General features: G+C 70.9%; 41 protein-coding genes (1 of these 41 only partly in view). 18 read left to right on the top strand and 23 right to left on the bottom strand.

The window, feature by feature from the left end:
- Window positions 1–395 precede the first annotated feature (395 nt).
- Both GGD89_RS07865 and GGD89_RS07860 read left to right on the top strand, forming a co-directional pair.
- Complete coding sequence (locus GGD89_RS07865; protein ID WP_184043835.1) at window positions 396–749, top strand: phasin family protein; 354 nt, start codon at window positions 396–398, stop codon at window positions 747–749.
- 259 nt (window positions 750–1,008) lie between these two features.
- Window positions 1,009–1,407, top strand: a complete 399-nt coding sequence (locus GGD89_RS07860; RefSeq protein ID WP_343058561.1) for a ribbon-helix-helix domain-containing protein — start codon at window positions 1,009–1,011, stop codon at window positions 1,405–1,407.
- 19 nt (window positions 1,408–1,426) lie between these two features.
- Here the strand turns inward: GGD89_RS07860 and GGD89_RS07855 are convergent, their stop codons facing one another.
- Entirely contained in the window at window positions 1,427–2,041 is a 615-nt protein-coding gene (locus tag GGD89_RS07855) for a hypothetical protein (protein ID WP_184043833.1), read from the bottom strand.
- 327 nt (window positions 2,042–2,368) lie between these two features.
- Here GGD89_RS07855 and hrpB point away from each other — a divergent pair, with 327 nt between their 5' ends.
- The gene (gene hrpB, locus GGD89_RS07850) at window positions 2,369–4,879 is read left to right on the top strand and encodes an ATP-dependent helicase HrpB (RefSeq protein ID WP_184043832.1); all 2,511 of its coding nucleotides are present in this window, start codon (window positions 2,369–2,371) and stop codon (window positions 4,877–4,879) included.
- Window positions 4,880–4,924: 45 nt separating this feature from the next.
- Here the strand turns inward: hrpB and GGD89_RS07845 are convergent, their stop codons facing one another.
- Window positions 4,925–6,379: a GGDEF domain-containing response regulator gene (locus tag GGD89_RS07845; protein WP_184043830.1), complete on the bottom strand. Its 1,455-nt coding sequence runs from the start codon at window positions 6,377–6,379 to the stop codon at window positions 4,925–4,927.
- Between the two features lie 246 nt (window positions 6,380–6,625).
- Here GGD89_RS07845 and GGD89_RS19730 point away from each other — a divergent pair, with 246 nt between their 5' ends.
- From GGD89_RS19730 to GGD89_RS07825, 4 genes are all read left to right on the top strand, one after another.
- Window positions 6,626–8,488 (top strand): dynamin family protein, encoded by a 1,863-nt coding sequence (locus GGD89_RS19730; protein WP_221238372.1) that lies wholly within the window; start codon window positions 6,626–6,628, stop codon window positions 8,486–8,488.
- A gap of 169 nt (window positions 8,489–8,657) precedes the next feature.
- A complete protein-coding gene (locus GGD89_RS07835) occupies window positions 8,658–9,821 on the top strand; it encodes an ATP phosphoribosyltransferase regulatory subunit (protein WP_184043828.1) in 1,164 nt (387 codons plus the stop codon).
- Between the two features lie 124 nt (window positions 9,822–9,945).
- Window positions 9,946–11,235, top strand: a complete 1,290-nt coding sequence (locus tag GGD89_RS07830; RefSeq protein ID WP_184043826.1) for an adenylosuccinate synthase — start codon at window positions 9,946–9,948, stop codon at window positions 11,233–11,235.
- Window positions 11,236–11,270: 35 nt separating this feature from the next.
- Window positions 11,271–11,978 (top strand): alpha/beta fold hydrolase, encoded by a 708-nt coding sequence (locus GGD89_RS07825; protein WP_184043824.1) that lies wholly within the window; start codon window positions 11,271–11,273, stop codon window positions 11,976–11,978.
- Window positions 11,979–12,110: 132 nt separating this feature from the next.
- Here the strand turns inward: GGD89_RS07825 and GGD89_RS07820 are convergent, their stop codons facing one another.
- The 5 genes from GGD89_RS07820 to nifB form a co-directional block, all read right to left on the bottom strand.
- Entirely contained in the window at window positions 12,111–12,296 is a 186-nt protein-coding gene (locus GGD89_RS07820) for a hypothetical protein (RefSeq protein ID WP_184043822.1), read from the bottom strand.
- Window positions 12,297–12,519: 223 nt separating this feature from the next.
- Entirely contained in the window at window positions 12,520–12,735 is a 216-nt protein-coding gene (nifT, locus tag GGD89_RS07815) for a putative nitrogen fixation protein NifT (protein WP_184043820.1), read from the bottom strand.
- A complete protein-coding gene (locus GGD89_RS07810; RefSeq protein WP_184043818.1) occupies window positions 12,732–13,013 on the bottom strand; it encodes a nitrogen fixation protein NifZ in 282 nt (93 codons plus the stop codon). Before GGD89_RS07810 ends, nifT begins: the two co-directional genes overlap by 4 nt.
- An 18-nt stretch (window positions 13,014–13,031) precedes the next feature.
- The gene (locus GGD89_RS07805) at window positions 13,032–13,229 is read right to left on the bottom strand and encodes a 4Fe-4S binding protein (protein ID WP_184043816.1); all 198 of its coding nucleotides are present in this window, start codon (window positions 13,227–13,229) and stop codon (window positions 13,032–13,034) included.
- 53 nt (window positions 13,230–13,282) lie between these two features.
- Entirely contained in the window at window positions 13,283–14,815 is a 1,533-nt protein-coding gene (gene nifB / locus GGD89_RS07800) for a nitrogenase cofactor biosynthesis protein NifB (RefSeq protein WP_184043814.1), read from the bottom strand.
- Between the two features lie 307 nt (window positions 14,816–15,122).
- Between nifB and GGD89_RS07795 the strand changes: the two genes are divergently transcribed.
- The 8 genes from GGD89_RS07795 to GGD89_RS07760 all read left to right on the top strand — a co-directional run bounded on the left by GGD89_RS07795 (window position 15,123) and on the right by GGD89_RS07760 (window position 24,091).
- Window positions 15,123–15,443: a HesB/IscA family protein gene (locus GGD89_RS07795; protein ID WP_184043812.1), complete on the top strand. Its 321-nt coding sequence runs from the start codon at window positions 15,123–15,125 to the stop codon at window positions 15,441–15,443.
- 19 nt (window positions 15,444–15,462) lie between these two features.
- On the top strand, window positions 15,463–16,752 hold the full coding sequence (gene nifV, locus GGD89_RS07790; protein ID WP_184043810.1) for a homocitrate synthase: 1,290 nt from the start codon (window positions 15,463–15,465) through the stop codon (window positions 16,750–16,752).
- Entirely contained in the window at window positions 16,749–17,078 is a 330-nt protein-coding gene (locus GGD89_RS07785; protein ID WP_184043808.1) for a nitrogenase-stabilizing/protective protein NifW, read from the top strand. The genes nifV and GGD89_RS07785 overlap by 4 nt, the downstream gene beginning before the upstream one ends.
- Window positions 17,078–17,941, top strand: coding sequence for an electron transfer flavoprotein subunit beta/FixA family protein (locus GGD89_RS07780; protein WP_425503025.1), 864 nt, complete (start codon window positions 17,078–17,080; stop codon window positions 17,939–17,941). Before GGD89_RS07785 ends, GGD89_RS07780 begins: the two co-directional genes overlap by 1 nt.
- A gap of 48 nt (window positions 17,942–17,989) precedes the next feature.
- Window positions 17,990–19,081: an electron transfer flavoprotein subunit alpha/FixB family protein gene (locus GGD89_RS07775; RefSeq protein WP_184043806.1), complete on the top strand. Its 1,092-nt coding sequence runs from the start codon at window positions 17,990–17,992 to the stop codon at window positions 19,079–19,081.
- Window positions 19,082–19,226: 145 nt separating this feature from the next.
- On the top strand, window positions 19,227–20,531 hold the full coding sequence (locus GGD89_RS07770; RefSeq protein ID WP_184043804.1) for an FAD-dependent monooxygenase: 1,305 nt from the start codon (window positions 19,227–19,229) through the stop codon (window positions 20,529–20,531).
- 258 nt (window positions 20,532–20,789) lie between these two features.
- Window positions 20,790–23,306, top strand: a complete 2,517-nt coding sequence (locus GGD89_RS07765; RefSeq protein ID WP_184043802.1) for a PAS domain S-box protein — start codon at window positions 20,790–20,792, stop codon at window positions 23,304–23,306.
- Between the two features lie 407 nt (window positions 23,307–23,713).
- Window positions 23,714–24,091: a VOC family protein gene (locus GGD89_RS07760; protein WP_184043800.1), complete on the top strand. Its 378-nt coding sequence runs from the start codon at window positions 23,714–23,716 to the stop codon at window positions 24,089–24,091.
- Between the two features lie 135 nt (window positions 24,092–24,226).
- On the opposite strand, the gene GGD89_RS07755 is transcribed toward GGD89_RS07760, so the two are convergent.
- From GGD89_RS07755 to dnaN, 4 genes are all read right to left on the bottom strand, one after another.
- The gene (locus GGD89_RS07755; protein WP_184043798.1) at window positions 24,227–24,631 is read right to left on the bottom strand and encodes a thioredoxin domain-containing protein; all 405 of its coding nucleotides are present in this window, start codon (window positions 24,629–24,631) and stop codon (window positions 24,227–24,229) included.
- A gap of 135 nt (window positions 24,632–24,766) precedes the next feature.
- On the bottom strand, window positions 24,767–27,178 hold the full coding sequence (gyrB, locus tag GGD89_RS07750) for a DNA topoisomerase (ATP-hydrolyzing) subunit B (RefSeq protein ID WP_184043796.1): 2,412 nt from the start codon (window positions 27,176–27,178) through the stop codon (window positions 24,767–24,769).
- A 143-nt stretch (window positions 27,179–27,321) separates the two neighbouring features.
- Complete coding sequence (gene recF, locus GGD89_RS07745) at window positions 27,322–28,560, bottom strand: DNA replication/repair protein RecF (RefSeq protein ID WP_425503024.1); 1,239 nt, start codon at window positions 28,558–28,560, stop codon at window positions 27,322–27,324.
- Window positions 28,561–28,571: 11 nt separating this feature from the next.
- Window positions 28,572–29,690 carry a DNA polymerase III subunit beta gene (dnaN, locus tag GGD89_RS07740; RefSeq protein ID WP_184043794.1) on the bottom strand — a complete coding sequence of 373 codons (1,119 nt, stop codon included), beginning with the start codon at window positions 29,688–29,690 and terminating at the stop codon, window positions 28,572–28,574.
- 379 nt (window positions 29,691–30,069) lie between these two features.
- On the opposite strand from dnaN, the gene elbB reads away from it, so the two are divergent.
- Complete coding sequence (elbB, locus tag GGD89_RS07735; RefSeq protein WP_184043792.1) at window positions 30,070–30,738, top strand: isoprenoid biosynthesis glyoxalase ElbB; 669 nt, start codon at window positions 30,070–30,072, stop codon at window positions 30,736–30,738.
- A gap of 27 nt (window positions 30,739–30,765) precedes the next feature.
- On the opposite strand, the gene GGD89_RS07730 is transcribed toward elbB, so the two are convergent.
- Complete coding sequence (locus GGD89_RS07730) at window positions 30,766–31,485, bottom strand: LrgB family protein (RefSeq protein WP_184043790.1); 720 nt, start codon at window positions 31,483–31,485, stop codon at window positions 30,766–30,768.
- Window positions 31,482–31,859 carry a CidA/LrgA family protein gene (locus GGD89_RS07725; RefSeq protein WP_184043788.1) on the bottom strand — a complete coding sequence of 126 codons (378 nt, stop codon included), beginning with the start codon at window positions 31,857–31,859 and terminating at the stop codon, window positions 31,482–31,484. Before GGD89_RS07725 ends, GGD89_RS07730 begins: the two co-directional genes overlap by 4 nt.
- Window positions 31,860–32,090: 231 nt before the next feature.
- Here GGD89_RS07725 and GGD89_RS07720 point away from each other — a divergent pair, with 231 nt between their 5' ends.
- The gene (locus GGD89_RS07720; protein WP_184043786.1) at window positions 32,091–32,636 is read left to right on the top strand and encodes a hypothetical protein; all 546 of its coding nucleotides are present in this window, start codon (window positions 32,091–32,093) and stop codon (window positions 32,634–32,636) included.
- Between the two features lie 284 nt (window positions 32,637–32,920).
- On the opposite strand, the gene GGD89_RS07715 is transcribed toward GGD89_RS07720, so the two are convergent.
- From GGD89_RS07715 to GGD89_RS07670, 10 genes are all read right to left on the bottom strand, one after another.
- Window positions 32,921–34,267 carry a dihydroorotase gene (locus GGD89_RS07715; RefSeq protein ID WP_184043784.1) on the bottom strand — a complete coding sequence of 449 codons (1,347 nt, stop codon included), beginning with the start codon at window positions 34,265–34,267 and terminating at the stop codon, window positions 32,921–32,923.
- 20 nt (window positions 34,268–34,287) lie between these two features.
- Window positions 34,288–35,340 carry a glycosyltransferase gene (locus GGD89_RS07710; protein WP_184043782.1) on the bottom strand — a complete coding sequence of 351 codons (1,053 nt, stop codon included), beginning with the start codon at window positions 35,338–35,340 and terminating at the stop codon, window positions 34,288–34,290.
- A gap of 215 nt (window positions 35,341–35,555) precedes the next feature.
- Entirely contained in the window at window positions 35,556–36,533 is a 978-nt protein-coding gene (locus tag GGD89_RS07705; protein ID WP_184043780.1) for a glycosyltransferase family 9 protein, read from the bottom strand.
- A gap of 12 nt (window positions 36,534–36,545) precedes the next feature.
- Window positions 36,546–37,598: a glycosyltransferase gene (locus GGD89_RS07700; RefSeq protein ID WP_184043778.1), complete on the bottom strand. Its 1,053-nt coding sequence runs from the start codon at window positions 37,596–37,598 to the stop codon at window positions 36,546–36,548.
- Between the two features lie 68 nt (window positions 37,599–37,666).
- Window positions 37,667–38,395, bottom strand: a complete 729-nt coding sequence (locus tag GGD89_RS07695; protein ID WP_184043776.1) for an NAD-dependent deacylase — start codon at window positions 38,393–38,395, stop codon at window positions 37,667–37,669.
- Between the two features lie 38 nt (window positions 38,396–38,433).
- The gene (gene map, locus GGD89_RS07690) at window positions 38,434–39,246 is read right to left on the bottom strand and encodes a type I methionyl aminopeptidase (protein ID WP_184043774.1); all 813 of its coding nucleotides are present in this window, start codon (window positions 39,244–39,246) and stop codon (window positions 38,434–38,436) included.
- A 13-nt stretch (window positions 39,247–39,259) separates the two neighbouring features.
- Window positions 39,260–39,994, bottom strand: coding sequence for a DNA/RNA nuclease SfsA (gene sfsA / locus GGD89_RS07685; RefSeq protein WP_184043772.1), 735 nt, complete (start codon window positions 39,992–39,994; stop codon window positions 39,260–39,262).
- A 19-nt stretch (window positions 39,995–40,013) separates the two neighbouring features.
- Window positions 40,014–40,922, bottom strand: coding sequence for a methyltransferase domain-containing protein (locus tag GGD89_RS07680; protein WP_343058560.1), 909 nt, complete (start codon window positions 40,920–40,922; stop codon window positions 40,014–40,016).
- A gap of 153 nt (window positions 40,923–41,075) precedes the next feature.
- Complete coding sequence (locus tag GGD89_RS07675; protein ID WP_343058559.1) at window positions 41,076–42,656, bottom strand: TRAP transporter large permease; 1,581 nt, start codon at window positions 42,654–42,656, stop codon at window positions 41,076–41,078.
- Entirely contained in the window at window positions 42,653–43,171 is a 519-nt protein-coding gene (locus tag GGD89_RS07670) for a TRAP transporter small permease subunit (RefSeq protein ID WP_184043768.1), read from the bottom strand. Before GGD89_RS07670 ends, GGD89_RS07675 begins: the two co-directional genes overlap by 4 nt.
- Before the next feature lie 377 nt (window positions 43,172–43,548).
- Here GGD89_RS07670 and GGD89_RS07665 point away from each other — a divergent pair, with 377 nt between their 5' ends.
- A protein-coding gene (locus GGD89_RS07665) for a DUF4175 family protein (RefSeq protein WP_184043766.1) crosses the window boundary here: on the top strand, window positions 43,549–44,551 show its 5' end (the start). The gene runs 1,742 nt beyond the window's last position; only the first 1,003 of its 2,745 coding nucleotides appear in the window; its start codon is at window positions 43,549–43,551; the stop codon falls past the right edge of the window.

Raw genomic sequence — 44,551 nt, 5'->3', positions numbered from 1 at the left:
TGGGCTTCACCCGCTTTCACCTCCGTGGCCTCGGCAAGGTCAAAACCGAATGGGCGCTCGTCACCCTCGCTTACAACTGCAAGCGGATGGCCCGCCTCAGGGCCGCATGACACCCGCGCCACCACCTAAACTCAAGGCCGCGCGGCCAAACCCGACAGACTGCTAGGCGGGTGTTTTTGTGCGCCGCACAAAAAAGCGATTGACACGGTGCCGAATCGTCCTAAACTAACGGTTATGTTGCAGCGCAGCATGCCGTGATGCCCCCCGCGATGCCCGGTCGTCCGATCGTCGGATGGGCCATCGACCGACGGGCCACGGTGTCTGCCCCGGGGCCGCGCGCCCCGCTTGAGACACACCGCCGCCGGCACACCGGCGGTCAAGGAAAGGACCCCGCCATGATCAAGACCGTTGATGACCTGATGGCCTTCAATCGGGCGAACGTCGAGGCCGTCACCACCGCCAACCAGGTACTGGCCCAGGGCTTCAAGTCGCTGAGCGAGGAGTCCCTGACCTTCTCGTCCAGGACCATGGAAGAGACGGTGGCCGTCACCAAGAAAATGAGCACCTGCAAGACCCCGACCGACATCACCAGCCTGCAATCCAAGCTGGTCAAGGACAACTGGGAGGCCCTGGTCGCCCAGACCAAGAAGATGACGGAGATGAGCACCGCCGTCGTCAAGGACGCCCTGGATCCGCTGAACGCCCGCTACAAGGCGGTGGTGGATGGCATGATGCGCGTCGCGTCGTGACCCCCCCGGGGCGGCGAGGGCACTCGCCGGCCCCGGTGACACGATACGCGGCGCCGGCCAGCGCCCGGGGTGGATCGGTCGACGATACCCGATCCCCGCCGGGCGTTCGTGTGTTCATGCCCCCGCGCGCCCGTTTCCCGCGTCTCCGGTCGCGGGACCCACCCGCCCGGATCCGCGCACCCCGGCCCGTGTCCGGATCCGGTTTCAGGTCCGGTCCTGGGCCGGCCTCCGGGTCCGCCCTTCTGGGAGTCGCCTCGCCATGACCGCCGTGCCCGCCAGACCCGCCCCCGCCTCGATCGTCGGGTCCGCGCCGGTTTCCGTCGCCGCCGCGTCGGTGGCCCGGGGACCGTCCCGCCGCGCCCCCGCCGCGCCGATGCCCGCATTGCGCGCCCGGGTGCGCAAGCGCTCCATCAGCATCGCCGGCCACGCCACCAGCGTGTCGCTGGAGGATCCCTTCTGGGAGGCGCTGCGCGAGATCGCGGCCGCGCGGGGCTGCTCGGTCGCCGATCTGGTGCGCCGGGTGGACGCCGCCCGCGCCGCCGGGGTGGAGGAGGGCGAGGACGGCGACGGCGGCCCGCCCGCGAACCTGTCCAGCGCCTTGCGCGTGTTCGTGCTGGACATGGTGTGCGCGGGGCAGGGCACGACCGGGGAGGACTGACGGTCAATGACCGCTGGTCTCATTGCATGCGGTCGAGAAGGGCGCGCACCTGAATGCGGTACTCGTTTTCTGGGATCAGGCCTTGCTCCTTCAAGGATCGTAGTTTTTGCAAGCGGGTACCAACCTCGTCGCGGGACAGCCGGTCTTCCGCCGAGACACGTCGGGTTTCGACCACCGCCGCAGGCGTGGACAGACCCGTGGTTGGGAGCGAATCCGCACCTCTCGACGGGGACGGGGCCGCCGCCGTTCCCGGTCTGATCCGTGGATCCCCAAGGGATACGGTGATGTTGGACGGATACTGATAGGCAGCACCGCTGCTCATGTCCACGGCGGCGCCAATGATCCCGCCGGCGATGATGTTGCCGAATGCCGCCCCCTTTGTGCCGGATTGCACCGAGGTCTTGCCGGTGCTTCCGTCCGGGTGGGTGCAGGTGATCACCAGGTCCCCATACGCGCGGGTCACCGTTGAGGCGCCGGGCGTCTTTGCGACAGTCCAGGAGCCCTTCTCGTTGGTCATCGAGCACCGGGCCCCATCGCGAGGGGTTGTGCCGACCACCATGGATTGAGTGGTTCCCGTGGTGATGGCCGCGCAGCCGCTCAAGCCAATCCAAAGAGCACCACTCAGGACCAGCATGCTGTATCGTGTGACTGGCGTGCCCCCCTGACGCCGGTTGGCATGACCTGTTGTGGGGTCGCGGCCCATCATCGCCACCGTCGCGGGTTTTTCACATTTGGGGTGACGTGTCCTCACGGGCGCATGCATGACATTTCCTCCAGAATCATTATGGTTGTATCGCAAGATGGTTCTTGCACCTTTTTGGGGCTATAATCAAGTTATACTCTTTTTTTACGAGATTTTTCCGTACGCGCCTTGACCGTGACTCGACCACAAGAAACGCATAAAAATCTTGTTGTGGGCGCGCACAGGACATTTTTACTTCTCAAGTAGCGTTCACCACTCATGACCTGGTTCCCCATCGATCCCGTCCTGCCCGACCTGCGGGCCGCCCTGGCCACCGGCCCCAACGCCGTGCTGCTGGCGCCGCCGGGCGCGGGCAAGACCACCCGGGTGCCGCTGGCCCTGCTCGACGCGTGCTGGCTGGCGGGAGGGCGCATCCTCATGCTGGAGCCGCGCCGCATGGCCGCGCGCGCCGCCGCCCGCTTCATGGCCGCGTCCCTGGGCGAGGCGGTGGGCGAGACGGTGGGCTACCGGGTGCGGCTGGACAGCGCCGTGGGACCCCGGACCCGCGTCGAGGTGATCACCGAGGGCATCCTCACCCGCCGCCTTCAGGACGACCCGGCGCTGGAGGGGGTCGGCGCCGTCATCCTGGACGAGTTCCACGAACGCTCGCTTCAGGGCGATCTGGGCCTGGCGCTGTGCCTGGACAGCCAGGGCGCCTTGCGGCCCGACCTGCGCCTGCTGGTGATGTCCGCGACCCTGGACGCCCTGCCGGTGGCCGCCCTGTTGGGGAACGCGCCGGTGATCGAAAGCCAGGGGCGCCAGCATCCGGTGACGCTCCATCACCATCCCGCGCCCGCCCCCGGTCCGGACGGCCTGACCCGAGCGGTGACCGGGGTGGTGCGCCAGGTCCTGGCCGAGGACGCCGGGGACCTGCTGGTGTTCCTGCCCGGAGAGCGGGAGATCGGCCGCGTCGCCCGGGCGCTTGGCGACCTGTCCGGTGTGGCGGTGCTGCCGTTGCATGGGTCCTTGCCGGCCGCGCGCCAGGACGCCGCCCTGACGCCCCGGGCGGACGGTCACCGGCGGGTGGTGCTGGCCACTACTATCGCCGAGACCAGCTTGACCATCGAGGGCGTGCGGGGGGTGATCGATTCCGGTCTGGCGCGGGTGCCCCGCTTCGATCCGGGCTCCGGCCTGACCCGCCTTGAGACGGTCAGGGTTTCCCAGGCATCGGCGGCGCAGCGCGCCGGGCGCGCCGGCCGCCTGGGGCCGGGGGTGTGTCACCGGCTGTGGCCGGCGGCGGCCCACGGGGCGCTGGTGCCGTCCCTCCGTCCCGAGATCCTGGATGCCGACCTGGCGCCGCTGGTGCTGGATCTGGCCGCCTGGGGCGTGCGCGACCCGGCGGCGCTGGCCTGGCTGGATCCGCCGCCGGCCGGGGCCTGGGCGGCGGCGCGGGACCTGCTGGCCGGGCTGGGAGCGCTGGATACGACCGGGCGGGTCACCAACCACGGCCGGGCGCTGGCGCGGTTGCCGCTGCATCCCCGGCTGGCGCACATGGTCATCCGGGGTCAGGAGGACGGCCTGGGCGGGCTCGCCGCCGACATCGCCGCCCTGCTGTCGGATCGCGACCTGCTGGGCGCGGGCGCCGGGGTGGATCTGCGCCAGCGCCTGGATGTGCTGCGCGGGCGGGGGCCTCGAACCATGGCCCATCCCGGCACCCTCCACCGGGTGCGCGAGGCCGCCCGCCAGATCCGCCGGCTGGCCGGCATCCGGAGCGACACGCCCGCCGTGCCCGATACCGATCCCGGGCGGCTGCTGGCCCTGGCCTACCCGGACCGCGTCGCCCGCCGGCGCGACGGCGGCCCGCCCGGCCGGGTGCTGCTGTCGGGCGGTCGCGGGGCGACCCTGGACGCGGCCGATCCCCTGGCCGGCGCCGCGTGGCTGGCGGTGGGGGCGGTGTCCGACCGGCCCGGCGCCGAGGCCCGGGTGCGGCTGGCCGCGCCGCTGGACGAGGCCGACGTGCGGGCCGGACGGGTGGCGCCGGTCGCCGCCGCCGATGTCATCCAGTGGTCCCGGCGCGACGAGGCGGTGCTCGCCCGCCGCCGGACCACCCTGGGCGCCCTGGTGCTGCGCGACCAGCCGCTGGCCGATCCCGACCCGGCGGCGGTGACGGCGGCGCTGCTGGAGGGGGTCCGCGTGCTGGGCCTGGAGTCCGCCTTGCCCTGGACTCCGGCGGCGTGCTCGCTGCGCGCGCGGGTGGGGTTCGTGCGTCATCACCAGGGGGCGCAGGCTGGCTGGCCCGACCTGTCCGATGCCGCGCTGACCGCCACCCTGGATACATGGCTGGGACCGTTCGTCGCCGGCATGACCCGCCGCGCCCATCTTCAGCGCCTCGACCTCACGGCGGCGCTGCGCGCTCTGCTGCCCTGGGATCTGGCGCGGCGGCTGGACGATCTCGCCCCCCGTCATGTCACCGTGCCCACGGGCGCGCGCCTGACCCTGGACTACGGGGATCCCGAGGGGCCGGCGCTGTCCGTTCGGGTGCAGGAGGTGTTCGGCCTGGACGTCCACCCCACCCTGGCCGGGGGGCGGGTGCCGGTGGTGCTGCGGCTGCTGTCGCCGGCCCGCCGGCCGGTGCAGGTCACCCGCGACCTGCCGGGCTTCTGGCGCGGCGCCTGGGCGGAGGTGCGCAAGGAGATGAAGGGACGTTACCCCAAACACCCCTGGCCCGAGGATCCGGTCGCGGCGGCGCCCACCACGCGCGCCAAACCCCGGGGCGGCGGGGAACGATAGGCCCGCGTGGTTCCCGCTCCCGGTTTCCCGCGCCCGCTCACGCGGCTACGCCTTGCCCATGACTCGGTCCCGCCCCGCCTGCTTGGCGGCGTACAGCGCGGCGTCGGCGCGCTCCAGTACGTCGCCGAGGGTGGTGTCGTCGGGGCGGGGCGCGGCGACGCCGATGCTGACGGTGAACGAGATCACCGCGCCGTCCGGTTGGCCCTCCACCACGGGCACGGCGATCCGGGCGATCGCCTCGCGCAGGCGCTCGGCGACCCGGTCGGCGGATTCGAAGGGTGTTTCCGGCAGCAACGCGACGAACTCCTCGCCGCCGTACCGACACAGGATGTCGATTTCGCGCAACTGATGCAGGCATACCGCGACCACCGCCTTCAGCGCCCGGTCACCGACCGCGTGGCCGTGGCCATCGTTGATCCGCTTGAAGTGGTCGATGTCCAGGATCAGCATCGAGAGCGCGCCGGCATACCGGCGCGCGCGCCGCAGTTCCCGGTCGCCCTGGTCCATCAGGGTGCGGCGGTTGCCGATGCCGGTGAGCGGATCGGTGGTGGCCAGGCGCTTGAGGTCTTCTTCCATGGCCTTGCGCCCGCTGATGTCGCTGAACGACAGCAGGGCCGAGGGGGTGTCGTCGAAGGTCATGGTGATGGCCGAGACCAGCGCCCACGACCGATGCCCGGCGTGGGTCTTGATCTGCGCCTCGAAGTCGCCGGCGCGGCCGTGCAGGCGCAGGCGCTCGAACAGGCGGTCGCGGTCCTCGGGATCGCACCAGATGGCGTCGTCGTGCCGGGTCGCGAACAGCCCCAGTCCCTGGTTCGCGCTGTCGTTGGCGAACAGGACCCGTCCCTCGGCCATCGACAGGATGACGATCGGCAGCATGGGCGCGTCGAGGATGGAGCGCAGGCGGCGTTCGCTGTCCCGCAGCGCCCGGGTGCGCTCCGCGACCCGGTGCTCCAGGGTGTGGGTCCAGGCGGCCAGTCGGTCGCGATGCCGGGCCAGGGCGCGGATGGTCTCGAACGATCGCAGGGTCGCCACCAGGCTGGTGTGCAGCCCGGTGTCCCTCCCCTCCGGCGCGCACCGGCAGTCGCTGATGTCGAGGTGGACGACGGTGTCGGGGTCGGGGGCCCGGTCGGGGTGAGGGACGCGCAGCATGAGGCGCGTCTCCCGGTTGCCCTGCGTCTCGCGAAGCCACCGCGCCAGGCCCAGTCCGCCGGCCTCGGCGTCCAGCGCCATGTCGATCAGGACCACCGCCACCTCCGAGTCGCCGGACAGCAGCGTCCGGGCGTCCTCGATCGCCGGAGCCAGGCGCAGGTCCACGGTCCGGCCGCCGCGGGCGAGATCCTCCAGAACCCGGCGGGCGACCGTGCGCGCGGCCGGGTCGTTGTCCACCACCAGCACCCTCAGGACCTCGGCCCTGGCGTCGTCGGCGCACGTCTGCTCTGGGCGTGGGGCGGTCATCGTCGTCGCGGTGTCGCTGTGCGGTGAGGCGCGCTGATCCGGCATGGCGGGTCCTGGTGTCCCGGGTGAACGCCACGGCGTCCTTGACGAGCCCGAAAGAACGGTGTCCTTACGGAGCGAAAAGATGCGCCGGGTGACGACGCGGGCGCAACCCTTTGGCGGAATCCCCGATGGCGAGTCCGGGCACGAAGGCGCGTGCCGCGCAGCGACCGTTGGACAGCGCCGGTTCGGCCCCCTACACTGCGCCGGCTTTCCGGCCCCGCCACCCCTTCCAACCGACGAGAGCGCCCCATGAGCACACCCAAGTCCCTGCGCAAGCGCCTGCGGACCCTGGAGAAGCATCTGAAGACCGAGTATCCCGGTCTGGTGACGCTGTTGCCCACCTTCCGCCGCGTGGATGCGCTGCTGTATCGCATGGGGCTCCTGGATCGCGGTGAGTCCCTGGCGACGCGGATTCCGTGGTGGCCGTTGGTTAGCGTGCTGGGGACCTTCTCGGCCGGCAAGTCCACCTTCATCAACAGCACCCTCGGCGTCCCCCTGCAGGCCACCGGCAATCAGGCCGTGGACGACAAGTTCACCGTCATCTGCTACGGCGAGGGCCAGGAGGCGCGGGTGCTGCCCGGCACGGCCTTGAACGCCGATCCGCGCTTTCCGTTCTTCCGCATCAGCGACGAAATCGAAAAGGTGGCACCCGGAGAGGGTAAGCGCATCGATGCGTATCTGCAACTCAAGACGGTGAACAGCCCTCTCTCCAAGGGGCTGATCCTGATCGACAGCCCGGGCTTCGATTCCGATGATCAGCGGCGCTCGACGCTGCGCATCACCGACCACATCATCGACCTGTCCGATCTGGTGCTGATCTTCTTCGACGCCCGCCATCCCGAGCCGGGCGCCATGCACGACACCCTCCAGCACCTGGTGTCCAAGACCGTGCGTCGCGCCGACACCACCAAGTTCCTGTACATCCTCAATCAGATCGACACCACGGCGATGGAGGACAACGCGACCGAGGTGGTCGGCGCCTGGCAGCGCACCATCGCGCAGGCGGGGCTGATCAGCGGCCGATTCTACGCCATCTACAACAGCGACTGCGCCGTGCCCATCGACAACCCGGCCCTGGAGGCGCGCTACGAGGCCAAGCGCGATCATGACATGGGCGAGATCACGGCGCGCATCCAGGAGATCGGCGTGGGCCGCTCCTACCGCATCATCGCCATGCTGGAGACGGTGATCAACGAGCTGGAGAGCGAGGTCCTGCCGTATCTCTCCAAGCAGCTCCGCCGGTTCCGGGGTCAGGTGATGATCCTGGACATCGTCTGGGCGGTGGTTCTCGCCGCCGGCCTGGGTGGGGTGGTGGCGCTGTCCGGCGGCGACCTGGTGACCGATGTCGGCACATGGGTGAGCGGCACGGCGGCCCCGGCGGTCGCCGAGGGAGGCGCGACGGTCGCCCCCAAGGCGGCCGAGGTCGCCGGAACCGGGGCCGGAGCAGGCGCCGGTGCCTCGGGCGCGGCACAGGAGTCCGCCTCGGGGCTGGACTGGCGCGCGCTCGCCGAGCAGGCGCGGGACGTGGCCGCGCAGGGGATCAGCCAGGGCACCGCCGCCCTCTCCCAGGCGGGAACGTGGCTGGGCGACGCCCTGAGCGGGATCGGCCAGGGGGCCGGCGCCGTGGCCACGCGCGTCCTCGCCCTGCTGGTCGGGCTGTGGCTGCTGTTCCAGGTGGGCCACCAGGCGGCGCGGGCCGTCGTCGCCGCCCGCCTGGCGCCGCAGGTGAGCGACAGCCTGGGGCACATGGGCCTGGACCCGCGCGCCGCCTTCCGCCGCAACACGGGCTTCGGCCGGCGGGTCTACCGGTCCCGGCCGGTGGGCTGGACGGCGGGCGCCGAGCGCAAGCTGGACGCCATCCGGGACATCGCCATGACCCAGGTCCAGAAGCTCAACGATCTGTTCGCCGATCCCTCGGGTCGCCGGGGCGTGGGCCCGAGGCGCGGGGTCTCGGCGCCGCCGTCGTCGCCCGCGCCCGCCACGGCCCCGGCCGGCGCGACGGCATCGGGCGCGGCGGCCTCCGCCTTCGCACCGCCACCGCCCGATCCGCTGGCGGTGCCCGATCCGGACACGACGCCGGGCGACGCGGGGGACGCGCGCCCGCGCGCCTGATCCGTCCGGAGCGTCTCCACGGGATGCGGGGGCGCGCCAGGGGATGTCGGGGGATGTCGGGGGGCGCCCCGCGCGGCAGCCCCAACGGCCCCTTCGCATCCTGTCCTGTTGGCTCCCCCGAGCGACCCGTTTTCTGTCTCCCGACCTCTTGAGAGGTGCGTTTCCGACCATGACCGACACGCCCAATCCCGCGCTTTTGCCCAACGGCCTGAGCGATGGCCTGCCGCCGCGCGCCGAGCACGAGGCCGCCATCGGCGACCGTCTGCTGGCGGTGGTACGCGGCCACGGCTACCAGCGGGTCAAGCCCCCGCTGATCGAGTTCGAGGAAAGCCTGTTGTCGGGCACCGGGCGGGCCCTGGTGCACGATACCTTCCGGGTGATGGACCCCGTCTCCCAGCGTATGATGGGGGTTCGCCCCGACTTCACGGTGCAGATCGGGCGGATCGCCACCTCGCGCCTGCATCAGGAGCCGCGACCGCTGCGGCTGTGCTACGCGGGGCAGGTGCTGCGGGTGCGCGGCTCGCAGTTGCGGCCGGAACGCCAGTTCACCCAGGTGGGGGCGGAACTGATCGGCGCCGATGAGGCCATCACCACCGTCGCCGACGCCGAGGTGGTGGTGATGGCCGCCGAGGCCCTGCAGACCGCCGGGGTGACCGGGGCGACCATCGACCTCACCCTGCCGACCCTGCCGGCCGTGCTGTTCGACACCCATGGCGTGCCGGCGGCGGCGCGGCCGGCGCTGCGCGCGGCGCTGGACCAGAAGGACACGGCGGCGGTGCGGGAGCGGGCGCCCTCGGCCGCCCTGGGCGACCTGCTGGTGGGGCTGATCCGGGCCACCGGCCCGGCCGACGAGGCCCTGGCGGCCATGGCGGCGCTGGACCTGCCCCCGGCGGCCGCCCAGCGGCACGCCGATCTCGCCGCCCTGGTGGCTCGCATCCAGGCGGCCCGGCCCGACCCGGCGCTGACGGTGGATCCGCTGGAGGGGCGGGGCTTCGAGTACTACACCGGCTTCGGGTTCTCTATCTTCGCGCCGGGCGCGCGCGGTGAACTGGCGCGCGGCGGGCGCTACACGGCCGGGCGGGGTGATCGGGTCGAGCAGGCCACAGGCTTCACCGTGATGATGGACGCCGTGCTGGATGCCATTCCCGCGCCCGTGCCGCCGGCCCGGGTGCTGGCCCCGGAGGACGCGGATCCCCGCCTAGTGGCGCGGCTGCGGGCCGAGGGCTGGGTGGTGCTGGACGCGCTGCGCCCGCTGGACGATCCGGCCGCCGAGGCCCGCCGCCTGGGGTGCAGCCACGGCCTCGGGGCCGACGGTCCCGTGGTTCTCGGGTAGGCCGCCGCGTCCAAGCCGCCCCGTCTCCGCATGGCGGACATCCCTCGACCGGACTCGTGCCGTCCCCGGATGTCCGCTATCACGCCAGGATACGAGACACAGTTTTTTCGCAGGGAGTCCCTCAATGACCAACGTTGCCGTGGTCGGCGCCCAGTGGGGCGACGAAGGCAAGGGCAAGGTGGTGGATTGGCTGTCGGAGCGCGCCGATGTGGTGGTGCGCTTCCAGGGCGGCCACAACGCCGGGCACACCCTGGTGATCAATGGCCAGACCTACAAGCTGAGCCTGCTGCCCTCGGGCGTGGTGCGCGGCAAGCTGTCGGTGATCGGCAACGGCGTGGTCATCGATCCCTGGGCGCTGTTCGACGAGATCGAGCGGCTGAGCGCCCAGGGGGTGGCCATTACGCCCGAGGTGCTGCGCATCGCCGACAATGCCTGCCTGATCCTGCCCATCCATGGCGAGCTGGACCGGGCGCGCGAGGCCGCCGCCGGCACCGGCAAGATCGGCACCACCGGGCGGGGTGTCGGCCCCGCCTACGAGGACAAGGTCGCGCGCCGGGCGGTCCGCCTATGCGACCTGGCCGAGCCGGCGACGCTGCGCTTCAAGATCGACCGCCTGCTGACCCACCACAACGCCCTGCGCAAGGGGCTGGGCGCCGACCCCCTGGACGGCGAGGCGCTCCATGCCCTGCTGACCGATCTGGCGCCCCGGGTGCTGCCGTTCGTCGCCCCGGCCTGGCGGCTGCTGGACGAGGCGCGGCGCGCCGGCAAGCGCATCCTGTTCGAGGGTGCCCAGGGCGCTATGCTGGACGTGGACCACGGCACCTATCCCTTCGTCACCTCGTCCTCCACCATCTCGGGGCAGGCGGCGGCGGGCTCCGGCATGGGGCCGGGGGCGGTGGCCTACGTGCTGGGGATCACCAAGGCCTACACGACCCGCGTGGGCAGCGGTCCGTTCCCGACCGAGTTGCATGACGAGGTCGGCGAGCGCCTGGGCGAGCGCGGCCACGAATTCGGCACCGTCACAGGCCGGCGGCGGCGGTGCGGCTGGTTCGACGCGGTGATGGTGCGTCAGGCCCTGAAGGTGGGGGGCGTGGACGGCATCGTGCTCACCAAGCTGGACGTGCTGGACCAGATGGACGACCTGAAGGTCTGCGTGGCCTACGAGCTGGACGGCCAGCGCCTGGACCACTTTCCCTCCGGCATGGAGGCGCAGGACCGGGTCACGCCGATCTACGAGACCCTGGACGGCTGGCGCGACAGCACCCGGGGCGCCCGCTCCTGGGCCGAGCTGCCGGCCACGGCCATCAAGTACGTGCGCCGCATCGAGGAACTGATCGAGGCCCCGGTGGCCATCCTGTCCACCGGCCCGGACCGCGAGGAAACCATCCTGGTGCACGATCCGTTCGCGGACTGAGCAAGGCGACGACACGGACCGGGAGGCCCCCCTGCATGACCGAGACAACGCCCCTTGTGCTGCTGCCCGGCCTGCTGTGCGACCATGCCCTGTGGGCGCCGCAGGCCGATGCCCTGGCCGATGTGGCCGCCGTCCAGGTGGCGGACCTGACCCGGGACGACTCCATCGGGGCCATGGCCCGGCGCGTGCTGGCCGAGGCGCCGCCGGGACCCCTCGCCCTGGCCGGGCTGTCCATGGGGGGCTACGTGGCGCTGGAGATCGCCTTGTCCGCGCCCGAGCGGGTGGCCCGTCTGGCACTGCTGGATACCAACGCCCGCGCCGACCTGCCGGAGCAGAGCGAGCGGCGGCGCGGCCTCATGGAGTGGGCGCGGGACGGCCGCTTCGCCGAGGTCACCCCGGCGCTGCTGCCCGTGCTGGTGCATCCCGACCGGCTGGACGACGGGGACTTGGTCGCGACGGTGACCGGCATGGCGGAGCGGGTGGGACCGGAGGCCTTCGTGCGCCAGCAGACGGCCATCCTGCACCGCGCCGATCGGCGTGGCGATCTTGGCGCCATCGCCTGTCCGACGCTGGTGCTCTGCGGGGCCGACGACGCGTTGACGCCGCCCAAGGTGCACGAAGAGATGCGGGACGCGCTGCCGGCGGCCCTGCCCATGGCGGTGGTGCCGGACTGCGGTCACCTGTCCACCCTGGAACAGCCGGCGGCGGTCGCCGGTCACCTGCGGGCCTGGCTGAACGCCTGAGACCGGTCCACGAAAGGATGGGTGTGTCGTCGGCCGGCCGGTGCCGCGCGACGGATGACTCACGCTCATCCGCCGCCGGTGTAAGACAGCGCCAGCGTGTCGAGGATCAGCCGGTCTCAGGAGGGCTTGGCGTCAGGCGGCGCTGCCGTCTTCCTCGACCTTGCCGGAGGTCAGGATGACCATCACCACCATCATGAGGGCGGTCAGCGCCAGCGCCACGAAGATGATCCACCACGCCTGGAAGATGAACACGGCCAGATAGCCCAACAGGCAGATCAGGGCCACGGCCAGGATCAGAATCAGCTTGAGCGTCACCATGGGTCCTCGCTTCCCGTACCGTCGCCGTCGCGGGTCTGGCGCGTGCCCCAACGACCGGTCGCACGCGTCACGGATGCCGGCACGACCCCCTCCTCCGCCGCGCGAGCCCCGGGAGGGTCACTCGTTGTCGCGACGGACGTCCATGACGGCTATCGTGTCGGATACCCCATCGCGGACGTCCTGTCCAGCGCATCCGGCGGCCGCCGACGCGAGGGGCGCGCGCCTACCCCTCGCCGGTGCTGATGCGCCGCGCGTCCAGGGTCAGGGGCAGGGGGGTATCGGTGGCCAGCGCCGGCATGGCGAAGCGCCAGCCGTTGCCCAACTCGATCCAGCCCCCCCACAGGCCGGGGTGCTCGCTGGCGACCACCGGTTCCTCCAGGTCCTTTTTCGGCACGTACGCCTCGAAGCCGCCGGCGCCCTTGCGAATGGTGATCTTCATGACCGGTCTCCCTCGGCGGATTCCAGTTCCGCCGCGCGCATGCCGACGATGCGCCGGCTGTCGATGAAGTCCACCTCGTAGATCCAGAAGCGTTGCAGGAACGACCCCACCTCGCGCACGTAGCCCAGCGCGCCGGGCTCGACCAGCACGTCGCCGACGCGCGCGCCCGGGAAGGTGCCGTCGTCGCGCACCAGCGCGCGCGCGCGGACCTTGGTGCCGGGCGCGAACGCCGGCGGGGTGTCGATCTCCAGCGTCTCCGCCGGGTCCGAAGCCGTCATGGTCATCCCCCCTCTGTCTCACACGACCTTCACGCAGGTGCCCGGGATCGGGCAGATGGCGTCGCACTGCGGCGCGTCGAAATGGCCCTCGCATTCGGAGCAGGCGGCGGCGTCGATGGCGTAGCCGTCCATTTTCATGCTGATGGCGCCGTTGGGGCATTCGAACTCGCAGGCGCCGCACTGGGTGCACTGGGATTTCAGGATCTTGTAGGCCATGACGTGTGTCCTCCTGTCAGGCAAGACCAGAGAATGATGGCTGCGGCGTGGGCTCAGGCCCGCGCCCGGACCGGGGCGGCGGCCTCGTCGGCCAGCCACGCGGCAATGACGGTCTCGATCACCTCGTGACGGCCATCCTCGTGGACGGCGAGGCCGGCGGCCTCCAGGCGGCGGCGCGGGCCGTCGCCGATCTTCACGCAGACCACCGCGTCCACACCCTCCAGCACGGTGAGGATGGTTCCCAGGCGATCGGCGTCGCCGCGCCCGCCCAGGCAATAGTTGTCGGCCCGCCGCACGCCGGAAAAGCGGATGCCGGCGCCGTCCACCTGGTAGACGTGGAACTCGGTGGCCTTGCCGAAGTGCAGGTTCACCCGGCCCCCGCCGCGCGAGCAGACGGCCACCAGTCGCGGCGCCTCCGTTCCGGCGGCGACGGCCTCGACCAGCGCGTCGGCGCGGGCGGCGGCGGCGGCGCGCTCGGCGCGGGCGCTGTCCACCACCGCCCGATAGGCGGCCCGGACCTCCGGATCGGGCCGGGGGGCGACGTCGTCCACCGGGTCGAGGGTGACGTCCTGACAGCGGTCCTCGCCCAGCATGCCCACGGCATCGGCGCGGCACTGGCGGCAATGGCGCATCAGCCGGGCGTCCTCGCCCAGGGCTTCGCGGGCGCGGTGCACCTCCGCCGGGGTGGGGCCGCGCTGGCCCGTGAGCCCGAAGTGAGTCCCGTGGGCGGGGTCGGAGATCAACGGCATGACGTTATGGAGGAAGGCGCCCTTGGCCCGCACCGCCTGGTTGACCTCGATCAGGTGCGCATCGTTGATGCCGGGGATGAGCACCGAGTTGACCTTGACCAGCATGCCGGCGGCGACGGCCGCCTCCAGGCCCTCCATCTGGCGTTCGTGCAGGATGCGGGCGGCCTCCCGGCCGGTCCAGCGGCGATGGTCGTGAAAGATCCAGGGGTGGATCGCGGCGCCGATCTCCGGGTCCATGAAGTTGATGGTGACGGTGACGTGGTCCACGTCCAGCGCCTTCAGCGCCGCCACCCGGTCGGGCAACGCCAGCCCGTTGGTGGAGACGCAAAGCGTCAAGTCCGGCATCTCGGCGCGCAGCAGCTCGAACGTCCGCAAGGTGCGCTCGGCGTCGTACAGGGCGTCCCCCGGACCGGCCACGCCGACCACGGACAGCTGGGGCACCTGGGCGGCCACGGTCAGCACCCGGCGCACCGCCTGCTCGGGCGTCAGGCGCGCCGAGGTCACGCCGGGTCGGCTTTCGTTGGCGCAGTCGTGCTTCCGGTTGCAGTAGTGACACTGGATGTTGCACACGGGCGCCACGGCCACATGCATGCGCGCGAAGTCGTGGTGTGCGTCCTCGGAATAGCAGGGGTGGTCCTTGATCCGCTCCCACACCGCCGCGTCGGTCGCGCCGCCCGCCTCGCGGCGCTTGTTGTGCGGCACGCGCCCGGATCGCACACCGGGGCGGGTCCCGGGGGGCGTGGACGGGGTGGCCGGGCGGGCCAGGGCGGCGCGCAGGTCTTCCGCCGTCGCCAGGGTGGTCAGCGCATCAAGCGGAACGCGGGGTAGCGAGGACATGGGGCGATCTCCGAACCGGGGCGGGGGCGCTTGACCTCGCCACAGCAAGCCCGATGCCAACCCCGGAAACGCCCGGAACGCGCCAGGTCCGGGCCATCCGCCCTGTTCGGGCCGCGACACGGGCGCGTCGGTTTGTCGCAAGCGCGACAGGACGGACACGGCCGGATCGGGCGGGATCCCCGGGAGGGCGGCCGCTGGGTCCCTGGCACGTCCCTGGCACGTCCCTTGCTGACCCTTGAGATCGCCGCCCGTCCCGTGCCTCGCCCGGGAGCCCGCCTTGGAGTTGCCCGCCTTGGAGTTAGTTGTCATGACCCTGGACCTGACCGACGCGGCCCAGTCCGCCATCCGCCTTGCCCTTCGTCGGTCGGAGGCCGCGCGCGGATTGCGCATCGTCGCCGCGTCCGGCGGCTGCGCCGGGTTACAGTATCACCTGGGCCTGGCCGCCGGGGCCGAGGACGGCGACGCCGTCCGCGAGTTCGGCGATGTGGCCGTGTTCGTGGATTCCGACAGCGCCGCCCTGTTGACCGGCACCACCGTGGACTTCGTCGAGGACGAGGGCGGAGCCGGCTTCGTGTTCGACAACCCCAACGCCGCCGGACGCTGCAGTTGCGCCCGCGCCGGTGCCTGACAGACAGGAGGCCGCCGCCATGACCCGACCTCCGTTGCCCGGCCTGGAACCGGATCCGGACACGCCCGCCCCGACCGGACCCGGCGTGGTGCTGGCCGACACGACCCTGCGGGATGGCGAGCAGACCGCCGGCGTGGCCTTCACCCGCGCCGAGAAGCTGGCCATCGCCCAGGCGCTCGACGCCGCCGGAGTCCCCGAACTGGAGGTCGGCATTCCCGCCATGGGAGCCGAGGAACAGGACGACATCCGCGCTATCCTTGGCCTGGGGTTGCGGGCCGCCGCCTTCGCCTGGTGCCGGCTGAGCGACGTCGACCTGCGGGCCGCGCTGGCCTGCGGCGTGTCCATGGTGCATCTGTCGGCCCCGGTCTCCGACCGTCAGATCGCCGGCAAGCTGGGCCGGGACAAAGCCTGGGTGCTGGCGGAACTGGACCGGCTGGTGCGCCGGGGCCGGGACGCGGGGGTGGCGGTCAGCGTCGGCGGCGAGGACGCGTCCCGCGCCGACCCCGACACCCTGGCCCGGGTGGTCGAGACCGCCGAGCGGGCCGGCGCCCGCCGGTTCCGCTTCGCCGATACCCTCGGCCTGATGGATCCGTTCGCCACCCGGGCCGTGTTCGAGCGCCTGCGCGCCGGCACCGACCTTGAACTGGAAATGCACGCCCACGACGACCTGGGTCTCGCGGTCGCGAACGCCCTGGCCGCCGTGCTGGGCGGCGCGACGCATGTCAGCACCACCGTCATCGGCCTGGGGGAGCGCGCCGGCAACGCCGCCCTGGAAGAGGTGGCGGTGGCCCTGGAGACCCTGCACGGGATCGGCACGGGGGTGGACGCGCGGCGCCTGCCAGCCTTGGCCGACCTGGTGGCGCGGGCCGCCGGCCGGCCGGTGCCCTGCGGCAAGAGTTTGGTGGGATCGGGCGTGTTCAGCCACGAAAGCGGTATCCACGTCCAGGGCCTGTTGCGCGATCCCGGCACCTACACCGGCCTGGACCCGACGTGCCTGGGCCGCGCCCACCGGCTGGTGGTGGGCAAGCATTCGGGCGCCGCCGGGCTGGCGCGCGCCTGCGCCGACCTCGGCCTGCGCCTGGACGGCGATCAGGCGCGGCGCATGGTGCCGCTGTTGCGTGCCCACTACCGGCACGGCGGCAAGCGGCCGCCCGACGCCGATGACCTGCGCGGCTGGCACGCGCTGACGGCGGCCCGAGCGCCGGACGCCACGAGAGCGACTCGGGCGTCGGCCCCGCCCGTTCGAGTCGTGATTCCCTCCGAAATTGCGGGGCATCGGGCAGCGCCCGCCGCCATGGTGCCCTCATGAATGCCGCAGTGCACCGTCTGAAGAGCCTTTCGGCGGCGGAAGAGTTCTTCGAAGCCCTTGACGTGGCCTATGACCCCCGGGTACTGGCCGTGAGCCGTTTGCATGTGCTAAAGCGGTTTCGGGAATACCTGATCGCTTACGAGGACCCGGACGAAACCATCTTGCGTGACTGCCTGAGGCGCGCGCATGAGGATTTCGTTCAGTCGGATGCCCGACGCGAACGGGTGTTTGCCGTGTTCCGCCAGCGAACCGATGTCGCCGGCCGGGCCTTCATCCCCCTGGAGGCGCTGGCCCCCATGCCGTCCCCTACCCTGGAGTCCGAGTGATGAGTCAAGGCCTGACCATGGTCGTGTGCATCAAGCAGGTGCCCGACAGCGCCCAGATCCGGGTGCATCCGGTGACCAACACCATCATGCGCCAGGGCGTGCCCACGATCATCAACCCCTATGATCTGTTCGCCCTGGAACAGGCGCTGGCGCTGCGCGACCAGTTGGGCGGCACGGTCACCGTGCTGACCATGGGGCCGCAGATGGCCGAGACCTCGTTGCGCAAGGCGATGGGCCACGGCGCCGACCGGGCCATCCTGCTGACCGACCGCTTCTTCGCCGGCTCGGACACCCTGGCCACGTCGTTCGCGCTGAGCGCGGCGATCGGCAAGATCAACGCGGAGACCCCCGTGGACGTGGTGTTCACCGGCAAGCAGACCATCGACGGCGACACCGCGCAGGTGGGGCCGGGCATCGCCCGGCGCATGGGGCTGAACCAGTTGACCTACGTCTCGGCCATTCCGGCCATCGACAAGGCCGCCGGCGAGATCACCGCCCATCGCCGCGCCGAGGGTGGCGTGCAGGTGCTGAAGACCAAGCTGCCGTGTCTGGTGACCATGCTGGAGGGCACCAACGAACTGCGGCGCGGCTCGCTGCCCGACGTGCTGCGCGCCGAACGCGCCGAGATCACCACCTGGAACGCCAAGGACGCCGGCATCGAGGACGTGACCAAGTGCGGCCTGAAGGGCTCGCCCACCAAGGTCAGCAAGGTGTTCGCGCCCAAGCCCCGCTCCGAGCGGGCCGCCATGATCGAGGGCGCGGATGCCACGCCCGCCGCCATCGCGGCGGCCGCCGTCGAGACCCTGGTCGCCGCCGATCCGGCGCTGCCCGGTGTCATCACCCGCCCGTCAGCCCTGGCCTGAAGCCGGCGCCCCACCGATGGCGCCCGAGAGTTAAGGAGACCGTTCACCATGTCCGAGACCCCCGCCAAGCCCCCGGCCAGGGCCGCGAAGAGCAAGGAACTTCCCGAGCACCTGAAGGCCTACCGCCATGTCTGGGTGTTCATTGAACTGGAGCATGGCCGCGTCCACTCGGTGTCGTGGGAGCTGTTGGGCGAGGCCCGCAAGCTGGCCGATACGCTCAAGGTCGACGTGGCCGGCGTGGTGCTGGGCCCGGCCGGCGAGGGCACCGACCAGGCCGTCGCCGAGGCGTTCCACTACGGCGCCGACCAAGTCTACCTGGTCGAGGATCCGCTGCTCACCAACTACCGCACGGATCCGTTCACCAAGGCCCTGACCGACCTGGTGAACACCCACAAGCCGGAAATCCTGATGCTGGGGGCCTCCACCCTCGGCCGCGATCTGGCCGGCGCGCTGGCCACCACGCTCGCCACCGGCCTGACCGCCGACTGCACCGAACTGGCCATCGACGGCACCAGCCGCGCCCTGGCGGCCACCCGGCCGACCTTCGGCGGATCGCTGTTGTGCACCATCATGACGCTGGCCGCCCGCCCGCAGATGGCCACCGTGCGCCCGCGCGTCATGTCCATGCCGGAGCCCGACCGGTCGCGCGCCGGTCCGGTGATCCGCGAGCGCCTGGACATGGTGGAAGAGGACATCGTCACCAAGGTCCTGGACTTCATCCCCGACGCCGACACCAACCAGGCCCAGTTGGCCTTCGCCGACATCGTCGTCGCCGGCGGCCTGGGCCTGCAACGGCCCGAGAACGTCCAGCTGGTCAAGGACCTGGCCGAGGTCCTGGGCGCCGAGTACGGCTGCTCGCGGCCGCTGATCCAGAAGGGCTGGATGACCGCCGACCGCCAGATCGGCCAGACCGGCAAGACCATCCGCCCGCGTCTGTACATCGCCGCCGGCATCTCCGGCGCCATCCAGCACCGGGTTGGCTCCGAGGGCGCCGACCGCATCCTGGCCATCAACACAGACCCCAACGCCCCCATTTTCGACTTCGCCCATCACGGCATCGTCGGCGACGCCCTGGAAATCCTGCCGGCCCTGACCGAGGCCTTCCGCGCCCGCCTGGCGGTGGACCGGCTGGCCGGATGAACCTGGCGCGCTGACAAGACCACGGGGGTCCGTTCGCTCTCCCGTGCTCGCGTGAAAAGTGCATAACAGTCAAAGTCTTGCACGGCCATGCATTCAAGGGAAAACCCTTGAATGCATGGCCGTACGAGGGCGAGGAGACCAGAGTATGACGACCGAACATTTCGACGCCATCGTGGTGGGCGCCGGCCCAGCCGGCAACAGCGCCACGCTGACCCTGGCCCGCGGCGGCCTCAAGGTGCTGCAGATCGAGCGTGGCGAGTACCCCGGTGCCAAGAACGTGCAGGGCGCCGTTCTGTATGCCGACGCGGTGGAGAAGCTGATCCCGGACTTCCGCGACAGCGCGCCGCTGGAGCGCCACATCATCGAACAGCGCATCTGGATGCTGGATGACACCTCGTACGTCGGGTCGCACTTCCGGTCGGACAACTTCAACGAAGACAAGCCGAACCGCTACACCATCCTCCGAGCCCAGTTCGACAAGTGGTTCAACAAGAAGGTGAAGGAGGCCGGCGCCCTGGTCATCTGCGAGACCACGGTCACCGGGCTGCTGCGCGACAAGAAGGGCCGGGTGACCGGCGTCACCACCGACCGCGACCAGGGCGAGGTGACCGCCGACGTGGTCGTTCTGGCCGACGGCGTCAACGCCGTGCTGGGCACCCGCGCGGGGCTCCGTCCAGAGGTGCGCCCCAAGGACGTCGCCCTGGGCGTCAAGGAAACCATGTTCCTGCCTCGCGAGACCATCGATGCCCGCTTCAACCTGAAGGGCAACGAGGGCGTGGTGATCGAGGCCGCCGGCACCATCACCGCCGGCATGACGGGCACCGGCTTCCTGTACACCAACGGCGACAGCCTGTCGGTGGGCATCGGCTGCCTGATCAGCGACTTCGCCGAAAGCGGCGTGCGGCCCTATGACCTGCTGGAGCGCTTCAAGCGGCATCCGGCCATCGCGCCGCTGATCGAGGGCGCCGAGGTCAAGGAGTACGTGGCCCACATGCTGCCCGAGGGCGGTTACGAGGCCGTGCCGCCGCTGTATGGCGACGGCTGGGTGGTGGCCGGTGATTCCGCCCAGTTCCTCAACGCCATGCATCGCGAGGGCTCGAACCTGGCGATGACCTCGGGGCGGCTTGCCGGCGAGACCATCGTCGCCGCCAAGAAGGCCGGCAAGAAGATGTCGGCCAAGACCCTGAAGGCCTACCGCGCGGCGCTGGACGACAGCTTCGTGCTCAAGGACCTGAAGAAGTACCGGCGCCTGCCCAAGGTGCTGGAGACCAACAAGCACTTCTTCACCGAGTATCCGCGCCTGCTGACCCATGCGGCCGAAACCTGGCTGCGGGTGGACGGCGTCACCAAGCGCGAGAAGGAGCGGGACATCGTCAGCGCCTTCCGCCATCGGCGGCGTCTGAGCGGTCTGGTCAGCGACATGTTCAAGATGGGCCGTGCCTGGCGGTAGCACCCCGATCTGGACGGGGGGCGCATCGAGTCGGCCTGAATCGGTGGCGGCGGCCCGAGAACACCCGTCCGAGCCCCGCGCGGAACGCGACGGAACCACCCGGACAGCACCGATCAGGACACACCACCGGTCAATCATCTTGACCGGTGGTTTTTGTATAATAAATAGAATAGGCCGCAAGGCTGGGGGCGCGGCGAGCACAAGGAATGGACCGCCATGATCCGGCAGGAGACTCCGACCGGTGAGGGGTGCGATTGGGTGACGGACACGTCCGGTGGTGATGAGCCGTCGGGCCTGTTGCGGGCCATCCGGTCCGGTCGCATGGACCGGTTGACCGGAGACGACGGCGACTTGGTGACTCGCACCGCGACGGCCGACCGTCGCGCGGCACACCTCAAGGTCTGTCTGAACGCGGTCCGCCAGGCCGGGGCGGGTCTGTCGCGCGTGTCCGATGCCCGCGCCCTGCTTGATCAGCTGTGCGCTCGGCTGGTTGACTCACATGCCTACGAAGACGCCTGGATCGCCCTTCTGGATCGGCGGGGGTGGGTGGAGTACGTCGCCGTCTCGCCGGGGTTGGAGACGCCCCGCGAGTCCCTTGCGCGCGCCCTGCGATCCGATCCGCTGCCGTATTGTGTCCGGCGGGCCATGGCCGAGAGCGCCACGGTCGCCGTCGACGACCCACCCTCCCTGTGCGGCGACTGTCCCCTGGCCCAGGCGTATCCCGGGTTGGCGCGGCTGGCGCGCGTGGTGTCCTTCGCCGACCGCGTCTATGGGGTGATCGCGGTCGCCATCCCGGCGGACTGCCCGGCGAACGCCGAGGAACAGGCCATCCTCGACGACCTGGCCGGCGACCTGGCCTTCACCCTGCACAAGATCGAGCACATGGCCGCGGTCGACGAGATCACCACCCGGTACCGCGGCCTGTTCGAGCACAGCCCCATCCCCATGCTGCTCATCGACCCCGTCGACGGCACCATCCAGGATGCCAATCCCGGGGCGGTCGCCTTCTACGGCTGGTCGCGGACCGCGCTGATCGGCCGCAACATCAGCACCATCAACATCCTGACGCCCGAGCAGGTGCGACGGCAGATGATCAGCGCCGTGACCCGGCGGCGCCATCAGTTCGACTTCCGTCACCGCCGCGCCGATGGATCGATCCGCGACGTGGAGGTCCACAGCGGCCCCATCGAGACCGCCGGGAAGACCCTGCTGTTCTCCATCATCATCGACGTGACGGACCGGATGCGACAGCGCCAGGACCACGGCGAGTCCCAGTCCGTTCTGGAAGAAGCCCAGAGAATCGCCCAGATCGGCCACTTCGACGTCGATATTCCGGCCGAGACCTGGAGCGGCTCACCCGTTCTCGACGCCATCCTGGGCATCGACGACACCTACGTCCGCACCCTGGCCGGTGCCCTGGCCCTGGTGCATCACGAGGACCGTCCCCGGATCCGCGCCACCCTGGCCGACACGCTGCTGGCCGACGGACGCCCCTTCGATCAAACCTACCGCGTTCGACGATACGCCGACGGTGAGGTCCGCTGGGTGCACGGCCGGGGCCGCTTGTCCCTGAACGCCGAGGGCCGGCCCGCGCGCCTGCTCGGCACCATCCAGGATGTGACCGACCGGGAACTGGGGTACCTTCGCCTGAACGACGCCATCCGCGACCTTCAGTGGTCACAGCGCATCGGCGGCATGGGAAGCTGGTGCTTCGACCCCGCGTCCCAGGGCTTCCGCGTCTCGGACCAGTTCTGCCACATCCATCGCATCGCCCCGGTCCCGGGACTGCTGGCGCGGACGGAGTTCCTGGCCCTGCACGGCGTCGGCGACCGGGGCGCCCTGTCCGAGGGCGTTGATGCCGCCAGCCGGGACGGCGTGCCCCTGGACCGCGTGGTCATGCTCGCTCATGACGACGGCACCCCGCGCTGGGTCCACATCATCGGCCAGCCCGATCCGGATGGCGGACCGGCCGGCACCGCCGTACGGGGCATCATCCAGGACATCACCATCCAGGAGCAAGCGCGCGCGGAACTGCGTCAAGCCACGGACGCCGCCAACCGCACCAAAAGCGAGTTCCTGGCCAACGTCAGCCACGAGATCCGCACCCCCCTGAACGCCGTGATCGGCTTCGCCGAGGTCCTGGCCAGCGAGACATTTGGCCCCATCGACAACCCCAGGTACAAGGAATATGGCGAGCATATCGTGCGGTCGGGTACCGACCTTCTGAACCTGGTCAGCGACATCATCGACCTGTCGCGGTTGGAGTTCGGCGCCATGGAGCTGATGGAGGACCGGCTGGACGTGGCCGAGCTGTTCCAGGCCGTGGTGCGGCTGTTCAGCATGCGCGCGCGCGCCCGCGACAGTCATTTGTGCATCGACGTCCCGGCAACGGTGCCCATGCTGTATGCGGACAGTCTCAGGTTGCGGCAAATCCTGGGGAACCTGGTATCCAACGCGCTGAAGTTCACTCCGCCGGGTGGCACGGTGACTCTGTCCGCCGCCCTGGACGACGACGGCGGGTGCCGGCTGAGCGTGACGGACACCGGCGTCGGCATCGCGTCCAACCAGGTGGACCGGGCCTTGTCGGTTTTCGGGCGGGGGTCGGACGCCTACGTGCGTGGCCAGGAGGGCGCTGGGCTGGGGCTGCCGCTGTGTCACCGCCTGGCGGCGATGCACGGCGCCAGCTTGCGGATCGACAGCGAGCCCGGCCACGGCACCACCGTCACCGTGGCCTTCCCTCGGAACCGTGTCGTCCGCTCCGGCAACGGGACCTGACCGCCGCGCCGGACCGGCATGGCGACGCCATCGGGGTCCCGGCGTCGGATGACCGCTCCGGATGGGCCGTGTGCGCCGAGAGAGCGTCCGCGCGTCTTTCAGATGCTCATACCAACGGTCATGGAGAATGACCGTTTGCGGTCCGTGGCCGGTGCCGCTGGTATCAGGTCAGGGGCTCGCTCGGGGTGCCATTCACCTCTTTTGAGATGGCCTGGACCACCCTCGCCCTCGCCGGCTGGTAACGGGAGCCCCATGCCCTGGCGGGCGTCCGCATGCCCATTGGCCGAGTGAAAGAGTCGGGTTATGCTCGTTCAGGACCGGTCGCCCGACGGCACGCCGCCTTCGGTCGCCCGGCCGGCGCGGCACCGGCCCGCGTCGACGGACGCCCCTTCTCGGAGCCGCGCGCCATGTTCAACCCCGCCGAATTCTGCTGGAACGAGTTGATGACCCGCGACCTGGAGGGCGCCAAGGCGTTCTACAGCGCCGTCCTGGGCTGGACGTTCACGCCGCACGACGACGCCGGCACCTACTGGATCGCCCGCAAGGACGACACGCCCGTCGCCGGCCTGTTCCTGATGACCGGGGACGCCTTCGAGGGCATCCCGCCGCACTGGTTTTCCTACATCGCCACCGACGACCTGGACGCCGCCATGAAGGCCGCCACAGATGCCGGCGCCGAGGTGGTGCGCCCGCCCTTCGACATCGACTGCTATCGCATCGCCATTCTGCTCGATGTCACCGGCGCGGCCATCGGTCTGTCCCAGATGCGTGCCGACCCGGCATGACCGTCGCGGGACGGCGGCCGGTCCTGATCCTGATGAGTCGGGATCAGGACCGGGTCGCCTGACGCGCTCGCGTCATCCAGACACGAAACGACACACGGCGTGCGGTGCGGGCGACTCCGTGTCTGGACCAGGACATCAGGAGGCGTTGGACGGCGCCGGGTTCCCGGCCTCGTCCTCGGCGGCCTGCTGGCGGGCGATCTCGGCATGCACCGAGTCCATGTCCACCGCCTTGCCCTGGCTGACGACGCTTTCCAGGTCGCTTTCGGGCAGCGCGCCGGCCTGGTTGAACAGCATCACCCGGTCGCGCAGCACCGCGACCGTGGGGATGGAGCGGACGTTGAATCCCTGGGCCAGGTCCACCTCCGCTTCCACGTCCACCTTGGCGAAGGTGACATCGGGGTGGTTGTCGCTCACCTTGTCGAACACGGGACCGAACGCCTTGCAGGGCTCGCACCACCCGGCCCAGAAGTCGACGATCACCATGTTGTCGGCGCGGATGACGTCCTCGATGTTGTCCTTGGTCAGGGTGACGGTCGCCACGGGACCCTCCTCTGCGCTGTGTCGGATGAAAAAACGATAAGGGGCGCCGGCCGCGCGGACACGGCCATCGCCCCTCCCTACCTGTCATGGTGGGGGTTCGGGTCCCGGGACGCAACCCCGGGGCGGCCCGGGACCCTAAATATCCAGGTTCACCACGTTCAGCGCGTTTTCCTGGATGAAGTCGCGGCGCGGCTCCACCAGGTCGCCCATCAGGCGCGAGAAAATGCCCTCGGCGTCGCCGGCCTGGTTGACCCGCACCTGCAACAGCGAGCGCACGTTGGGATCCAGCGTGGTTTCCCAAAGCTGACCCGGGTTCATCTCCCCCAGGCCCTTGTAGCGCGACAGCGACACGCCGCGCCGCCCGGCCTCCATCACCGCGTCGGCCAGACTCACCGGCCCGTGGATGGGCACCGGCTGGTCACGCACGGTCAGCGTGGCCGGCCGGCCGTAGGTGGCCGCCAGCGCGGCCGCGTGACCATGCAGGTAGAGCGCCTCGGCGCTGTGCAGCAGGGTGGCGTCCACATGGTGGCGTTCGGTCACGCCGCGCCGGGTACGGGAAAAGCGAACGCCCCCGTCGCCCTTGCGGATGTCTCCGCGCCAGCCTCGGTCGGGCTCGGCCTCCAGGGCATCCAGGCGCGCGGCCACCTCGGCGGCCCGCGCCGCCGCCGCGTCCGGATCGGCCAGCACCGCCGGGTTGAAGGCGTCGGCGACCGCCATCTGTTCCAGCACGGAGGGCGGCACCCGCCGGCCCATGCCGATCACCGAGTGCCGGATCAGGCGCGCCTGCTCGGCCAGCGCGCGCAGGTCCTCGCCCACGAGACCGGTGCCGTCGCCCAGGGTCAGGCGCACGTCGGCCAGGGCGGTGTCGATCAGGTGGCGTTCCATGGCCCGATCGTCCTTGAGATAGACCTCGGACTGGCCGCGCTTGGCCCGGTAGAGCGGCGGCTGGGCGATGTACAGGTAGCCCTTCTCGATAATCTCCGGCATCTGCCGGAAGAAGAAGGTCAGAAGCAGGGTGCGGATGTGGCTGCCGTCCACGTCCGCGTCCGTCATGATGATGACCTTGTGATAGCGGATCTTGGAGATATCGAAGTCATCGCGGCCGATGCCGGTGCCCAGCGCCGCGATCAGCGTGCCCACTTCCTGGGACGACAGCATCTTGTCGAAGCGCGCCCGCTCCACGTTCAGGATCTTGCCGCGCAGGGGCAGGATGGCCTGGAAGGCGCGGTCGCGTCCCTGCTTGGCGGAGCCGCCGGCCGAATCCCCCTCGACCAGGAACAGTTCGGACTGCGCCGGGTCGCGGTTCTGACAATCGGACAGCTTGCCGGGCAGGCTGGAGATGTCCAGCGCCCCCTTGCGCCGTGTCAGGTCGCGGGCGCGGCGCGCCGCCTCGCGAGCGGCGGCGGCCTCGACGATCTTGCCGACGATCTTGCGGGCCTCGGTGGGATGCTCCTCCAGCCACTGGCCCAGGCGGTCGGCGGTGACCCCCTCGACCACCGGTCGCACCTCGGAGGACACCAGCTTCTCCTTGGTCTGGCTGGAGAACTTGGGGTCCGGTACCTTGACCGACAGCACGCAGGACAGGCCCTCGCGCATGTCGTCGCCGGTGGGATTGACCTTCTCCTTCTTCAGCAGGCCGGAGTCCTGGGCGTACTGGTTCAGGGTGCGGGTCAGGGCGCCGCGAAACCCGGCCAGATGCGTCCCCCCATCCCGCTGCGGGATGTTGTTGGTGAAGCACAGCATGGTCTCGTGGTAGCTGTCGGTCCATTCCATGGCCAGTTCCACGATGATGCCGTCACGCTCGCCGCGAATGCTGACCGGCGGCGCGTGCAGCGGTGTCTTGGACTGGTCCAGGTAGCGGACGAACGCCTCAATGCCGCCGTCGTAGTGCATGTCGACGGTCACCGGCTCGGCCGAGCGGGCATCGATCAGCATCAGCGACACGCCCGAGTTCAGGAACGCCAGTTCCCGCAGGCGGTGTTCCAGGGTCTTGGCGTCGTAGGTGGTGTTGGTGAACACGGCCGTCGACGCCTTGAAGGTGATCTCGGTGCCGGTCTTGTCGCCACAGGGACCGACCACGGCCAGGGGCGCCTCGGCCACGCCGTCGCGGAAGCGCATGCGGTGTTCCTGACCGTCGCGCCAGACGCGCAGGTCCAGCCATTCCGACAGCGCGTTGACCACCGACACGCCGACGCCGTGCAGGCCGCCGGAGACCTTGTAGCTGTCCTGGTCGAACTTTCCGCCGGCGTGCAACTGGGTCATGATGACCTCGGCCGCCGAGATGCCCTCGCCCTTGTGCATGTCCACCGGGATGCCGCGCCCGTTGTCGCGCACGGTGACCGAGCCGTCGCCGTTGAGGATCACCTGGGTGGTGTCGCAGTGCCCGGCCAGTGCTTCGTCGATGGCGTTGTCCACCACCTCGTAGACCATGTGGTGCAGGCCGGACCCGTCATCGGTATCGCCGATGTACATGCCGGGGCGCGTGCGCACGGCCTCCAGCCCCTTCAAAACCCGGATCGACTCGGCGTCGTAAGCCTGCTGCGCCATGCTTGGTCCCACACTGAAGTTCGGAGACACGCGGGTCGAGACCGACCCCGGTCGAATGGTCGAAAAATCGAAGAATCATCGGATCGAAATCCGGTCGTCGCCGGCCCCGGTCAGGGAAGACGGGTGGCGAACGCCTTGATCCTTCAGTCTATCAGGTTCCCGTCCACCAGACGGAGAATTTGCGCCTGGTCGGCGAAATCCGCGAACAGCGCCGCGTCGGTGCCGGTCAGCCACGCCTGGGCCCCCAGGGTGGCCAGGGCATCCGCCAGGGCGGCGCGGCGGGTGGCGTCCAAGTGCGCCACCACCTCGTCCAGCAACAGCAGCGGCGGCCGGCCGCGCGCCCGGGTGGTCACCCGCGCATGGGCCAGGGTCAGCGCGATCAGCATCGCCTTCTGCTCCCCGGTGGAGCACAGCGCCGCCGGCAGGTCGCGTCCGGCGTGGCGCACCAGCAGGTCCGAGCGATGCGGGCCGACGGCGGCGCCGCCGGTCTCGGCGTCGGTCCGGCGGCCGTCGGCGAGGGCCGCGCGCAGGCGATCCTCGGCGGCCAGGGCCGGCATCTCGCCCAGCCAGCCCTCCACCGTGCCGTCCAGGGCCACCGTGGCGCGGGGAAACGGTCCGTCGTCCGCCGCCAGCGCGTCGGCGAGGCGGGCCACCAGGTCGCGCCGGGCCGCCGCCACCGCCACCCCGTGACGGGCCAGCGTGTCCTCCAGGGCATCCAGCCAGGACGCGTCTCGGCCGTTCACCCGGCCCTCTCCCCGGGTTTCCCCCCTGGTTTCCCCCCGGGTTTCCCGCAGCAGCCGCGCCCGCTCCCGCAGGGCATGGGCATGGGCAGCCGCGCGGCCCGCGTGGTCGGGGTCCAGGGCGATGACCAGCCGGTCCAGGAACCGCCGCCGGCCGCCGGCGCCCTCGCGGAACAGGCCGTCCATGGCCGGCGTCAGCCAGAGGGCGCCGATGTGGAAGCCCAGCGCGGCCTGGCCCCGCACCGTCTCGCCGTTGATCCGCACCACCCGGCGCTCGGGCGCGCCGGCGGGCGTGCCCGGCTCCAGGCCGCTCCCCAGGGTGACCGGTCCGGCCGGATCGCCCTCCACCGTGGCCGCCACCGCCCAGGCGGCGCCCCTGCCGCCGGCGGCGGGCGCGCCAAGGCGGGTGATCTCCCCCAAGCGGGCGCCGCGCAGGCCCCGGCCGGGGGTCAGCAGCGACAGCGCCTCCAGGACGTTGGTCTTGCCGGCGCCGTTGGGTCCGGTGAGCACCACCGGCGCCGGCGCTACCTCCAGCCGCAGCCGCGCATAGCATCGGAAGTCGGTCAGCGTCAGGCGGGTGACCGCCGACGCGGCACGCGGACGGGAGGCGTCCGCCCGGGGCGCGCCGACGCCGTCGATCACGGACGTCTCCCTCACACCCGCATCGGCATCAGGACATAGATCGCCGAGCCGTCGGCGACATCGCGGATGACGGTGGGCGCCGAGGCATCGGCCATCATCAGGCGCACCGCGTCCCCTTCCACCTGCGCCAGGATGTCCAGCAGGTAGCGGCTGTTGAAGCCGATCTCCAGCGGCATGGCATCGAAGCTGGCCTCGATCTCCTCGACCGCCGTGCCGGCGTCCGGGCTGTTGGCGGACAGGGTGATCAGTCCCTTCTCCACCGCCACCTTGACGGCCCGGGACTTCTCGGTGGAGATGGCGGACACTCGGTCCACGGCCCGGCCCAGGGTCTCGCTGTCCACCTCCAGCACCTTGTCGTTGCCGGTGGGGATGACCCGCTCATAGTCGGGGAAGGTGCCGTCGATCAGCTTGGAGACCAGCACCAGGTCGTCGAAGGCGAAGCGGATTTTCGACTCGGACAGCGACACGGTGATGTCCATGCCGGTCTCGTCGATCAGCTTGCGCAACTCCGCCACCGCCTTGCGCGGCACGATGATGCCCGGCATGCCGGCCGCGCCCTCGGGCAAGGGCGCCTCGCAGCGGGCCAGGCGATGGCCGTCGGTGGCCACGGCGCGCAGCACCGGCACCCCGTCGCTGGTGGTGGCATGCAAGTGGATGCCGTTCAGGTAGTAGCGGGTTTCCTCGGTGGAGATGGCGAAGCGGGTGCGATCGATCATGCCGCGCAGGTCGGCGGCGGCGATGGCGAAGGTGTGGGTGAAGTCGCCGGCCGACATGGCGGGAAACTCGTCCGCCGGCAGGCAGGCCAGGTTGAAGCGCGAGCGCCCCGAGCGCAACGCCAGGTGATGGGCCTCGCCATCCACGCCCAGGCTCACCTGGGCGCCGTCGGGCAGCTTGCGGATGATGTCGTAAAGCGTGTGCGCCGGCACCGTGGTCGCCCCGGCCGTGCCGATGTCGCCGGCCACCGTTTCCATGATCTCCAGGTCCATGTCGGTGGCGTTCAGGCCCAGCGTGCCGGCGCGGGCATCCAGGCGGACATTGGATAGGATCGGAATGGTGGTGCGCCGTTCCACGACGCTCTGGATGTGGCCGAGGGACTTCAGCAGGGCGGAACGCTCGATGGTCAGCTGCATGGCCAGGTCGCTTGAAGGAACGGGACGGCGCCGGATTGCCCGGCGCGTGCGAGTCGCGGCACCGGGGGTGCCGGCTGCGGGGCCGCACAGTATAGCGGCGGGACCTGCCCCCAAAAAGGAGATTCTCCGCGCGCGGTGTGGGGATGCCGGTGTCGCGCCGATCAGGGAATCTCAGGACCACATCTCGATGGTCACGAAGCGGACCAGCAGGCATCCGACGGCGTCCCGGACCACGCGGCCGAAGTCGCGCTCCTCTTCCGGCGGCGCCGGGGTCGCCGCTCTCTTGCCGGTCGCCGGGGCCGGGGACTACCCTGGCGATCGGCGCAGACCCCGGCGGTCCTCCTGTCAACGGGACCGCCCATCACGGGAGGAAATCACCATGAGCGACGCACCCCGGTTCGCCGTGCTGCTGTCCGGCTGCGGTGTCTACGACGGCGCGGAGATCCACGAAAGCGTGCTCACCCTGCTGGCCATCGACCGCCAGGGCGGCACTTATCGCTGCTTCGCCCCGGACGTGCCGCAGATGCATGTCATCGACCACCGCACCGGCGAGCCCGCCGCCGATGAGTCGCGCAACGTGCTGACCGAGGCGGCGCGCATCGCCCGGGGCAAGATCGAGGACATCACCGCCTTCACCCCGGCCGACTTCGACGCCCTGATCCTGCCCGGCGGCTTCGGCGCCGCCAAGAACCTGTGCACTTTCGCCGTGGACGGCCCGACCTGCGCGGTGGTGCCCTCGGTGGAGGCGGCCATCAAGGCGGCGCACGGCGCCGGCCTGCCCATCGGCGCGCTGTGCATCTCGCCGGCGCTGATCGCCCGGGTGCTGGGACCGGTCACCGTGACCATCGGCGCCGACGCCGGCACCGCCGAGGCGATCGGCGCCATGGGCGGCACGCACCGGGTGACCACCCACGCCGAGGTGGTGGTGGACGAGGCCCACAAGGTGGTGACGACACCCTGCTACATGCTGGACGCCACCGTCTCGCAGATCGCCGAGGGCGCCGACAACGCCGTGCGGACGCTGATGGGGATGATCGGCAAGGGATGACGGATGCGGGCCGGCGGCGCCGGTCGCCTATCCCATCAGCGTCCAGGCCAGCGGCAGCAGGATCGCCGTCAACACGCCGGCCAGGCCCATGGCCAGGCTGGCGTGGGCGCCGGTCTCCGGGCTTTCGTTGAAGGCCCGGGCGGTGCCGATGCCGTGCGCCGCCGCGCCCAGGGCCACGCCCCGGGCGCGGGGATCGCGCACCTTGAGCCACGACAGCAGCGGCGGTCCCAGCACGGCGCCGAGGATGCCGGTCAGGATCACCAAGACGGCGGTCAGCGACGGCAGGCCGCCCAGGCGTTCGCTGATGCCCATGGCGATGGGGGTGGTGACCGCCTTGGGGGCCACCGAGGCGAGCGTCGCCTCCCCGGCGCCCAGCGCGCCGGCCAGCGCCACCGCCCCCAGCGAGGCCACCAGCACCGAGGCCGGCAGCGCCACCAGCAGTCCGCGCCACTGGCGGCGCACCGTGCCCAGCGCCCGGTACAGCGGCACCGCCAGCGCCACCGTCGCCGGCCCCAGCAGCACGTGGATGAACTGCGCGCCCTCGAAATAGCGCTCGTAGGAAATGCCGGTGCCGCGCAACACCAGGGCCAGCGCCACCACCGACCACAACACCGGGTTGGCCAGCGGATGCATGCCCAGGCGCCGGTACACCTGGTCGGCCGCCAGATAGGCCAGCACCGTGAGGGTCAGCCCGAACAGCGGGTCGCGGGCCAGATAGACCCAGATGTCGGACAGCTCGGCGATCATGACGCGCGGCGCCGGACGGCGCGGGCCATCAGCAGGCCGCCCGCCGCCACCGCCAGCAGGGTGCTCGCCACCAGCGCCACGCCCAGGGGCACGGCCTCGCTGGCCAGCAGGGACAGGTGGGTGACCACCCCGACTCCGGCGGGCACGAACAACAGGGAGAGATGCTCGAGCAGGGTGGCGGTGACCCGTTCCAGCGCCTCGGGCACGACGGCGCCGTCGGCGCGCCGCCGGCGCATCCAGGCGCCGCGCAGCGCCAGCGCCAGCAGCAGCCCGAGCATGCCCAGCACCGGACCGGGCACGGGCAGGGCGAGCGCATGGCGCAGGGCCTCGCCGGCCAACTGGAAGACGAGCAACAGGGCGATCATGGGCAACATGGCGGGGGCTCCGGTCCGTGTGAGAGGGGCGTCTCTGGCTGGGTGCGGCCGATACCATGCCTGCGGCGGCTTGACGATGGCCGAGTTTCCAACCCCTGCATTACGTTTATGGACACACGACAGCTTTTTCTTGCTTCGCATTGCGCGAAAGCCTAAAATTTGTCGTGTCTTCTTGCGGGCCTCGGTTTTGTTTTTGCCTTGCAGCCCAGGCTAAATAGAGAGTTTTAACCGATGGAAATTTCAGTCAACAACAGCCATATTTTGATCCGCAGAGAGCATCAAGTAACTCAATTTTCCACTCAGTTTATTAGAAAAACAGTCCAGACAGCGCTATCTTATAGGCACAGAAAAAGAAACCCGAGGCTTGCTCGGTATATGTTTTTTGTATTATTAGTTGTTTCCTTGTCTGTAGGGGGCGCTTATGCTGATGGTGAACGTGATCTCGAAGACGCGACCTACATATCGCTCGTTTTATTATTATTTTCATGGATTTATTGGGCTTTGAATCCAAATTTCAAGAAGAAAAAAGTTACCCTGCACTATGGTACATTTGTTTCGGGTGACAATGATCGTTACAGTGTCGTTTCCCAAGACAGAGGCGTAATAACAGGCTTTATGGAGGCGTTAACAAAAGCCATGGAGCAAAAGATATCAGCAACATACAACATATCGATAGATCAATCCCTGAAAAGTGAAAATATGACCATAGATAAAATCATCGCACGCGACAGGTCGCGTGTTTCTTTGGTTGAAGGTGACGTACCATCAAAAAACTAATTCAACACGAGGCGGCAAGATGATAAGCGTTGGAAGCATAAATGCTCACGACTCTTCACAGGTGGTGATGAATGAACAGAACACGACCAACATAAATATAGAAATACCGGAAAGTATTCTTGAACAGTTGAAAGTCATGGCAGCTGAGGCTGACGTCGGAAAAGAGATCCCTCACGCCCACTTGCGCCGGCTGGGCGGTGATGTCCTGAAGGCTGTTTCAACGAAGATCGGAACGGAAAAGCTGAGCGCCCTGATAGATCAGGTTTTGGGTAATCCAAGGCCCCCTACACCCCCTGAAAACGCACCGGCTGTCCGGACGGCGGACCGAACAGTTCGCCCTCACGCATCACCACCCGGCCACGGACGATGGTCATGACCGGCCAGCCCGTCACCGGCAGGCCGTGGTAGGGCGTCCAGCCGCACTTGCTGGCGATCCAGGCGTTGTCGATCACCCGGTCGGCGGCCAGATCGACGACGGTGAAGTCGGCATCGTAGCCGCGCGCGATGCGCCCCTTGCCGGCGATGTTGAAGATCCGCGCTGGGCCGGCGCTGGTCAGGTCCACGAACCGCTCCAGGGTCAGGTGCCCGGCGGCCACATGCGCCAGCATCACCGGCACCAGCGTCTGCACCCCGGGCATGCCCGAGGGGCTTTGCGGGTAGGGCCGGGACTTTTCCTCGCGGGTGTGGGGCGCGTGGTCGGATCCGATCACGTCCACGACGCCGTCGCGCAAGGCCCGCCACAGGGCCTCGCGATGGCGGGCGGCGCGGATCGGCGGGTTCATCTGCGCGAAGCTGCCCAGCGCCTCGTAGCAGTCCGGCGCCGCCAGGGTCAGGTGCTGGGGCGTGACCTCCACGGTGACCCGGTCCCGGGCCTCGGCCAGCAGGTCCATTTCCTCGGCGGTGGTGACGTGCAGCACATGCACCCGACGGCCGGTCTCCCTGGCCAGGGCCAGCAGGCGCCGGGTGGCGGTGATGGCCGTGTCCTCGTCGCGCCAGTCCGGGTGGGCGGAGGCGTCGGCGGCCTTGGCGGCGATGGCCTGGCGGGCGCGCAGGCGGGCCTCGTCCTCGGCATGCACGGCCACCCGGCGGCGTCCCCCCATGAGCACGCGGCGCAGCGCGGCATCGTCCTCGACCAGCAGCGAGCCGGTGGACGAGCCCATGAAGATCTTGACGCCGGCACAGCCGGGCCGGGTCTCCCAGGCGCCCAGCCGGTCGGCGTTGCCGGCCGTGGCCCCCAGGAAGAACGCGTGGTCGCACCAGGCGCGGCCCTCGGCGCGCGCCAGCTTGTCGGCCAGGGCCTCGGGGGTGTCGGTGTTGGGGGTGGTGTTGGGCATCTCGAAGACGGCCGTCACCCCCCCCAGCACGGCGGCCCGGGTGCCGCTTTCCAGGTCCTCCTTGTGCTCCAGGCCGGGCTCGCGGAAGTGCACCTGACTGTCGATCACCCCGGGCAGTACGTGCAGCCCGGCCAGGTCCAGGGTCTCGCGCGCCGGCGTGGCCTCGGGCAGATCCAGGCCGACCACCCGGCCGCCGCGCACGCCCACGGTGGTCCGCCGCCGTCCGGAGGACGTCATCACGGTGCCGCCCCGCAGCAGCATGTCGACGGGACCGGGCGTCACGGCATCGTTCAGCATGGGATCGTCCCTCTCCGCGCTCAGGCGCCCTCGTTCCGGGCCAGGTGTTCGAACAGGTCGCGGTAGGCGGCCAGCACCTGGGCCTCCGTATGACCTTGGCCGAACACATGCGCGCCCCGCGCCCCCAGGGTCTGCAAGGCGCCGGGTTCGGCCAGCACCCACTTGAGGCCCTGGACGATGGTCAGGATGTCGTCGCCGGGCAGCACCACCACGTTTTCGTTGGGACGCAACACCGACTGGCGATCCAGGTGTCCCACGGCCACCACCGGCTTGCCATGCGCCCAGGCCTCGACGGCGGCGTGGTCGGGCACCCGGTCGCTGCCGGTGCACAGGACCAAATCACAGGCGTCGTACAGCGCCCCCAGGTCGTCGCGCCAGCCGAGGAACCGCACGCGGGGCTTGATGCCCAGTTCGTAGGCTGTGTGTTCCAGGGCATCACGCTCCGGGCCGTCGCCGGCGATCCACAGGTAGACGTCGGGCAGCCGTTGCAGGGCGCGCAGGATGGTGTGCAGGTCGCGCCGCTCGGTCATGCGCACGGCGGCGAACATCAGCGGTGCCTGTTGCGGCGTGAACAGGGCGCGGCGCGCCACCGCCGGCTCGGGCGCCTGATCCACCAGGGGCGGCAGCAGGTGGACCCGGTCCGCCGGCCATCCGGCCTCCAGCAGCAGCGCCTGATCGTCCCCGCAGTGCACCAGCAGATGCTGGCAGTGGCGATAGGGGTCCAGCGGCCGGCCGTTGGCCCAGCGCCCCAGCACCGGCACGCCCATGCCGGTGAGCATGGGCACCACGTCGGGCGTCCAGGCCAGCGCCAGGCCCGGCTGGAAGCGTTTCACATGCTGCCGCACCCGGCGGCGCACCAGGAACTCCAGGGTCTCGAAGGTCATCGGCACCGGATGCAGGCCGGCGTCCCGCAGCCGTTCCACGCGATCCTCGATGGCGCGCAGGATGACCAGTTGCTGGATGCCGTCCCGATGCAGGGCCATCACCAGGCGCTCGAAAAAACGCTCCGTGCCGCCGTACGCGTCACCGGTGATCGCCTGTAGCACGCGCGGATCCATCAGAGGGGCTCCCATGAAAACGTCCAGCGGTCCGATCTCTGGACCATGGTTCAGTGCGGGGTCGACCCTCTCCCCGGGGCCGAACCGGTCCGGCGGACCGGGGGGCGGGCGCCCATCTCACGGCAAAAGCCCACCCGGGTCAACGGGCGCGCCACCATCCCTGGACGCAAATGCGGTCCACGTCCGCGCCGTTCCCAGGGGCACGCCCCGGGGTCAGGCAAGACCCAGGGTCACGGCGCCGTCGCATCCCAGGGCGCGGCGATCGCCGCGACGACCGTGTCCACCGTCAGGCTTCCCATCAGGCTGCCGACACGGGTGGGATCCAAATCGGGCGGAAAAAGGGTCGCGTAGGGCTCGGGCGTTCGCACCACCCGACCCCGCGGCCCCCAGGGGGCATAGTGCTCGTCCCGCGATGGCCCGAACAGGCCCACGGTGCGGACGCCGCTGGCCGCCGCCATGTGCATCAGCCCGGAGTCGTTGCCGACGAACAGCGCGCAGCGCCGCAAGGCGGCGGCCACCGCCAGCAGCGACAGGCCGCCCACCAGGTCGATGAGCCCGGGCCCGGCCAGGGCGTCGAGCACCGGCGCCGCCGCGTCGCGCTCGCCGGCCGCGCCGAACACCGCCACGCGGGCGCCGGGCAGCGCGCCGCCGGGCGCCGTCAGCCGCCGCGCGAGGGCCACGAAGCGGTCGGCCGGCCAGGTCTTGCCGATCCAGTTGGCGGTGGGGGCCAGCGCCAGCACGGGCTCCGCGTCGGTGATCCCGGCGCGCGCCCAGGCGGCGGCGGCCGCCGCGTCGTCCTCGGGGGTGGTCCACAGCCGGGGCGCCGGTGGATCGGCGAGTCCCGCCGGCCCCAGCGCCGAGCCGATGCGCCGCACCCGATGGAGCGGCGCCCGGCCATCGACCGTGGGCCGCAGCCGCCGGCCAGCGCGCAGCAGCCACGGAACCGGGCTGCCGCGCAGGTCCACCACCAGGTCCCAGCGCTGGCCGGCGCAGGCCGCCCACAGCGCCCGCCAGTGCCCGGCGCGGGGCCGCTTGCGCAGGGCGTGAACGCGCTCCAGCCCGGGCACGGCGGTGAACAGCGGCGCCGCCACCGGGCCGCAGGCGACGGTGACGGACACGTCCGGGTGCCGCCGGATCAGGTGGTCCAGCAGGCCGGTGGACAGCACCGCGTCGCCGATGCGGCTGTTGGTGATGAACAGAAGGCGCATGGGGATCCGTCGTCAGCGTCCAAACCGGAGCCAGTGGGCTTCCAGGTCGCGGGCGACGTCCACCCAGGGGCGGCGCCGGGCCGGGTCCCGCGCTCCGGTCGACAGGTTGGCGGCCACCCCCGGCTGGGTCAGCAGCATCGCCGCCAGGTTCTCGAAAGCCGCGTCGTCCGGCGCCAGATGCCCGGTCTCGCCGTCCACCAGCCGCTCGGCGGCGCCGCCCAGCGACCGCGCCACCGCCGGCAGGCCGGCGGCCTGGGCCTCGACGAGGCTCCAGCAGGCATGGTCACCGGATGATCCCGGATGCAGGAACACGCGCGCCCGCCGCCAGGCGTCGGCCAGCGCCGCGTCGGGCCCGGGCGCGAGCACCGAGACCCCGGCATCGGCCAGCGCACGAACCCGGTCGACCCGGTGGGCGATGTCGGCGGGCACCGGCTGGCCGTTCAGCCCCGCCGTCAGCAGCACGGAGTACAGATGCAGGTGCGCGTCCGGTGCGGCCGGGGCGATGCCGGCTTCCCAGCGGTCCAGCAACCAGTCGAGGCCGTGCGCCGGGTGCACCGTGCTCACGGCGACCGCCGGCGGGTCGGGGTCCGGGTCCGCCGCCAGGAACGGCGCCGCCGCCCCCGGGGTGAGCACATGCGCGGTCAGCCCCCCGGTCCCCGGCCAGGCGCGCCGCTGGCTTTCGCTGACGAACAGCAGGTCGGGCCGGTGATGCAGCAGCCGCGCGCGCACCGCCGGGCGCGTCAGCGATGTCGGATCGCCCAGCACCCACAGGGCCTTGCGTCCGGGCCGCACCGGCAGGCGCAGCAGCGACGGCCGGCGCACGGCGACCAGAACGTCCACCGTCTCGGGCAACGAGTCGTCCTGCGCGTCCACCGGCAGCGGCAGCCAGCCGACGCCATCCACGCTGGCCGGGTCGATGATCTGGGTGGCCACGGACACCCGATGGCCGCGCGCGGCCAGGGCTCGGGCCAGCCCCACGACGGCGCGCTCGCCACCGCCCAGGGGGTCCTCGACCGGCGTCCGCCCGTCGTAGGGCACGCCGTCATCGGCAAACAGGATGCGCATGCGAGGGGTTATACGCCGCGTCCGGCGCGATCACAACGGACGGGCTGGGGGAGGCGCCGCGCCCGTCGTCAGCCGGGGATGCCCTCGGCCAGCAGGCGCTCCACATAGGCCGGCACCCGGGCGGTGGCCGGCCCCAGGATGATCTCGGCGAACAGCGAGGCCCCGTGTCCGGGCTCCATGTTCAACTCGACCGTATGCGCCCGGCCGCGCTCGCGCACCTCGGCGACGAAGCCGGCCGCCGGATAGACCGTGCCGCTGGTGCCGATGGACATGAACAGGGCGCAGCGGTCCAGGGCGTCCACGATGCGGTCCATGTACAGCGGGATCTCGCCGAACCAGACCACATGCGGGCGCATGCCGCCGCCGGCGCCGCAGGCCGGGCAGGGATCCCCGGCGCCGAGGTCCGCGCGCCAGTCATGGACGGTGTCGCAGTGACCGCAACGCGCCTTGAGCAGTTCCCCGTGCATGTGGAGCAGGTTCCGGGAGCCCGCGCGCTCATGCAGGTCGTCGATGTTCTGGGTGACCAGCAGAACGTCGTCGTCCCAGTCCCGTTCCAGCCGCGCCAGCGCCTCGTGCGCGGCGTTGGGCAGGACGGCGCCGCCCAGCAGGCCGCGCCGGCGGTCGTTATAGAACGCCTGGACGCGGACCGGGTCGCGGGCGAAGCCCTCGGGCGTGGCCACGTCCTCCAGGCGCACCTGACTCCAGACGCCGCCGGCGTCCCGGAAGGTGTCCAGGCCGGATTCCTTCGAGATGCCGGCGCCGGTCAGAATGACGATGGGACCGGATCGGGCGGGCATGGCGGTGACCTCCGAGGGCGGCGCGGGGACCCGGGCGCTCAGGCGCCCTCGTAGGGCGGAGCGTGCCACCCCTTGGGGGACTCGGTGAAAATCTCGACCCCGTCGGCGGTGACGCCGATGGTGTGCTCGAACTGGGCCGACAGCGAGCGGTCCTTGGTGACGGCGGTCCAGCCGTCGGCCAGGATCTTGGTCTCGAAACGGCCGGCGTTGATCATCGGCTCGACCGTGAAGATCATGCCCTCGCGCAGTTCCAGCCCGGTGCCCGGACGGCCGAAATGCATGACGCTGGGCGCGGTGTGGAACACCCGGCCGACGCCGTGCCCGCAAAAGTCGCGAACCACGCTGAACCGCTGCGATTCGGCGAAGGTCTGGATGACATGTCCCACGTCGCCCAGGGTGGCGCCGGGCTTGATGGCGGCGATGCCGCGCATCATCGCCTCGTAGGTCACCTCGCACAGGCGGCGGGCCTTCACGCCGACGGCGCCCACGTAATACATGCGGCTCGAGTCACCATGCCAGCCGTGCAGGATGGGCGTGACGTCGATGTTGACGATGTCGCCGTCCTTGAGCGTCTTCGGTCCCGGAATGCCGTGGCAGACCACGTGATTGACCGAGGTGCAGATGCTCTTGGGGAATCCCTTGTAGTTCAGCGGCGCGCTGACCGCCCCGTGATCGGCGATGAAGGTGGCGCACAGGCGGTCCAGCGCCTCGGTGCTGACGCCCGGGACCACGTGCGGGGCGATGAAGTCCAGGGTCTCGGCGGCCAGGCGCCCGGCGGCGCGCATGGCCGCGAAGCCCTCCGGACCGTGCAGGAGGATTTGGGGTTCGGAACGGGCGACGGCTTCGATCATGAGACTTCGTTCATCAGACGGGGGAATCCAGGTCCATGGGCAGGGCGTGGGACACGGTGACGCGCGCGGGCGTCACGTCGCAGGCCATACACACGGCGTCCACGCCCGACGCCCGGGCGCGGCTCAAGGCTTCTTCATAGGCTGGATCGAGGTCGGCCGCAATGCGGAAGCGGTCGCAGTCGCCGCGCTGGACCAGATAGACCATCATCGCCCGGTGCCCGGCGGCGACCATGTCGGTCAGTTCCTCCAGGTGCTTGGCGCCCCGGCTGGTGACCGCGTCGGGGAACTCGGCCAGGCCCCGGGCGTCGCGGCCGGTGCCCGGGTCGCGCCGCAGGGTCACGTTCTTGACCTCGACGTAGCAGGAGGGCCGGTCCGGCGCCGCCAGCAACACGTCGATGCGGCTGTTGCGGCCATACTTGACCTCGCGGCGGAGCGTCTCGTACCCGGTCAGGCCGGGTACCCGTCCCTGGGCGATGGCCTCGGCGACGATGGCGTTGGGATGGTTGGTGTTGACCCCCACCAGATGGTCGCCGATGCGCACCAGTTCCCAGGTGTACTTGAGCTTGCGCTCGGGATTGCTGGCCGGCGACACCCATACCTCGGCCCCGGGCGGGTTGACCGACAGCATGGACCCGGAGTTCGGGCAATGGGCGGTGACGGGCGTGCCGTCCTCCAGCAGCACGTCGGCCATGAATCGCTTGTAGCGCTTGACGAGGGTGCCGCGCAGCAGGGGTGTGGGGAAGTCCATGGGCGTCGGGTGTCCGGTCTCAGGCGTGGGGATCGGCGGCCAGGATCTCGGCCAGGCTGGTCCGCGCGCTGCCCCGGGGCCTGGGCGCGGGCTGGCTGGCGTCGGGGGCCCAGGCGGTCAGGGTGATGACCTCGAAGGTGGCCGGAACGCGGCCGTCGGCGCCGGTGTGGCGCTCCTGGTAGAGCGCGGCGGCGCGCGCCAGCACGGCCCGATGGCCCAGGTCGCGGCGGCGGGTCAGCACGGCGTTGGCCTCGCCCATGCCGCGCAGGTCGGCCATCAGCGCCAGCGGAGTCTCGTAGCGGACGGTGATCACCTCGGTGTCCGCCGTCGGCAGGGCGAAGCCGGCGCGCGACAGCAGGTTGCCGGCGTCGCGGACCTCGGTCAGGGGGGAGGTCCTTGGCGACAGGCCGCCGGCCACCTCCATCTCCGCGTCCGCCAGGCAGGTCCGCAATTCGACAAGGGTGGCGCCGCCCAGCAGGCTCGCCAGGAACAGGCCGTCGGGCCTGAGCGCCCGGCGCGCCTGGATCAGCGCCCCGGGCAGGTCGTTGACCCAGTGCAGGGACAGGTTGGACAGAATGGCGTCCAGCGAGGCCGGAGCCATCGGCAACGCCTCCTCGTCACAGGCCAGCACCGGCCCGGACGGCGCGAGGCCGCGTCCCGCCGCGCGGGCGCGCGCGGCCAGGGCCGGGGACAGGTCGGCCTGGATCAGGGTCTCGATGCCGCCCCGCTTGTCCCCGGGGCGGCGGTGCAGCGCCCGCGCCACCTCGCCGCCGTGGCAGCCCAGGTCCAGGGTCAGGGGGAAGCGGCGGGTGATGTCCTCCAGGCGCTCCACCAGGCGGGTGGCGGTCTCGTCCATGAGGAAGGAAAAGCCGTCCCAGCCGGCGGCGGCGCGGTCGCGGCGGCGGCGCAGCAGGGCGCGGTCGAACACTCGCGCGGCCCCGGGGGTGGGCGCGGGCCGGGTCGTGGCGGTGGCTATGGCGGCGGGCGGACGATTGCTCATCCGCCGAATATGGCGCGACCCGGCGGCGGTGTTAAGGGTGGGTGTGACGGCGGCGCGATCGCCGTCCAGGCCGCGCGGGACTCAGTACAGCATCCCCGGCAGCCAGCGGGTGACGGGCGGCCACAACCAGATGAGCGCGATGCCCACCAGTTGCAGCACGATGAACGGCGCCACGCCGCGATAGATCTGCCCGGTGCTGACCGACGGAGGCGCGGCGCCGCGCAGGTAGAACAGCGAGAACCCGAAGGGCGGCGTGAGGAAACTGGTCTGCAGGTTCACCGCGATCAGCACCGACAGCCAGATGGGATCGTGTCCCATCAGGATCAGCAACGGCGCGATCAGCGGCAGCACGATCACCGTGATCTCGACGAAATCCAGCACGAAGCCGAGCGCGAAGATCAGCGCCATGCAGAACAGCAAGGCTCCGGTGGGACCGCCGGGCATGGCGGTCAGGATGGACTCGATGCGCTCCTCGCCGCCCAGGCCCACGAACACCAGCGAAAAGATGCTGGCCGTCAGGATGGTGGCGAAGATCATGGCGGTGATCACCAGGGTCCCAGTCAGGGCGGGCTTGAGCAGGTCGGCCCCGCCCAGCCGCCGCAGCGCCGCGCCGGCCGCCGCCAGGCCCACGCCGGCCAGCGCCAGGTAGCCCGCGCCCATCGCCCAGTCCAGCGTCGCCGCGTCGCCCCGTTGCAGCCGCACCGGCGCCGCGCCCGCCGCCACCCCCAGCAGCAGCAGCGCCCCGGCGCCCCCCAGGATCAGGCGCGACGAGCGTCCCGCCGCGCCCCCCAGCCGCGCGCCGGCCATCAGCACCGCGCCCACGGCGCCCACCGAGGCGGCCTCGGTGGGGGTGGCGACGCCCCCCAGGATCGAGCCCAGCACGGCGACGATCAGCAGCACCGGCGGCACCACGGCCTTGAGCACCGCCGTCAGGTCGGGCCGGTCCTCGCGCGCGGCCGCCATGGCCGGGGCATCGGCCGGACGCAGCCAGGCGCGCCCCAGCAGGTAGGCGATGTAGATCCCCACCAGCATCAGCCCGGGCATAAGTGCTGCGGCGAACATCTGGCCCACCGACAGCGTTTCGATGGTGAACTTGCCCTGTTCGTACTGAGCCTGCTGATAGGCGTTGGACATCACGTCCGACAGGATGATGAGCAGCGTGGACGGCGGGATGATCTGCCCCAGGGTGCCCGAGGTGCAGACGATGCCGCAGGCCAGCGGCGTGTCGTAGCGGTTCCGCAGCATGGTCGGCAAGGCGATCATGCCCATGGCCACCACGGTCGCGCCGACGATGCCGGTGGAGGCCGCCAGCAGCGCGCCCACCACCACGACCGAAACCCCCAGGCCGCCCCGCAGCGGGCCGAACAGGCGGCCCATGGTCTCCATCAGGTCCTCGGCGATGCGGCTTTTTTCCAGCACCACGCCCATGAAGACGAACAGCGGAATGGCGATCAGGACGTCGTTGGTCAGCAGCCCGAAGGCGCGCTGGCCCAAGGCGCCCAGCAACGCCACGTCGAACTGCCCCAGCGCCCAGCCCAGGCCGGCGAACAGCGTGGCCACCCCGGCGATGGTGAAGGCCACCGGGTAGCCCAGAAGGATACCGCCGATCAGGGCGGCCACCATCAGGAGGTCGAGGGGAAGACCGTCGCCGACACCGGTCACGAGCGCGCCTCCCCGCCGCGGCCGCCCCGCAGGCGGATCAGGTCGCGCAACAGGCAGGCCAGGCCCTGGATCAGCAGCAGGACGCAGAAGGCCGGGATCAGCGACTTGAGCAGGAACGACGCCGGGATGCCGCCCACCGAGATCGGTCCCTCTAGGATCGCCCAGGCGCGCCACACCGACGGCCAGGAGGCCCAGGCCAGCACGCCCACCGCCGGGGCCAGGAAGGCGAGATGGCCAAGGACATCGACGGCCGCCCGGCCGCGCGCCGAGAGTCGCGCGTAAAAGATGTCGACGCGCACGTGTCGATCGACCAAAAGGGTGTACCCCGCCCCAAGCATGAACACCGCGCCGTGCAGGTACAGCACGCTTTCGGTGAGAAAGATGAAACTAACGCCGAAGACGTAGCGCAACAGCACGATGATAAACTGCAACAGCACCATGACCAGCGCGCACCAGCGCACCGTGGTGCCCACCAGCACATTGAGCGTATCCAGGCGGTCGGCCAGGGCGAGCATTTGCGGATCTCCAGGGCGGAACCGGCGTTGCCGCCACGATGCCCCGTCGACCCCCAATCTGACAATGGTCATTATCGACCAGAGTCTCTCTGGTCGCCGGGGTCATTCTCGACCAGAGTTCTCCGGCTGCCGGAGTCGTTCTCGATCAGGGTTTCCCGGTCGACGAGGACCGCCGCGATCGGACATCGCGGGGCCGGGACCCGTGGCGCCGGGACCGGCCGCCACACTTTTGCCGCTTGGCGGCCATGGAAGGGCACCATCGCAGGGGCTATCTTGACATCATGATACGGCCTCAGACGACAGCGCGCGGACCGGCGACCGGTGACGGCTCCGGCGCGACCGCCGAGACCCCGGGCGCCGCCCTGCCCCGGAGACCCGTGCGGCTGTCGGCACTGGCCCTGCTGGTCGAGGATCTGGCGCGGCGGCTCTGGCCGGCGCTGACATGGGCGGCGCTGACCCTGGCGGCCCTGCTGTCGGGCCTGCTGCCGCTGCTGCCCGGGTGGCTTCACCTGCTGGTGTTGACGGTGCTTCTGTCGCTGACGGCGGCCACCCTGACGGTGGGCCTGCGCGGCTGGCGTCCGCCCTCCGAGACCCAGGCCCGCGCCCGCCTGGAAGCCTCCGATGGCGCCGAGGCTCACCGGCCGTGGACGGCGGCGGCCGACTCGCTGGCGTTCGGGGCCGACGACGCGCTGGCCCGCGCGCTGTGGACGCGACACCAGGAGGCCATGGCCGCCCGCGCCCGGGCCTTGCGCCCGGCGCCGCCCCAGCCCGTGCTGGCCCGCCACGATCCCCGGGCGTTCCGGGTGCTCGCGCTGATCCTGCTGGCGGTGGCGGCCGTCGTCGCCGGGCCCGACCCCTGGGCGCGGATCCTGCGCGGGCTGTCGCCGCATCTGGGCACGCCGCCGCCACCGGTGTTGGCGCAAGTCTGGATCACCCCGCCGGACTACACCGGACAGCCACCGCTGTACCTTCAGGCGCGCCCGGACGATCCGGCCCGGGGTGGCGACACCGCCGACGCCGGCGCCGCCGACCGGCCCGCGCCGGCGCGGGAGGCGGACGCGGGTTTGCCGCCCCACTCCCCGGAGCCCCTGACCGTGCCCGCCGGCAGCGCGGTGCTCGCGGTGCTGCGGGGGGGACGGGGGACCGGACGGCTGGACCTTGGAGCCGAGCCCACGCCCCTGGATGTCCTGGGGGACGGGGGCCAGCGACTGACCGTCACCGTCGACTCGGGAACGCGCCTGCGCCTTATCCAGGCCGGCCGGCCCCTGATCGACCGGCCGCTTCGGGTGCGGCCCGATCAGCCGCCGACCGTGACCCTGGTCGAGCCCCCGGCGGCCGACGCCCAGGGTGCCCTGCGGATGCTCTACCGAGCCGAGGACG

The sequence above is a fragment of the Roseospira visakhapatnamensis genome, assembly GCF_014197915.1.
GTDB classification, from domain to species: Bacteria; Pseudomonadota; Alphaproteobacteria; order Rhodospirillales; family Rhodospirillaceae; genus Rhodospira; species Rhodospira visakhapatnamensis.
This window is presented reverse-complemented; position numbering and strand designations above follow the sequence as displayed.

Excerpts from the sequence above, each read along its gene's own strand:
- GGD89_RS07865 (WP_184043835.1), top strand. The coding sequence starts at position 396 with ATGATCAAGACCGTTGATGACCTGATGGCCTTCAATCGGGCGAACGTC.
- GGD89_RS07860 (WP_343058561.1), top strand. The coding sequence starts at position 1,009 with ATGACCGCCGTGCCCGCCAGACCCGCCCCCGCCTCGATCGTCGGGTCC.
- GGD89_RS07855 (WP_184043833.1), bottom strand. The coding sequence starts at position 2,041 with ATGCTGGTCCTGAGTGGTGCTCTTTGGATTGGCTTGAGCGGCTGCGCG.
- hrpB (WP_184043832.1), top strand. The coding sequence starts at position 2,369 with ATGACCTGGTTCCCCATCGATCCCGTCCTGCCCGACCTGCGGGCCGCC.
- GGD89_RS07845 (WP_184043830.1), bottom strand. The coding sequence starts at position 6,379 with ATGCCGGATCAGCGCGCCTCACCGCACAGCGACACCGCGACGACGATG.
- GGD89_RS19730 (WP_221238372.1), top strand. The coding sequence starts at position 6,626 with ATGAGCACACCCAAGTCCCTGCGCAAGCGCCTGCGGACCCTGGAGAAG.
- GGD89_RS07835 (WP_184043828.1), top strand. The coding sequence starts at position 8,658 with ATGACCGACACGCCCAATCCCGCGCTTTTGCCCAACGGCCTGAGCGAT.
- GGD89_RS07830 (WP_184043826.1), top strand. The coding sequence starts at position 9,946 with ATGACCAACGTTGCCGTGGTCGGCGCCCAGTGGGGCGACGAAGGCAAG.
- GGD89_RS07825 (WP_184043824.1), top strand. The coding sequence starts at position 11,271 with ATGACCGAGACAACGCCCCTTGTGCTGCTGCCCGGCCTGCTGTGCGAC.
- GGD89_RS07820 (WP_184043822.1), bottom strand. The coding sequence starts at position 12,296 with ATGGTGACGCTCAAGCTGATTCTGATCCTGGCCGTGGCCCTGATCTGC.
- nifT (WP_184043820.1), bottom strand. The coding sequence starts at position 12,735 with ATGAAGATCACCATTCGCAAGGGCGCCGGCGGCTTCGAGGCGTACGTG.
- GGD89_RS07810 (WP_184043818.1), bottom strand. The coding sequence starts at position 13,013 with ATGACGGCTTCGGACCCGGCGGAGACGCTGGAGATCGACACCCCGCCG.
- GGD89_RS07805 (WP_184043816.1), bottom strand. The coding sequence starts at position 13,229 with ATGGCCTACAAGATCCTGAAATCCCAGTGCACCCAGTGCGGCGCCTGC.
- nifB (WP_184043814.1), bottom strand. The coding sequence starts at position 14,815 with ATGTCCTCGCTACCCCGCGTTCCGCTTGATGCGCTGACCACCCTGGCG.
- GGD89_RS07795 (WP_184043812.1), top strand. The coding sequence starts at position 15,123 with ATGACCCTGGACCTGACCGACGCGGCCCAGTCCGCCATCCGCCTTGCC.
- nifV (WP_184043810.1), top strand. The coding sequence starts at position 15,463 with ATGACCCGACCTCCGTTGCCCGGCCTGGAACCGGATCCGGACACGCCC.
- GGD89_RS07785 (WP_184043808.1), top strand. The coding sequence starts at position 16,749 with ATGAATGCCGCAGTGCACCGTCTGAAGAGCCTTTCGGCGGCGGAAGAG.
- GGD89_RS07780 (WP_425503025.1), top strand. The coding sequence starts at position 17,078 with ATGAGTCAAGGCCTGACCATGGTCGTGTGCATCAAGCAGGTGCCCGAC.
- GGD89_RS07775 (WP_184043806.1), top strand. The coding sequence starts at position 17,990 with ATGTCCGAGACCCCCGCCAAGCCCCCGGCCAGGGCCGCGAAGAGCAAG.
- GGD89_RS07770 (WP_184043804.1), top strand. The coding sequence starts at position 19,227 with ATGACGACCGAACATTTCGACGCCATCGTGGTGGGCGCCGGCCCAGCC.
- GGD89_RS07760 (WP_184043800.1), top strand. The coding sequence starts at position 23,714 with ATGTTCAACCCCGCCGAATTCTGCTGGAACGAGTTGATGACCCGCGAC.
- gyrB (WP_184043796.1), bottom strand. The coding sequence starts at position 27,178 with ATGGCGCAGCAGGCTTACGACGCCGAGTCGATCCGGGTTTTGAAGGGG.
- dnaN (WP_184043794.1), bottom strand. The coding sequence starts at position 29,690 with ATGCAGCTGACCATCGAGCGTTCCGCCCTGCTGAAGTCCCTCGGCCAC.
- elbB (WP_184043792.1), top strand. The coding sequence starts at position 30,070 with ATGAGCGACGCACCCCGGTTCGCCGTGCTGCTGTCCGGCTGCGGTGTC.
- GGD89_RS07730 (WP_184043790.1), bottom strand. The coding sequence starts at position 31,485 with ATGATCGCCGAGCTGTCCGACATCTGGGTCTATCTGGCCCGCGACCCG.
- GGD89_RS07725 (WP_184043788.1), bottom strand. The coding sequence starts at position 31,859 with ATGTTGCCCATGATCGCCCTGTTGCTCGTCTTCCAGTTGGCCGGCGAG.
- GGD89_RS07720 (WP_184043786.1), top strand. The coding sequence starts at position 32,091 with ATGGAAATTTCAGTCAACAACAGCCATATTTTGATCCGCAGAGAGCAT.
- GGD89_RS07715 (WP_184043784.1), bottom strand. The coding sequence starts at position 34,267 with ATGCTGAACGATGCCGTGACGCCCGGTCCCGTCGACATGCTGCTGCGG.
- GGD89_RS07710 (WP_184043782.1), bottom strand. The coding sequence starts at position 35,340 with ATGGGAGCCCCTCTGATGGATCCGCGCGTGCTACAGGCGATCACCGGT.
- GGD89_RS07705 (WP_184043780.1), bottom strand. The coding sequence starts at position 36,533 with ATGCGCCTTCTGTTCATCACCAACAGCCGCATCGGCGACGCGGTGCTG.
- GGD89_RS07700 (WP_184043778.1), bottom strand. The coding sequence starts at position 37,598 with ATGCGCATCCTGTTTGCCGATGACGGCGTGCCCTACGACGGGCGGACG.
- GGD89_RS07695 (WP_184043776.1), bottom strand. The coding sequence starts at position 38,395 with ATGCCCGCCCGATCCGGTCCCATCGTCATTCTGACCGGCGCCGGCATC.
- map (WP_184043774.1), bottom strand. The coding sequence starts at position 39,246 with ATGATCGAAGCCGTCGCCCGTTCCGAACCCCAAATCCTCCTGCACGGT.
- sfsA (WP_184043772.1), bottom strand. The coding sequence starts at position 39,994 with ATGGACTTCCCCACACCCCTGCTGCGCGGCACCCTCGTCAAGCGCTAC.
- GGD89_RS07670 (WP_184043768.1), bottom strand. The coding sequence starts at position 43,171 with ATGCTCGCCCTGGCCGACCGCCTGGATACGCTCAATGTGCTGGTGGGC.